This window comes from Prauserella cavernicola (assembly GCF_016595675.1).
Taxonomy (GTDB): domain Bacteria; phylum Actinomycetota; class Actinomycetes; order Mycobacteriales; family Pseudonocardiaceae; genus Prauserella_A; species Prauserella_A cavernicola.
Genome location: NZ_JAENJH010000002.1, coordinates 1 through 55,465, shown reverse-complemented (window position 1 = coordinate 55,465; position 55,465 = coordinate 1). Strand labels below are relative to the sequence as shown.

The window sequence follows — 55,465 nt, the reverse complement described above, 5'->3', positions numbered from 1 at the left end:
GGAAGAGCTCGTGCTGCGTCTGAAGGAAGCCAAGGAGGAGCTGTTCAACCTCCGGTTCCAGATGGCGACTGGACAGCTCGACAACAACCGCAGGTTGCGCACGGTCCGCGCGGACATCGCGCGCATCTACACGGTGATGCGTGAGCGCGAGCTCGGCCTCTCCGTCGCGCCTGATGACACTGACGAGAGTGAAGGTGCCGCATGACCGAGCCGGTGCAGAAGAAGGACTCCGGCCGCAACTACCGGAAGGTCCGCGAGGGCCTCGTCGTGTCCGACAAGATGGACAAGACGATCGTGGTCGAGCTCGAGGACCGCAAGAAGCACCCGCTGTACGGCAAGGTCCTGCGCTCGACCAAGAAGGTCAAGGCGCACGACGAGCAGAACACTGCCGGCGTGGGTGACCGGGTGCTGCTGATGGAGACCCGGCCGCTGTCGGCCACCAAGCGGTGGCGGCTGGTCGAGATCCGCGAGAAGGCCAAGTAACCAGGGGGCTACCAGCCCCATTCGTTCCGCAAGGCTCGGTTTCACCGAGAACCGGCGCGACATACAGGAGTTGACGTGATCCAGCAGGAGTCGCGACTGCGAGTCGCCGACAACACGGGTGCCAAGGAGATCCTGACCATCCGCGTGCTCGGTGGCTCGGGGCGGCGCTACGCGGGCATCGGCGACATCATCGTCGCCACCGTCAAGGACGCCATCCCGGGCGCCAACGTGAAGCGTGGTGACGTGGTCAAGGCTGTCATCGTCCGCACGGTGAAGGAGAAGCGTCGTCCCGACGGCTCCTACATCCGTTTCGATGAGAACGCTGCCGTGCTCATCAAGAACGACAACGAGCCGCGCGGCACCCGCATCTTCGGGCCGGTCGGCCGCGAACTGCGCGACCGCAAGTTCATGAAGATCATCTCGTTGGCCCCGGAGGTGCTCTAGATGAAGGTGAAGAAGGGCGACACCGTCCTCGTCATCGCCGGCAAGGACAAGGGTGCGAAGGGCAAGGTCATCCAGGCCTACCCGGAGCGGCAGCGCGTTCTGGTCGAGGGCGTGAACCGGATCAAGAAGCACACCCGGATCACCCAGACCCAGCGCGGTGCCCAGTCCGGTGGAATCGTCACCCAGGAGGCCCCCATCCACGTCTCGAACGTGATGGTCGTGGACTCGGACGGCAAGCCGACCAGGGTGGGCCACCGGATTGGCGAGGACGGCAAGAAGGTGCGTATCTCGCGCAGGACGGGCAAGGACATCTGATGACCACCGCTGAGACGACATACCCGACGCCGCGGTTGAAGACCCGCTACCGCGAAGAGATCAAGGTTCAGCTGAACGAGGAGTTCTCCTACGCCAACCCGCACCAGATTCCCGGTGTGGTCAAGGTCGTGGTGAACATGGGCGTCGGAGACGCCGCTCGCGACAGCAAGCTGATCGAAGGCGCCATCCGCGACCTGGCCACCATCACCGGCCAGAAGCCGGAGGTGCGCAGGGCCCGCAAGTCCATCGCCCAGTTCAAGCTGCGCGAGGGCCAGCCGATCGGTGCGCGCGTGACGCTGCGCGGCGACCGCATGTGGGAGTTCCTGGACCGGCTGCTGACCATCGCGCTGCCCCGTATCCGCGACTTCCGCGGACTCTCGGGCAAGCAGTTCGATGGCAACGGCAACTACACGTTCGGACTTTCCGAGCAGTCGATGTTCCACGAGATCAACCCTGACTCCATTGACCGCCCGCGCGGCATGGACGTCACGGTCGTCACCACCGCCACGAGCGACGACGAGGGCCGGGCGCTGCTGCGCAAGCTCGGCTTCCCGTTCAAGGAGAACTGAGCCGATGGCCAAGAAAGCTCTGATCGCCAAGGCCGCCCGCAAGCCGAAGTTCAAGGTGCGCGCCTACACCCGCTGCCAGCGTTGCGGCAGGCCGCACTCGGTCTACCGCAAGTTCGGACTGTGCAGGATCTGCCTGCGGGAGATGGCCCACGCCGGCCAGCTCCCCGGCGTCAGCAAGTCCAGCTGGTGAAGGCTTCTTACCGACTCCCACTTCGCCACAGGCCCCGCCCGGGGAACCAGGGCGAGAAAGGTTGACAGGTCACCATGACGATGACCGACCCGATCGCAGACTTCCTCACTCGTCTGCGTAACGCGAACTCGGCGTACCACGACGAGGTCGTGCTTCCCCACTCGAAGATCAAGACGAACATCGCCGAGATCCTCAAGCGCGAGGGCTACATCTCGGACCACCGGGTCGAGCCCGGTGAGAAGCACAAGAACCTGATCGTCGAGCTGAAGTACGGCCCGAACCGGGAGCGCAGCATCGCCGGCCTCCGGCGGGTGTCCAAGCCCGGTCTGCGGGTGTACGCAAAATCGACCACTCTGCCCAACGTGCTCGGCGGGCTCGGCGTCGCGATCATCTCGACGTCGTCCGGCCTGCAGACCGACCGGCAGTGCAAGCGCAACGGCGTGGGCGGCGAAGTCCTCGCCTACGTCTGGTAAGGGAGGGGGACTGGCATGTCACGCATCGGAAAGCTGCCGATCACCGTCCCCTCCGGGGTTGACGTGACCATCGACGGGCAGCACGTCACGGTCAAGGGGCCCAAGGGCACCCTCGAGCACACTGTTCCTGAGCCCATCACGGTCGAGCGCGACGAAGACGGCGTGCTCGCGGTGAAGCGGCCGGACGACGAGCGGGAGAGCCGCTCGCTGCACGGTCTCACTCGGACGCTGGTGAACAACCTCGTCGTGGGCGTCAGCGACGGTTACGAGAAGAAGATGGAGATCCACGGGGTCGGTTACCGCGTGCAGGCCAAGGGCTCGGACCTCGAGTTCGCTCTCGGCTACAGCCACCCGGTGCTGATCAAGGCCCCGGAGGGCATCACCTTCACGGTGGAGAACCCCACCCGGTTCTCGGTCTCCGGAATCGACAAGCAGAAGGTCGGCCAGATCGCGGCGGTCATTCGCAAGCTGCGTCGCCCCGACCCCTACAAGGGCAAGGGCCTGCGCTACGAGGGTGAGCGCATCCGTCGCAAGGTCGGAAAGACGGGTAAGTGATCATGAGCGAAACGGTGACCAAGCGCAAGCCGGTCGGCAAGGACATCTCCACCCGCCGTCGCGCTGGCAAGGTTCGTCGGCACGCCCGGCTGCGCAAGAAGATCGACGGCACGGCGGCCAGGCCGCGGATGTCCGTGAAGCGGTCCTCGCGACACATCGTCGTGCAGATGATCGACGACATCACGGGCCACACCCTGGCGTCGGCGTCCACCCTCGAGGCGGACGTCCGCACGCTGGACGGCGACAAGAAGGCCAAGGCCGCCAAGGTCGGCGAGCTCGTTGCGGCTCGCGCCAAGGAGGCTGGCATCTCCAAGGCGGTGTTCGACCGGGGTGGCAACGCCTACCACGGCCGGATCGCCGCACTGGCCGACGCCGCCCGCGAGGCGGGGTTGGAGTTCTGACAGTGAACAAGTTCGAGAACGGAAGGAACGCCTGATGCCGGGACGTACGCGGCAATCCGGCGGCCAGGGCGGACCCGGCGGCGACCGCGAGCGCGGTGGCGGCAGGGACCGCAGGGACCGTCGTGACGGTGGCCGTGGCGGGGCGGCCCAGGACAAGACCCCGCACCTCGAGCGCGTCGTAGCGATCAACCGCGTGGCCAAGGTGGTCAAGGGTGGTCGTCGCTTCAGCTTCACCGCGCTGGTCGTCGTCGGTGACGGCGACGGTCAGGTCGGCGTCGGTTACGGCAAGGCCAAGGAAGTTCCCGCGGCCATCGCCAAGGGCGTCGAGGAAGCGAAGAAGAACTTCTTCCGCGTGCCTCGCATCGCCGGCACCATTCCTCACCCGGTTCAGGGTGAGGAGGCCGCCGGTGTGGTGCTCCTGCGTCCGGCCAGCGCCGGTACCGGTGTCATCGCCGGTGGCCCGGTGCGTGCCGTGCTGGAGTGCGCCGGAGTGCACGACGTGCTGTCGAAGTCGCTCGGCAGCGACAACGCGATCAACATCGTGCACGCGACCGTGCGGGCCCTGAAGGACCTGCAGCGTCCCGAGGAGGTCGCGGCTCGCCGTGGCCTGCCGCTCGAGGACGTGGCGCCGGCCAGGATGCTGCGTCAGCGTGCGGGCCAGGGGGTCTGACATGGCGCAGCTGAAGGTCACCCAGATCAAGAGCACGATCGGTACCAAGCAGAACCACCGGGCGTCGCTGCGCACCCTCGGACTGCGCAAGATCCGGCAGTCCGTGGTCCGGGATGACACCCCCCAGAACCGTGGGCTCATCCACACGGTCCGGCACCTGGTGACTGTGGAGGAGGTCAAGTAATGGCCATCAAGATCCACCACCTCAGGCCCGCCCCGGGCGCCAAGCGCGACAAGATCCGCGTCGGTCGTGGTGAGGGTTCCAAGGGCAAGACCGCCGGTCGCGGTACGAAGGGCACCAAGGCCCGGAAGAACGTGCCCGTCGGCTTCGAGGGTGGGCAGATGCCCATCCACATGCGGCTGCCGAAGCTGCGTGGCTTCAAGAACCGCTTCCGCACCGAGTACCAGCCGGTGAACGTGGGCGACATCGCCCGCGTCTTCGCCGACGGTGGCAAGGTCGGCAAGGAGGAGCTCGTCGCCCGCGGCCTGGTTCGCAAGAACCAGCTCGTCAAGGTGCTCGGCACCGGTGACCTCGAGGGCGTGAAGCTCGACGTCACCGCCGACGCCTTCTCGGCCAGCGCCAAGGAGAAGCTCGAAGCCGCCGGGGGTAGCGCCACCACGGCGTGAATCCCGCTCGACGGCTGAAAACGGCCCGCCAGGTTCTTCGGAACCCGGCGGGCCGTTTTTCTGTTTGCCCTCCCCGATACTTTCGGAGGGTGACCTGGCTACTGGTGTTCTTCGGGGCCGCTCTGTTCATCGCGCTGACGCCCGGCGCGAACAATCTGCTCGGCCTGCACCACGGCATGCGCCACGGGCTCGCCAAGGCGCTGGCGGGGCTCGGGGGCAGGCTCGCGGCGTTCTCGCTCATGGTCGCCGCGGTGGCCATCGGGCTCGGTCAGGTGCTGGCAGCCTCCGAGGTGGCGCTCACGGTCATCAAGTGGATCGGTGTGGCCTACCTGGTGTGGCTCGGCGGCAGCCTCCTCGTGAGCACCTTCCGCCACGGCGGCAGGCCCTCGCTGCCCACCGACGCCGGCGAGCCGCTGCCGGTGTGGCCGCTCGTGCGCAAGGAGTTCCTGGTCGCCATCACCAACCCCAAGGCGGTGCTGGTCTTCACCGCGTTCGTGCCGCAGTTCGTCGATAACACGCACGGCCCCGTGAGCTGGCAGGTGACGCTGCTCGGCATCTGTTACCTGCTGGCGGAGTTCCTCGCGGGCACTGTCTACGTGGGCGTCGGTGCCGTGGCCCGAGCGGCCGCTTTGTCCGCCCGGGCGCGGCGCAACGTCGATCGCGGTACCGGTATCGTGCTGCTCGGGATGGCGGGAGCGCTAGCGACCTCGGTCAGATGAGGCATTAAGCCGCACTACATGAGGGCACGTCGAGCAAGGCTGTTAGAGTCGTCGACACGCTGCGGGACAGGTGTGCCCCGAAGCGTTCCTGGCTTGCCCGCCAGTGACAGTGTGTCCAGCCGGTCCCAGTGCCGGCCAAGCCGTTCGTCGGTTGATCACCGGCGACGCCGAGGAGGTCCCCCGCGTGCTCAGCGCCTTCCGCTCGGCTCTCGCGACGCCGGACCTGCGCAAGAAGATCCTGTTCACGCTGATGGTCGTGGCCGTGTACCGGATCGGTGCGGTCATTCCAGCGCCCGGGGTGTCGTACCCGAATGTTCAGGCCTGTCAGGCGCAAGTCGAAAACCAGAACATCTTCTCGCTGCTGAACCTGTTCAGCGGTGGGGCGCTCCTACAGCTCTCGATTTTCGCGACGGGCATCATGCCCTACATCACGGCGAGCATCATCGTTCAGTTGCTCACCGTGGTCATCCCGCGCTTCGAGGAGCTGAAGAAGGAGGGGCAGTCCGGCCAGGCGAAGCTGACGCAGTACACCCGGTACCTGACGATCGCTCTCGCGGTCCTGCAGGCGACCGGTGTCATCGCGCTCGCCGACCGTGGCCAGCTCTTCGGTGACTGCGACCAGCCGGTCTTCCCGGACAACACCGTCGCCACACTGGCGATCACCGTCCTGACGATGACCGCCGGTACCGCCGTGATGATGTGGCTCGGCGAGCTCATCACCGAGCGCGGCGTCGGCAACGGCATGTCGCTGCTGATCTTCCTGAACATCGCCGCTCAGATCCCCGCCGAGGGTGCGAACATCCTGAGCAGCCAGGGCGGGCTGGTCTTCTTCTTCGTCTGCATCCTCGCGCTGGCGATCATCGCGAGCGTCATTTTCGTGGAGCAGGGTCAGCGCCGGATCCCGGTGCAGTACGCCAAGCGCATGGTCGGCCGCCGCATGTACGGCGGAACGTCGACCTACCTGCCGATCAAGGTGAACCAGGCGGGTGTCATCCCGGTCATCTTCGCGTCGTCGCTGCTCTACCTGCCCGACCTGATCGGCAGGCTCGTCGGTGACCCGAACCAGGCCTCCGGCTGGCAGCGGTTCCTGCAGACGTACCTGGTCGACCAGTCGAGCTGGGTGCACATCGTCTCGTACTTCGCGTTGATCATCTTCTTCACGTACTTCTACATCACCATCACCTTCAACGTTGACGAACGTGCTGAGGAGATGAAGAAGTTCGGCGGGTTCATCCCGGGCATCAGGCCCGGTCGCCCGACGGCCGAGTACCTGAGCTTCGTACTCAGCCGGATCACCCTGCCTGGGTCGATCTATCTCGGCATCGTGGCGATCCTGCCCAACTTCTTCCTGTCTCTCACCGGCCAGGGACAGAACCAGAACTTCCCGTTCGGCGGCACGGCTGTGCTGATCATGGTCGGTGTCGGACTCGACACCGTGAAGCAGATCGAAAGCCAGCTCATGCAGCGCAACTACGAAGGGTTCCTCCGATGACGCGTGTGGTTCTCGTTGGTCCGCCCGGTGCGGGTAAGGGCACGCAGGCTGTGGCTCTGTCCGAGCGGCTCGGAGTTCCGCACATCTCCACGGGTGACCTGTTTCGGGCTCACGTGGGGGAGCAGACGCCGCTCGGCCAGGAGGCGAAGCGCTACCTCGACTCCGGCGAGCTGGTGCCCGACGCGGTGACCAACGAGATGGTGCGCGAGCGGCTGGCGGAGCCGGACGTGAAGACCGGTTTCCTGCTCGACGGCTTTCCGCGCAACACCAAGCAGGCCGAGGTGCTCGCGGAGATGCTGGCACAGGTCGACTCCCCGCTAGACGCGGTGATCGAGCTCCAGGTGCCCGAGGACGTGCTGGTCGAGCGGCTGCTCGGCCGTGGCCGTGCCGACGACACCGAGGACGTCATCCGTCGTCGTCAGCAGGTGTACCGCTCGGAGACGGCTCCGTTGCTCGACCACTACGCCGACATCCTGGTGACCGTCGACGGGGTCGGCGGTATCGACGAGGTGTCCTCGCGCGTGCTGGACGCGCTCGGCCGGAACTCGTGAACCTGCGCGGTCTTCGGGTGCCGCGGTGGTTGCGCCGCGGCGATCGGATCGAGATCAAGACCCGTGGCGAGCTGGAGGCCATGCGGGAGGCGGGCCTGGTCGTGGCCCGCACTCTCGCGCTGGTCACCGAGGCCGCCAAGCCGGGTGTGAGCACGGCCGAGCTGGACGAGCTCGCCGAGCAGACCATCCGCGACGCCGACGCTGTTCCCTCGTTCAAGGGCTACCACGGGTTTCCCGCGTCGATCTGCGCGTCGCTGAACGAGCAGATCGTGCACGGCATCCCGTCCGCATCCCCGACGCTGTCGGAGGGCGACCTGCTGTCGGTCGACTGCGGCGCGATCCTGAACGGCTGGCACGGGGATTCCGCGGTCACGATCGCCGTCGGTGACGTGGCGGAGACCGATCGCAAGCTGTCGGCAGCCACCGAAGCCGCGATGTGGGCCGGCGTCGAGGCGGTCCGTCCCGGCGCGCGGCTGACCGACATCTCGTTCGCCGTGGAGTCGGCGGCGCTGCAGGCTTCCGAGACCGACGGCATCGACTACGGGATGATCGTCGAGTACGGCGGCCACGGCATCGGCAGTGAGATGCACATGGACCCGTTCCTGCCCAACGTGGGCAAGCCGGGCAAGGGCCCGGTGCTCAAGACCGGCATGGCTCTGGCCATCGAGCCGATGCTGACCGGCGGCTCCGCCGAGACCCTCGAGCTGGACGACGGCTGGACGGTCGTGACCGGCGATGGTTCGCGCGCCGCGCACTGGGAGCACACCGTCGCGGTGACCGCCGACGGCCCCTGGGTGCTGACCGCCCCCGAAACCGCCTGACCGGGCGACGGCCCGCTCCGCCGGCTACGGCGACGGAATTTCTGCCCTTCGCGTTTCACCTGGTCAGCGACTTTTCTCGCTCGCCGGAGTGCTCTGGTGACGGTGTTATCATTGACAGCGTGCGACAGCTCGTCGTCGCGCTCCTACCACAAGTGGCCCCCGATTGGGGACCTTGACACAGGGTGCGTAGACTATCTAGCTGGCGTGCCCATCACGTCGATTCCATCGCGCTTGTGAAATGCACTGTTGTTCCTGGGGCATTGGAGTCGGGGTGGCGTGCGTGCCGGTCCAGTAAGCACTCATCGCTCAACCAATCACGAAACGCGGAGGATATGGCGAAGAAAGACGGGGCCATCGAGGTCGAAGGCCGCGTGATCGAGCCGCTTCCCAACGCGATGTTTCGCGTCGAGTTGGAGAACGGCCACAAGGTCCTAGCCCACATCAGCGGCAAGATGCGGCAGCACTACATCCGCATTCTGCCTGAGGACAGGGTTGTCGTGGAGCTTTCGCCCTACGACTTGTCCCGTGGTCGCATCGTCTACCGCTACAAGTGATCACGGAGAGCGTGGCAGGGGTTGACCGCCCCTGCCGTTGGGCGCGCAGCAACTCAGCACGAGCAGGAAAGCAGGAGACGTGAAGGTCAAACCGAGCGTCAAGAAGATCTGCGACAAGTGCCAGATCGTCCGCCGGCACGGCCGGATCATGGTGATCTGCGACAACCTGCGGCACAAGCAGCGGCAGGGCTGATCGCAAGCACTCGTTCCAGAGTGGCTTGACACGTCAATACCTCCCCGCACCTGCCGGGCCGTACGGCCCGGTTCGCCCCCGGACTTCAGGCCGGGGCCGGGACACCACCCGCGAAAGCGGGTGGACGACAGCGAGTCGTCCCGGGATGGACGGGGAGCAGACCTGGAGAGACGACTAACAAGGAGCACACGCGCCAATGGCACGACTCGCTGGCGTCGACCTCCCCCGCGAAAAGCGGTTGGAGATCGCGCTTACCTACATCTACGGCGTCGGCCGTACCCGCTCCAAGGAGCTCGTCGCCGCGACGGAGCTGAACGCGGACACCCGCGTGAAGGACCTGAGCGACGACGACCTCGCGAAGCTGCGGGACTACATCGAAGAGAACTTCAAGGTCGAGGGTGACCTCCGCCGCGAGGTCAATGCCGACATCCGTCGCAAGATCGAGATCGGGTGTTACGAGGGTCTTCGGTGGCGCCGCGGACTGCCCGTCCGTGGGCAGCGCACCAAGACGAACGCCCGTACCCGCAAGGGCCCGAAGAAGACGGTTGCCGGCAAGAAGAAGGCGGGCAAGAAGTGAGCGTCCGGGGCAACAAGGTCGTGCAGATCGGCGCCAGCCAGCGCCGTGGCACCGCCTCCTGCGTCTCGCCGAAGGCTCTTTACGCCCGCCCGATGGCGCTGCGCCAGCTGTACACCGATGCCGGTTCCGTGATCCGGCGCGGGCAGCGTGAGGCCGCAGCAGCCCACCAAGAGAACTCGCGGTAGAGGAGAAGCACCCAGACATGCCTCCCAAGGCTCGTACCGGCGCCAAGAAGGTCAGGCGCAAGGAAAAGAAGAATATTGCTCATGGGCACGCCCACATCAAGAGCACGTTCAACAACACGATCATTTCGATCACCGACCCCAACGGTGCGGTGATCTCGTGGGCCTCGTCCGGCCACGTCGGGTTCAAGGGCTCGCGTAAGTCCACCCCGTTCGCCGCGCAGATGGCCGCCGAGAACGCTGCTCGCAAGGCCGCCGAGCACGGCATGAAGAAGGTCGACGTGTTCGTGAAGGGTCCCGGTTCCGGCCGGGAGACCGCGATCCGCTCGCTGCAGGCCGCCGGCCTCGAGGTCGGCACCATCCAGGACGTGACCCCGCAGCCTCACAACGGCTGCCGCCCGCCGAAGCGGCGCCGGGTCTGAGGAACGGGGAGGAGTAAGCACACATGGCTCGTTACACCGGCCCCGCGACGCGCATCTCGCGTCGCCTCAAGGTTGACCTCGTTGGCGGCGACCAGGCTTTCGAGCGTCGCCCCTACCCGCCCGGCCAGCACGGCCGTGGCCGGATCAAGGAGAGCGAGTACCTGCTTCAGCTTCAGGAGAAGCAGAAGGCTCGCTACACCTACGGCATCCTCGAGCGCCAGTTCCGGCGCTACTACGAGGACGCCGCGCGCCGCGCAGGCAAGACCGGCGAGAACCTGCTGCAGATTCTCGAGTCCAGGCTGGACAACGTGGTCTACCGCGCCGGGCTCGCCCGGACGCGTCGTCAGGCCCGCCAGCTGGTCAGCCACGGCCACTTCGTGGTCAACGGCCAGAAGGTCAACATCCCGAGCTTCCGGGTGTCCAAGTTCGACATCATCGACGTGCGGCCCAAGTCGCTCCAGATGCTGCCGTTCGTGGCCGCCAAGGAGGCGATGGGCGAGCGTCCCATCCCCGCGTGGCTGCAGGTCGTCCCCTCGACCCTGCGCATCCTCGTGCACCAGCTGCCCGAGCGCGCGCAGATCGAGGTTCCGGTCCAGGAACAGCTGATCGTCGAGTTCTACTCGAAGTGATCCGCGTCCCGGCTCTGTCCGGGCACGGATCCGGCGGCGGCGCCGTGGAGTGCGCCGCCGCCTACGCCACACCTTTCGGCGTCATATGGCGGGCGTCGGCAGGAAAGGAAGAAGGAAAGTGCTGATTTCCCAGCGGCCGTCTCTCGGCGAAGAGACGGTCAACGAGACTCGCTCCCGGTTCACCATCGAGCCGCTCGAGCCGGGCTTCGGCTACACGCTCGGCAACTCGCTGCGGCGCACGCTGCTCTCGTCGATCCCGGGTGCCGCGGTCACGAGCATCCGTATCGACGGCGTCCTGCACGAGTTCACCACCGTTCCGGGGGTGAAGGAAGACGTCACCGAGATCATCCTGAACCTCAAGGAGCTCGTGGTGTCCTCCGAGGAGGACGAGCCGGTCACCATGTACCTGCGCAAGCAGGGCCCCGGTGAGGTCACCGCGGCCGACATCGTGCCCCCGGCCGGTGTCACCGTGCACAACCCGGACCTGCACATCGCCTCCCTCAACGGCAAGGGCAAGCTCGAGATCGAGCTCGTCGTCGAGCGTGGCCGCGGCTACGTTCCCGCGCTGCAGAACAAGCAGGCAGGCGCCGAGATCGGCCGGATCCCGGTCGACTCGATCTACTCGCCGGTGCTGAAGGTGACCTACAAGGTCGAGGCCACTCGTGTCGAGCAGCGGACCGACTTCGACAAGCTGATCCTGGACGTGGAGACCAAGCCGTCGATCACGCCCAGGGACGCCGTCGCGTCGGCCGGTAAGACGCTCGTCGAGCTCTTCGGTCTCGCCAGGGAGCTCAACGTCGACGCCGAGGGCATCGAGATCGGCCCGTCGCCGCAGGAGGCGGACACCATCGCCGCCTACGCGATGCCGATCGAGGACCTGGACCTCACGGTCCGGTCCTACAACTGCCTCAAGCGCGAGGGAATCCACACGGTCGGCGAGCTGGTCTCGCGCAGCGAGGCCGACCTGCTCGACATCCGCAACTTCGGCGCGAAGTCGATCGACGAGGTCAAGATGAAGCTCGTCGGCCTCGGCCTCACGCTGAAGGACAGCCCGCCCGGGTTCGACCCGACGGCCGCCGCGGCCAGCTACGACGGTGAGGGCTGGGGAAGCGACGTCGCCGACGGACTTTCCGAAGTTGGCCACGACGATGGCCAGGATTACGCAGAGACGGAGCAGCTCTAAGACCGGGGCAGACGGTCCGCGGTGGTTATCCACTGTGGACCGTCCGGTCGTGAGGCTGAGTAGCTAACGAGGAGAACCGATGCCCACCCCCACCAAGGGACCCCGTCTCGGTGGCTCGCCGTCGCACGAACGGCTGATGCTGGCGAACCTGGCCACGTCGCTGTTCGAGCACGGCAAGATCACCACCACCGAGGCCAAGGCCAAGCGCGTCCGGCCGCTTGCCGAGAAGCTGATCACCAAGGCCAAGCGGGGCGACCTGCACAACCGGCGTCAGATCATGCGGGTCATCCGCGACAAGGACGTCGTGCACAAGCTGGTCGCTGAGATCGGACCGTTCTTCGTCGACCGCCCCGGCGGCTACGTCCGCATCACCAAGACGCTGCCGCGCAAGGGCGACAACGCCCCCATGGCGGTCATCGAACTGGTGGCGGAGAAGACCGTGACGGCTGAGGCCGAGGCGGCTCGCAAGACGAAGTTCGCCAAGGACGACAAGGCCGCCGAGGCCACTGAGGCCACGGAGGAGACCGACGCCAAGGCCGACGAGGCCGCCGCCGAGGCTCCCGCCGACGAGGCCAAGGCCGACGAGGCAGCCGAGGACAAGACCGACGAGCCGGCCGAGCAGGCCGACAAGAAGGACGAGTCCTGACGGCACCGCACGTTCCGAACGAGCCCGCCACTCCCACTCGGGAGGGCGGGCTCGTTCGTCTTCGCCTCGATGTGTCCTACGACGGCACGGATTTCTCGGGCTGGGCCCGGCAGCCGGGGCGGCGCACGGTCCAGGGTGTCCTCGAGGATGCGCTCGCCAAGCAGCCTCCCGGCGCCTCAGTGCCCCGCTCCGTGGTCGTGGCGGGCCGGACGGATGCGGGGGTGCACGCGAGCGGTCAGGTCGTCCACGTGGACGTGGAGCCGATGTCCGGTGAGCCGTCGTCGAGGCGGCTGACCGTCGACGACCGCGGGATCCCCGACCTGGAGCGCATGCGGCACCGGTGGAACCGGATCCTGCCCGCCGACGTGCGGGTGCTCGGCGCGCGGATCGCTCCCGAGGGGTTCGACGCGCGCTTCTCCGCCACGCGACGGCACTACCGCTATCAGGTCTCGGACGCGCCGTGGGGCGTCGATCCGCTACGCCGCCACGACACGCTCGCGTGGGGACGGCCGCTGTCGGTCGAGGCGATGAACGACGCCTCGCAGGTTCTGCTGGGGCTGCACGACTTCGCGGCCTACTGCAAGCAGCGCGAGGGCGCGACGACGATCAGGGAGCTGCAGCGGCTCAGGTGGCGCAGGGTCGCCGAGCACGAGGTCCACGTCGAGGTGTCGGCGGACGCGTTCTGCCATTCGATGGTGCGCAGCCTCGTCGGGGCGCTGCTGCTGGTGGGCGACGGCCGCAGGACAGTGGGCTGGCCGGGCGACGTCCTGGACAGTCAGGTGCGGGAGAGCTCCGTGGCTCCCGCCCACGGGCTCACCCTCGTGCGCATCGACTATCCGCCGGACGCCGAGCTCGCCGCGCGCGCCGAGCAGACCCGCAACGTCCGCACCGCGCTCCCCGGAACCGAATAGCACCCGAACGGCGAAAGGCCCCGCATCCTCGGATGCGGGGCCTTTCGCCGTTTCGTCGGTCAGTCGCCTCGGCGGACGGGGCCGAGGATCTGCTTCTCCCTGGCCGTGGTCACCAGGCGCAGCGGGCGCCAGAGGTTGCGGCCCAGCGCCACCACCTGGTCGTCCTTGAGCGTGGTCAGCTGACGCATCATCTGCGGCGGCAGGCGCCAGATGCGGGCGGCCAGCTCGGCCTGACCCGCGGGCAGACGCTGCATCAGCACGAGGTCCGCGGCGTTGGCCATCGCGCCCGCTTGCGGGTGCAGGTAGGGCAGCACGTACACCGTCGTCTGCCACGGCGAACGCGGCGGGAACAGGTCCTGCGGAGTCGGGCCCCCGTCGTGGACGACGAGCAGCGGGGCGTCCTCGGACGGCCTCGGCAGTTCCACCGGCGAGAGCCTGCGGATCTGCACGAGCGGCGAGGGCTGGCCGTTTGGCTGCGTGCCCGCGGCCTGCGACAGCACGTGCCACGCGGTCGGGCGACCGGTGGCCACGACGACCCAGGCGCCGACGGCCATCGCCCGCAGCGCCACCTGACGGGCCAGGTACAGCCCGCCGACGAGCACGATCCTCGTGGGCGCCGAACGCAGCGCGGAGATCGTCAGCGGCTCGCCCTGCAGGCCGGAGCCGAGCACGATGCCGCCGCGGTCGCCGGAGGGGCTGATCGCGTCGAGCAGCTCCGGGTCGACGATGAACTCCGGCGCCACCCCGAGGTCCTGGTTGGCGTCGTGCACGCGCGAGCTCATGCCGCGCCTCCCATCGGCAGCGTCGAGGCGAAGCCGGCGGCCTGCTTGCCGCGCAGCGGGGTGAGCGACACGTCGAGGCGCTCGGCGGTGGTGTTGAGGCGCTGGTCGGCGGCCTCGAGCTCCCGTGGGTTGCGGGCGCTGACTCTGACGATGCCGCGCAGGCCGATCTTGCCCTCCTCCTGGGACGGCGAGATCGCCATCGCGACGGTCGCCGACAGCGCCCTGACGCTCGTCAGACCGTTGAGGCTGTTGGTGATCTTGCCCTTCGGCCAGTTGGTGATCGCATAGCTGGCGTGGCCGATGCCCGCCGCCGTGACGCCGGTCCAGCGCTCGGTCATGCTCACCTTGTTCGCCGAACCGGCGACCCCGGTGAGCTCGGCGGCCGAGATGCCGGCGCGCAGCAGCTCGTCCGGGTTGAGCGGCCGGGTCGGCACGCCGCGCGACTCGAGCGCGTTGCGCACGCGCGACAGGGCACCCATCAGCGCACGGTGCGCGCCGACGACGCCGCCGCCACGCTCGCGGATCGCGGCGGGGCAGCGCTTCGGGTCGAGCTTGATCGACACCCATGTGGTGCGCCGTGCAGCCGCCGTGAGCGGGCCGAGCACCTCCATGTACGAGCTCAGCGCGGGCGAGTCCGCGGGCAGCGCCGCGCTGCCCGGGTAGCAGTGCCAGGTCATCTGGATGGAGTCGAGCACCACACCGCGGTCCTCGAGGCACGGCGCCAGCGCCGAGAGGGGCAGGCTCGGCGCACCGCCGGCCTGCGAGATCAGCGCGGGAGTCGGCTCGACCAGCAGCACCGCGGTCCAGGTGCCGTCGTGCCAGGCGAGGCCGACCTCCTGGTGCTCGTGGTCCTTGCCCTGCGCGACGACGAGGTCGGGCAGGGCGAGCCGCAGAAGGCTGACCCTGGCGTCGTCGGGTCCGATGACGCCGTCGTTGTCGTCCTCGGCCGCGATCGACTCGAGTGAGGTCGGTGTGGGCGGAGTGGCGACCCGTTCGTGGGAACGGAAGGTGTAGCGCGCGGTGAGTCCAGCCCATTGGGTGAACCACTGGCCGCCCCAGCGCAGGAACGCGAGCACCAGCGCGATCACCACGACGCCGATCGCGACGTAGAGCAGACCGTCGTTGATCGCGAGCAGGATCAGCCCGATGGCGAGCCCGATCTCGAGCAGCACGACGTTGACGACCGGCAGCGGGCCGAGGCTCGCGCCGAAGGAGCGCCGCCGCGCGGGCGGTGCGATGCGCGGCGGGGCCGACTGCTGCGGTGGCTGCTGACCGGGCGGAGGACCGCCGGGGCCACCAGGGCCACCGGGCCCACCGGGACCGCCTGGTCCACCGGGTCCCCCCGGACCTCCCGGCCCACCAGGACCGCCGGGTCCTCCCGGTCCGCCGGGGCCTCGCGGGTTCCTCGGCCCTCCCGGGCCGCCACCGGAGCCACCAGGTCCTCGAGGACGCTGGGGCGGTCCCGGAGGCCGCCCCGACGGCGGCTGGGACCCAGGCGGGCCCGGCGGACGTGGAGGAGTGGTGACGGACATCCGCGCGTTCTCTTCCCCTCGATTTCGTGCACTTGAGCTGACAGCCGGTCCCGAAGGGCCGAACACTAGCCGGAGTTGGTAGAAACCAACACCAGACGGTCCCGCGCACGGCTATCCTGCGGAACCGTACCGCGACTGGGAGAGCTGTAGGTCGAGAATGCCGTCAACACCGACAACAAAGTCACAAGTCCAGGCGTATCAGTTCGTGCTGCGGCGCATGCAGTCCGCGCTGGTCCGCAAGGACGCGGTGATGTTGCACGACCCGATGCGCACGCACTCGCGTGCCACGATTGTCGGGGTTGTCCTGAGTGCGATCGCCATGCTCGGTTTCGTCATCTTCGGGATCTTCAAGCCCGCAGCCAAGGCGCCCGACTCCGGGATCGTCATCGGCGAGCAGTCCGGCTCGATCTACGTGGTCGCCGGGAGCCCGAAGAAGCTGATCCCCACGTTCAACATGGCGTCGGCGCGGCTGATCCTCATGGGACAGCAGCAGTCGGGTGAGGGTGAGCAGGGCGGCAACCAGCAGGCGGCGGCTCCGGCCGAGGTCCCGCCCGCGGAGGTCGTTCCGGACGAGCAGCTCCAGGACATCCCCCGCGGACGGCTGCAGGGCATTCCCGACGGTCCCGACCTGATCCCGTCGAAGGACCAGATGATCTCCTCCAGCTGGGCGGTGTGTGACGAGGTCGAGCTCGACACCTCGCTGAACCCGTCGGAGCAGTTCGACCCGTCGACGCGGGAGACCACGGTGTTCGGCGGCGTGGACAACCTCGGCAGGGAGCTTGCCAAGGAGGAGGCGCTGCTCGCCGCCGCGGACGACGGCCGCACCTATCTCATCTACCGCCAGAGCGGCGATGGCAACACGGTGCGGGCCGCGGTGGACATGGACGACAGCGCGGTCACCTCGGCACTGAACCTCCAGTCGGTGCAGGTGCGCAAGATCTCGATGGGGCTGCTCAACGCCATCCCGGCGGTGGGCGACCTGAGCGTGCCGGACATGGACAACCTCGGCGGCACGCCGCAGTTCAACCTGAACGAGATGAGCGTGGGCTCGGTGTTCCGGATCGAAGACACGACGGGTGTCGAGTTCTGGGTCGTGCTCGACACCGGCATCCAGCAGATCCCCGCGTCGCTCGCGGAGATGATCCGGTTCACCGAGTCGACATCGGACGAGCTCCCGACCATCGCCCCGTCGAACACGCAGGCCGTGACCAAGTTGCAGGAGGGAACCCCGGGCGCGCTGAACGTCAGCCACTACCCCGAGATCGTCCCGACCGTGCTCAAGGCCGACACGAGGCCCGTCAGCTGCCTGGGCTGGAAGGTCCAGGGCGAGGGCGCCGAGCGCGATGCCAGGACGGCCCTCTACGTGAACCCGGAGCTGCCCGGCCCGAAGAACGACCAGGGCGAGGTGCAGCGGGTCAAGATCGGTCAGCCGAGTCCGGACGGCTGGAAGGTGGAGTACTTCTACATGCAGCCGGGCTTCGCGGCCGCCGTGCGCGGGGCCACCACGAAGGAGACCTTCGAGCGGGGCAGCATCCAGCTGATCTCCGACCGCGGCGTGCGCTACGGGATCCCGAACGACGCGACGGCGGCGGGCCTCGGCCTGTCGGCGGACAGCCTGAAGCCGGCGCCGGAGTCGATCATCAAGCTCCTGCCCGTCGGAGCATCGCTCAACGCCCAGGACGCCCAGCGGACCTACGACGGCGTGCAGTTCGATCCCAGCACGGGCTCGTTCCCTGACGACGCCGCGGCCGCGGGTAACTGAGCCGCACGTACACCTCTCCGCCAACGGCCCGGGTCCTCCCAACGAGGACCCGGGCCGTTGTGCTGGGCGGGCCTGTGCGGGCACACAGCCACGCGTTGGGGAGCGTCCAGCGTGGACAGCGAAGGACCCCGGGGCCGTGGTGCGGTCCCGGGGTCCTGGTCGCTCTGTGAGGCGGTGAGCGGGCCTGTCAGGCGGTGCGGTTGCGGCGGATCGTGTGCACCACGAACAACGTGATCAGCAACGCCATGAGCGCACCGCCGGAACCGGCGAGCGCCACGATCATCGGCGTCGAGCTCTGGTCGTTCGGCGGCGGCATGTCCGAGGGCAGTGCCACGGCGGAGGCGGGCGCCATGCCCTCCTCCTCGGGCACGGTGGCCGTCAGCGCCGCCATCGGGTCGATCACGCCGTAGCCGACGAAGTTGTCACGACCACCGGGTGCGGCGGGGTGCTGTGCGGTGGTGGTGATGCGGTTGATCACCTGCTCCGCGTTCAGGTCCGGGTACTTCGCTCGCACGAGCGCGGCGAGCCCGGCCACGTACGGCGCGGCGAAGCTGGTGCCCTGGATCTTCTGCGGGTCACCGTTCTCGATGGTCATGTTCGCCAGGCGGTCCGAGCCCTGTGCCGGGTCCAGCGAGATGATGTCGGTGCCGGGAGCGGCGACGCTGACCCACGGTCCGTGGACGCTGAACTCGGCTACGCCGCCGGTCTGGTCGATCGCGCCGACCGACAGCACGTCGTCGGCGAACCACGGGGGCGTGACGATCGTGCTCGGGTTGTTCGGGTCGCCCTCGTTCTGCGGGCACGCCTCGCTGGTGTTGCCCGCCGCCGAGACGACGACGATGTCGTTGGCCACGGCGTTGGCGACCGCGGCCTGCAGCGCCCGCTCACCCGAGGTGATGGGACCGGCCGGCCTGCAGTTGTTGATCGAGATGTTGACGACGTCGACGCCTCGGTTGGTGGCGTTGACCACAGCCTGGGCGAGGGTGTCGAGCGTGCCCGCCGAGCCCGCCTCCTCCTGGGTCCGGCCGCCGCCGTCCTGAGCGGGGTCGGTCTGCGGGTCGCCCGCACCGGAGCCGCCACCGTTCTCACCCTCGTTGCCGCCCTCGCCGCCGTCGCCGTTGTCCCCGCCGTTGCCATCTCCACTGGGTGGAGGCTGGTTCTGACCGTCGGTCTCCTCGTCGAACTCGTAGTTCTGGCTCGACTGCCGGATGGAGATGATCTCGACGTCGGGCGCCATGCCCTTGAACCCAAGGTTGCTGGGGGTGTTGGCCGCGATGATGCCCGCGACCTCGGTGCCGTGCCCGTCGCAGTCCTCCATGCCGGGCTGGCCCTTGTTGGCGACGTAGTCACCGCCCGGCTTGACGCGGCCCTGGAAGTACGGGTGGTTGTTGACGCCGGTGTCGATCACGGCGACCTGCACCGGCTGGCCGCTGTCGGCGAACCGGCCGATCGAGCCGGTGGTGTTCTGCATCAGCTGGTGCACCTCGGCGAGGCGGAGGTACTGCTGGCCCCACGGGGCGTTCTGCAGGACGACGTCCTGGCTGAGGTCACGCTGGACGCAGCCGGTCTCCTGGCGGTACGGCTTGTCCGGGACGCCTCCGTCGGAGGGAACGGGCTCGCCCGCGAGCGGCGGCGGCACCGCGTACCCGGTGTCCTGCGCGGCGGCCGGAAGCGGCACGATGCCCGGCCCCAGCGCCCCGAGCGTCGCCGCGAGCAGCAGCGCCGATGTTCGCCGCAGCGGTCCGGCGGAACGCACGCGTGACCCCCTAGAGCTCGAGACTGATCGGTCGGTTCTGCTCATCCGATGCCGAGGTGGCGAAGCGTCGAGTAGAGCCCCATCACCGCGAGCGCCAGCGGCAGCACTGTCGCGATGCAGATCGCCTCGATGATCTCCACCGTGCGGCGCATCGGCGGCGAGAAGCGCTGGTCCGGGAACACCACGCCGAGCACGAGCGCCGCAGCGGCGAGCAGGATGAGGGCGCCGAAGATCCAGAGGATCCGGCTGGAGGCGTCCGCCATCCAGATCCAGCCGATGAGGATGCCGCCCGCCGACACGAGACCCGTGGTGAGCAGCGCGACGGCCTGGCTGCCGTTGGCGTAGGCGCGGGCGCGCAGCAGCAGCACGAGCGTGGCCACGATCGCGGTGATGATGCCCCAGATCTCGGGCGAGGTCGCGGTGATCATGGCCGAGATCGCGGTGACGGCGCCGCAGCCGACCAGCAGGCCGGTCATGTAGTTGTGGGCGACGCTCGTGCGGCGCTCGATCGCCGAGTAGTCCGGGTAGCCGCTGTCCTCTTTGAGCTCCTCGGCGGTGCCTGGAACGTGGGGCAGCGGCAGCTTGGCGAGCCAGATCGTGGCCCTCGGCAGCATCGAGATGCCTGCCAGCGCGACGGCGGCTGTGCCCGCGGCGATGCCGGCGGCGGGGTGAGCGACGAGCGTGGCGACCAGGAACGCGATCAGGCCGAGGACACCGGCGGTCGCGGCCGCGATGAACGTCGTGATGCCCGTGCCCATGATGAGGATGCAGACCGCGGCGACCACCACGACCAGCGCACTCGCCAGCAACAGGTTCGCGCGCACCGACACGTCGGGCACGATGTAGAAACCACTGACGAACGCCAGTGGCAGACCACCGGCCGCGGCGATCAGCACACCTGTGGACTCGGCCTGGTAGGCCTTCGACAGCGTGGCGCCCACCGCGATGCAGGCGATGGCGCCCACTCCGGCGGTGATGGCGGCGGCCAGCCCGTTGCCGCCGTTGAGGGGACCGCCGAAGAACAGGGCCAGCGCCGCGAGCACGAGCGCGAGCCCGCCCGCGATGTGGCCGATCCGCTGGGCGGTCTCCTTGGTCCACGGCCGGAAGCTGTCGGGCTCGGCCTCGGCGATGGCGTCGACGACGTCGTCGTAGAGCGGGGGCGGCGGGTTCTCGTTGCGCTTGCGCAGCTGCAGCAGCTCACCGTCGATGACGCCGAGCGAGGCGAGCGTGCGGCTCGGCTCCAGCGGGGCGTCCCCGAGCTTGGCCAGCGCCCAGCCGCCGTGACGAGCGCCACCGTCCGGGCTGACTTCCTTGGCCATCTCCAGCAACATGGGCAGTAGATCGGCCACCGCCACGTCGGCGGGCAGCGCCACGTCGATACGCGTGCGCGGTGCCACCACCGTGACCCGGCTGAATACGGTCGTGCCCGTTGCCACGTCTTTGCCCCCTACCTGGAGATATCGCTGCACGGTACTTATACCGCCTCGCGGAAAATACCCGCCGAAGGGCCATCGGGTCAGGCAAACCGGCCCCACGGAGTGGTCATGCAGCCCTAGTATTAGCGCACCTGGGTCAAGCGTGGGGTCACTTCAGGTGAATGTGCCTACTCGGGCGGTCTGCGCCCGCGAGCAGCTTCGTGTTCGCTACCGTGTGGGCTCGGCCTGGCACCTCACGGGCCTGTCGTCGCCGAGTTGAAGAGGGGTCTTTCGGTGAGCACGCTGCAGTTCAAGCGGTCGCCACGGCTTGCTGCTCCGCGGCCGCCGGGTGGCGAGGTCCACCTGGAGCCGCCGCCCGAGGTCCCCAGGACCATTCCCGGCAACATCCTCATGAAGATCCTTCCCGTCGTCATGGTCGTCGCCATGCTGGGCATGGTCGCCTTCATGTTCACGTCCGGCGGGGCGGCAGGACGCAGCCCGTTCTTCCTGATGATGCCGCTGATGATGATGATGTCGATGGTCGGCATGTTCGCGGGCGGCGGTCGCGGTGGCCAGCAGAAGAAGGCCGAGATGAACGAGGACCGCAAGGACTACCTGCGCTACCTCGGTCAGATGCGCGACAGGGCCCGCGAGGCGATGGTCGACCAGCGCGCCTCGCTGGAGTGGGTGCACCCGGACCCACAGACGCTGTGGTCGATGGCCTCGACCCGCCGCATGTGGGAGCGCAGGCAGAGCGACCAGGACTTCCTGCACCTGCGCGTCGGCCGCAGCTCGCACCGGCTGGCGACCCGCCTGGTGCCGCCGCAGACCGGACCCGTCGACGAGCTCGAGCCGATCGCCACGCTGGCGCTGCGCAGATTCGTGCGCGCCCACTCGATCGTGCCCGACCTGCCGACCCAGATCACCCTGCGCGGCTTCGCGGCCGTCGGCATGCAGGGCGACAAGCAGCTCACGCGCGGCCTGACCAGGGCGATGCTCGCCCAGCTCGTGGCCTTCCACAGCCCCGACGACGTGCTGATCGGCGTCGCCACCGCGGGCAGGGCGAAGGAGGAGTGGGAGTGGGCCAAGTGGCTGCCCCACGCCCAGCACCCGACCCTGTCCGACGGCATCGGCCAGATGCGCATGATGGCCGGCTCGCTCTCCCAGATCGAGCAGTGGCTCGACGAGGAGCTGCGTGAGCGCCAGCGGTTCTCCCGCAACGCCACGCCGCCGCCGGACCAGCCGCACGTCGTGCTCATCATCGACGACGCCGACGTCACCGGCGAGGAGCAGATCCTGCTCGAGGAGGGTCTGGTCGGCGTCACGATCATCGACCTGTCCGACTCGGTCGGGAACCTCGCGGCCCGCCGTGGTCTGCGCCTGGTGGTCGAGGAGGACCGCCTCGGTGCGCGCAGCGCCGGCGGGGTCGAGTGGTTCGGACGTCCCGACACATTGAGCCTCGTCGAGGCGGAGGCGTTGTCCCGCAAGCTCTCGCCGTACCGGATGGGCTCCGCCGCCGCCGAGGACAGCGAGGAGCAGCCGCTGCTGTCCAACCCGTCGCTGCTGGAGCTGCTCGGCATTCCCGGCGACCCGATGACCTTCGACGTTCAGCAGGCCTGGCGCCCGAGGCCCGTTCGCGACCGCTACCGCGTCCCGTTCGGCGTCGGCGAGTACGGCCAGCCCGTCGAGCTGGACATCAAGGAAGCCGCGATGGAGGGCATGGGCCCGCACGGCCTGTGCATCGGCGCGACCGGTTCCGGTAAGTCCGAGTTCCTGCGCACGCTCGTGCTCGGCATGCTCGCCACCCACTCGTCGACGACGCTCAACTTCGTGCTCGTCGACTTCAAGGGTGGTGCGACGTTCATGGGACTGGACAAGTCCCCGCACGTCTCCGCGGTCATCACCAACCTCGCCGACGAGGTCACGCTGGTCGACCGTATGAAGGACGCGCTGGCCGGTGAGATGAACCGGCGGCAGGAGGCGCTCAAGAACGGCGGCAACTTCAAGAACGTGTGGGAGTACGAGAAGGCGCGCGAGAACGGCGCCGACCTCGACCCGCTGCCCGCGCTGTTCATCGTCGTCGACGAGTTCTCCGAGCTGCTGTCGGCGAAGCCGGACTTCATCGACCTGTTCGTCGCGATCGGCCGCCTCGGTCGTTCGCTGCAGATGCACATGCTGCTCGCCTCCCAGCGACTGGAGGAGGGCAAGCTGCGTGGTCTGGACTCGCACCTGTCGTACCGGATCGGTCTGAAGACGTTCTCGGCCGCGGAGTCCCGCGCCGCGATCGGCGTGCCCGACGCGTTCGAGCTGCCGTCCGTTCCCGGTGGTGGCTACCTCAAGTACGACACCTCCACGCTTGTGCGGTTCAAGGCGTCCTATGTGTCCGGTCCGTACCGGCCTGCCGGGATCAAGGCAGCCGCGCCTGGCGCGAAGGTGGTGCGCGCCGACAAGCGGCCGCAGCTGTTCGTGCCAGACTTCGTGGAGTTGCCGAGGGAACCGGAACCGGAGCCCGAACCCGAGGTCGTCGAGCAGCCGAAGAAACCGGAGTCGGAAGAGGCCGTCGAGCCCAGCGAGCTCGACGTCATCATCTCGCGGCTGATCGGCCAGGGCCCGCCCGCGCACGAGGTGTGGCTGCCGCCGCTGAAGGAACCGAACTCGCTCGACACCCTGCTGCCGAACCTCAACCCCACCGACGACAGGGGACTGTCCCCGGTCGGGTTCTTCGGCAACGGCAGGCTGCAGGTGCCGCTGGGCATCGTGGACCGGCCGTACGAGCAGCGGCGAGACCCGCTGTGGGCTGACTTCTCCGGCGCCTCGGGTCACGGTGTGATCGTCGGCGGCCCGCAGTCGGGCAAGTCGACCATGCTGCGGACGCTGATCATGTCGATGGCGCTCACGCACACGCCCGAGGAGGCGCAGTTCTACTGCATCGACCTCGGTGGTGGCACCCTGGCCGGGCTCGCCGGCCTGCCCCACGTCGGCGGTGTCGCCGTCGCGCGAAGGGAACCGGACAAGGCCCGCCGGATCGTCGCCGAGCTCACCACGCTCGTCAACGAGCGGGAAGCCCGCTTCGGCTCGCTGAACGTCGACTCGATCAACGACTTCCGCAACCGCAAGCGCCGCGGCGACATCACGGCCGAGCAGGACCCGTTCGGTGACGCGTTCCTGATCGTGGACGGCTGGCGCGCGCTGCGCGACGACTTCGACGAGCTGGAACCGCAGATCACCAAGCTCGCCGTGCAGGGCCTCACCTACGGCATCCACGTGGTGATCTCGTCCAACCGGTGGGCCGACATTCGGCCCGCCATCAAGGACATGCTCGGCACGCGGTTCGAGCTGCGGCTCGGTGACCCGAGCGAGTCGGACATCGACCGGCGCGTCGCGGTCAACGTCCCCGCGGGACGTCCGGGCCGAGGGCTCACGAGGGACAAGCTGCACCTGCTCGGCGGGCTGCCGCGGATCGACGGCTCCAGTGACGACCAGGACATGGGTGCGGGCGTCAGCGACGCCGTGGCCAAGATCAGGTCCGCGTGGACGGGCAGGCTCGCGCCGCAGGTCCGCCTGCTGCCCGAGCACTTCGAGTACGACGAACTGCTCCTGCAGGACAAGCGCCGCGACTCGAAGCTCATCCCGATCGGTGTCAACGAGGACGAGCTGGCCCCGGTCTACCTCGACTTCAACGCCGATCCGCACTTCCTCGCCTACGCCGACGGCGAGTCGGGCAAGACGAACCTGCTGCGGCAGATCGTCAGGGGCATCACCGACCGCTACACCAAGAAGGAAGCGGTCATCATCCTCGTCGACTACCGGCGCACCATGCTCGGTTATGTCGAGGGCGACCAGCTGCTCGGCTACGCGGTCTCGGGCAACCAGCTCGACGGCATGGTCAAGGAGATCGCCGGGTCGATGGCCAAGCGCCTGCCCGGACCCGACGTCACGCCGCAGCAGCTGAAGGATCGGTCGTGGTGGACCGGTCCCGAGCTGTTCGTCGTCGTCGACGACTACGACCTGGTCGCCACGTCCTCGAACAACCCGCTGCGCCCGCTCTCGGAGTACCTGGCGCAGGCCAAGGACGTCGGTCTGCACATGATCGTCGCCCGGCGCACCGGTGGTGCGGCGCGCAGCGGTATGGACCCGATCGTCGGCAAGCTCAAGGAGCTGGCGATGCCGGGCATCGTGATGAACGGGTCCAAGGACGAGGGTCAGCTGCTCGGCAACGTCAAACCGAGCCAGATGCCGCCGGGCCGGGGTGTCTTCGTCAGCCGCAAGGTCGGCAAGCAGCTGATGCAGATCTCCTGGATAAATCCGGAATGACACTGCGGCGGCGCCACTCGGGTCGGTCTGACAGAGTGGCGCCCGTAGTGTCGGCGACTGGCGGGAGCGGCTGGTGACCTTTCGGGTGGCGGTGGACTTCGGTACATCGAGCACCTGTGTCGTCGCTTCGGTGAACGGTCGTGAACCTCAGGTCGTCGTGGTCGACGGCCAGCCGCTGATGTCGTCGGCGGTGTACGCCGCGCAGGACGGAACCCTGTTCGTCGGCCAGGAGGCCGAGCGTCAGGCCGCCGTCGATCCGTCGCGGTTCGAGCCCAACCCCAAGCGCCGGATCGACGAGGGTGAGCTGCTGCTCGGCGACTCGGTGCTGCTGGTGACCGACGTGGTCCACGCGGTGCTGGCCCGTGCGGTCGCCGAGGCGCGCAGGCTCGCGGGCGGGGCCGAGGTGAACCTGCTCGTGCTCACCCATCCCGCGGACTGGGGCGCGGTGCGCACCCGGCTGTTGCGGCAGGCCGCCGGACGGCTGGCCCGCGAGGTCGCGCTGGTGCCCGAGCCCGTCGCCGCGGCGGTGTTCCACGCGGCGACGTTCACGCCTGCTCCGGTCAACCAGGAGCGCACGGTGGAGTTCAGCGGCAAGCCTGGCGACTCGCTCGCGGTGCTGGACCTGGGCGGCGGCACGATCGACGTCAGCGTGGTGCGCAGGGCGCCGCAGGGCGACCGGCGTGGCGGGTTCGAGGTGCTGGCCACGCGCGGCGACCCGAGCTTCGGTGGCGCCGACATCGACCAGTCGCTGCTGGAGCACGTCGGTTCGCTGGTGTCCTCGGCCGACCCGAAGGCGTGGGAACAGCTGGTCCAGGGCAGAGAGCTCGTCGACCGGCGGCGACGGCGAGTGCTGCGCCAGGACATCAGGGGCGCCAAGGAGACGTTGTCCAGGCACGCCTACACCGACGTGCCGATGCCGCCGCCGTTCGCGGACGCGCACGTGACGCGTGAGGACCTCGAGCGGCTCGTGGCCGCTCCGCTGGGCAGGGCCGTCGAGCTCACGAGTGCCACGATCGAGTCCGCGGGGCTGCGGCCCAAGCAGCTCACGGCGATCTTCCTGGTCGGAGGGTCGAGCCGGATCCCGATGGTGTCGCGGCTCGTGCACGAGCGCACCGGGGTGGTTCCGACCACCCTCGACCAGCCGGAGACGGTCGTGGCAAGGGGAGCGCTGCGGGCGGTCCAGGTCATCCCCGACCGCACGGGCGCCCTGCCAGGAGCACAACCCATGCCGCGCGGGCCCGCGTCCGAGCAGCGCACCAAGGTCGTCACGGCCCCGGGCTTCGGCGGTCCTGCCCGTCCTGCTCAGGGAGCGCCGCGGATGCCGCGCCCTCCCGTCGCGAACGCGCCGGGCAGGCCGTCGCCGCCGAGGGGGCAGCCTGCCCTCACCCCGCCTCCCGCTCCCGAACCGCAGGCGCGGCCCGCGCGCACGCGGTTGCCGTGGCTGGTGGGCGGCGCGCTGGTGCTGGTGGCCGTCGTGGCGACGGTGTTGGTGGCCACGCTCTCCGGCGGCGAGGAGCCGCCGCAGGGCCGCACGTTCGCGCAGTACTCGTACCAGTTCGTCGCGCCGGAGGGCTGGACCCAGACCGGGGACAACGTCGCCGACCGGCAGGTGATCGTGAAGCCGGGCGACGCGCAGGACAAGGACGACCTCGTGGTGGTGCAGGAGTTCGTGCTGTCCTACGACGGTGGCGCCGAGCGCGACCGGCTGGCCGGTGTGCTGCGCGACGCCTCGGGCGGCGACCCCGAGCGATACAGCGGTTTCCAGGACCATCACCAGTACGCGGGCAAGGACACCATCCACTATGTGGAGACCAAGCCCGCGGCCACGGTCAACTGGTACGTCGTGGCCCAGGGGACCGCACAGGTCAGCATCGGCTGCCAGGAGGCGGACAACCCGCAGCGTGTGCTCACCGCGTGCGAGCAGATCGTCAGCACCCTCGAGATCACCAACTGAGCGACTTTCGCCGCTACTTCGCACGAGTGAACAATGTGTCGCCCGAATTAGCGCAAGCGAATGCGCGAGTGACTATCCATGCCGTATCGGCACAGTGCGAAAACTGTTGGGGTGCAAGGCTTTTCGGGCGACAGATGCGCAGCTCGGGGTGGATGTTCACCTCGCGGTTCCACTCTGGTTCCGAAGTGGAGCATTCACGCTAGCAACTACTTGCGCACATACCGCGACAACGTGGAACCGAACATGGCAATGTCTTCGTCGTAGAGCCAGTACGAACACAACGCAGTACCGGCGAACCACGAACGAAGGGGGTCATCTCAGATGGCAGGCGGCTTTACCGGGACACCGGAACAGTTCCAGCAGGCTTACCAGGACGTCGACCAGATCAAGGGGTCGATGGACCAGAACCTCAACACGCTCCGCAGCAACATCGAGGCCACGCAGGCCGGCTGGCAGGGCGAGGCGGCCAAGGCGTTCAACAACGTGATGGCGTCTTTCGACGAGAAGACTCGGAAGCTGAACGAGGCGCTGGCCAACATCGGTGAGCTGCTCCAGCAGTCCGGTGTGAAGTACCAGCAGGCGGAAGAGGAGCAGAACTCCGCCATCGGCAACATCGGCAACGCGCTCGGCGGCCTCTGAGCCCGCTGACCGGCCCTTTCGACTTCCCAGACTTACTACTCAACGGAGGCACCAATGCCCAACGGCATCGTTGTTGATTACGCCACCATCCACACCGCGGCTGACGACTGCAACAAGACCGGCGGCGAGCTCGACGCGCTGTTCGAGGACCTCAAGTCCCGTCTCGCCCCGCTGGTCGACAGCTGGTCCGGTGACGCCATGGACGCGTGGAACCAGGTCCAGAACGAGTGGAACCAGTCGCTCGACGAGCTGAAGCAGGTTCTCGCGCAGATCGCCACCGCGCTGCCGCAGATCGCCGACGGCTACCAGTCGACGGACAAGGGCATCCAGGGGATGTTCTGATCCAGCAGTGACGAACCGGGCCCGGCCGAATCGGCCGGGCCCGGTTCGTTTTTTGTCTGTCTACTTCGGAGCGCCGACCTCGTACTCCGGCTTGTCGTTGAGAACGCGGATCGCGACGGCCTTGCGCTTTCCGGCCACCTGGACCGAGCACTCGAAGGTGTTGCCGGTCTGGATCTTCTGGTCGGCAGGGCATTCGACGCCGGAGACGTCGTGCTCGCCGTAGCTGTCGCGCAGCACGGTGGCCACGTTGTCCTGTAGCGACTGCTGCTGCAGGACGTCGCCGCGGAAGAGCCCGCCGAACCAGGCCGCCGCCGCGCCGCCGCCGAGCACGACAACGACGACGAGCCCGATCACGAGGGGCTTCTTGGATCGTTTCGGTTTGGCGGGCGGCTCGCCACCGAACGCGCCGAGCCCGCCGTACTGCGACTGGAAGTTGCCGCCGAAGTTGCCTGGCTGCTGCGGTTGCTGAGCCTGCTGGTGTTGCTGAGGTTGCTGCGGGTACTGATGTTGCTGAGGCTGCTGCTGGCCCGGGTACTGCTGCTGGCCCGGCGCCGGGTAGCCGTGGCCTGGCGTCTGCGGCTGCCACCAGCCCTGCGGCTGGCCGGGTGGCTGTGTCATCGGGTTCCCCTCGTGCGCTGGTGAGCTGCGGACCGGATCGGTGCTCAGCCGCCGCTGGTGATCTCGTTCATCCGGTCGTAGAACTCGTCGACCTGCGCGTCGGTCTTCAGCGCGGTCACCTGGTCGTCCGGTGGGATCGTGGGCAGCGACTCCTCGGTCGGCGGCTCCAGCACCTGGTAGTGCTCCTTGATCTCGATCTCGTGCCCGCCCCCGGAGATCAGGCCGTTCATCTCGATCTCCTTGAGCCTGCCCTCCGGGTCCAGCTTGATGCGGGTCTCGATGACTTCGTCGCGCATCTCTTCGCTGATCGGCTCCAGCGCCCAGTCGGGCAGGATCACCACCCGCTCCTCGAGGAAGTCGCGCAGCGTGACCTCCGCGGTGAGTTCGACGCTGCCGTCCCGCAGGCTCTTCGCCTGTTTGGCGGCGTTGCCGTTCTCGAGCGAGGACTGGACGGTGCTGAGCATCCGGCACACCGCGGTGTAGCCACCCCAGAAGCACACGCCGTAGCCGGCGTTGTCGTAGGGAATCGACACCCAGGTGGTCGGCGCGAGATCGGCGTACACGGGGCCGAGCAGCGTGTACTCCACGTCGCTGCCCGCCGGGTGGTAGTAGTCCCGGTAGTCGGCGGAGTCGCGGTTGGAGTGGTTCTTGAACAGGCGCGACGGCGGGCTGCCGACCTGGATCGCGGTGACCGTGTTGTCGGACTTCTTGTCGTCGATCCGGGTGTACGACCGGTGGGTGCTCTGCCGCGGCTCGTTGGCGGAGAGGTCCTCGTCGAGCCGCTCGAGCGTCGTCGAGAACTTGGCGGTGACGTACTCGGCGGCCGCGTCGCCGTCGGGGATCGCGGTGCCCTCCCTGCCGCCTGCCGCGCACGACGCGGTGAGCAGCAGTACCGCGCCCAGAGCGGCGAGTGTCCTCGACCGTCGCCGCGTCAACGGCCCCTGGCGCGGCTTCGGGCGTGCCTTCTGGCGCGCCTTCAGGCACTGTGTCATTGCCGACCCCCGGAATGTCTCGTCGCGGCGCGCTGCCGGAGACATTAGTATGTGGGGTGCTCCTGCACCCCGGCTTCACCCACTCCAAGGCGACCGGGTATCTTCATTAGCTGTTGTGCTCATGAGCGCCTGCGCTCAGCCCGCACGGACCCCACACGCAATGTTGACGACGAGGTAGACCCTTGCCCACGTACAGCCCCAAGCCCGGCGATGTCACCCGTGCCTGGCACGTGATCGACGCCGAGGATGTCGTGCTCGGCCGGCTCGCGACCGAGGTCGCCACGCTGCTGCGCGGCAAGCACAAGCCGACCTATGCCCCGCACGTGGACACCGGTGACTTCGTCATCATCGTCAACGCGGACAAGGTGGCCCTCACCGGCAACAAGCGCGAGCAGAAGTTCGCGTACCGCCACAGTGGCTACCCCGGCGGTCTGCGTAAGCGCTCCTTCGGCGAGCTGCTCGACACCCGCCCCGAGCGGCTGGTCGAGAAGGTCGTCAAGGGCATGCTGCCGAAGAACAAGCTCGGCCGCGCCCAGGCGAAGAAGCTGAAGGTCTACGCGGGTGCCGAGCACCCGCACGCCGCGCAGCAGCCGCAGCCGCGTGAGATCTCCAAGATCGCTCAGGTTACCCAGTGAGTGAGGAACAGTCTGTGACCAGCACCGAGACCGAGGCCGCCACCGACGCGGCCGTGACCAGCGAGACGCCGGCCGCGCCGAGGCCGTCCCGTGCCGCCGGTGGCGCCGCGCAGACGGTCGGCCGCCGCAAGGAGGCCGTCGTCCGGGTGCGTCTCGTGCCCGGTTCCGGCCAGTTCAAGCTCAACGGCAAGCCGCTCGACGTGTACTTCCCCAACAAGGTGCACCAGCAGCTCATCCGTGAGCCGCTCGTGACGGTGGAGAAGCCCGAGTCGTTCGACGTCTTCGCCAACCTCGACGGCGGCGGCATCTCCGGCCAGGCCGGTGCGCTGCGCCTCGCGATCGCGCGTGCGCTCGCCGAGATCGATGGTGACGACCGCCCGGCGCTGAAGAAGGCCGGCTTCCTCACCCGTGACGCGCGTTCCACCGAGCGGAAGAAGTACGGCCTCAAGAAGGCCCGTAAGGCTCCGCAGTACAGCAAGCGCTGACGCGCAGAAGCAACGCACAGAAGCGCCCATCCGATTTCTGGATGGGCGCTTCTTGCGTTTCCGGGTGCGGTGCGGGCGTGGCACGAGCGGTGTACGTACCCGCGTCGGGCTCGCGCGGTGGGCTCGCTAGGTTGTTCGGGTTGTTCCGGCTCAGCACAGGACCTGACACGGAGGTCGAGGACATGGCTCGCCTTTTCGGCACCGACGGCGTGCGTGGCCTCGCCAACGCCGAACTCACCCCTGAACTGGCGATGTCGATCGCGGCCAGTGCCGCGCGCGTGCTCGCCGCTCACGACCGTTCGCACCGGCCCGTCGCCATCGTCGGCCGGGACCCGAGGGCCAGCGGCGAGATGCTCGAAGCAGCCGTCGTGGCCGGTCTCGCGTCGGCGGGCGCGGACGTGCTGCGCGTGGGCGTGCTGCCGACCCCGGCCGTCGCGTTCCTGGTGAGCGACCTCTCGGCCGACCTCGGCGTGATGATCTCCGCCTCCCACAACCCGATGCCCGACAACGGCATCAAGCTGTTCGGCGAGGGCGGGCACAAGCTGCCCGACGGCATCGAGGACGAGATCGAGGCCGGGCTCGCGGCCCCCGCGACGCGGCCGACGGGTGCTCAGATCGGCAGGGTCTCCGCCGTCGAGGACGCACTCGACCGCTACACGACCCACCTGCTGGGGGCCATTCCGCACTCGCTCGCTGGCCTGCGCGTGGTCGTCGACTGTGCCAACGGCGCAGCGTCGGCCGCCGCGCCCGAGGCCTACCGCAAGGCAGGCGCCGAGGTGATCGCGCTGCACGCGGAGCCGGACGGCGTGAACATCAACGAGGACTGCGGCTCCACCCATCCAGGTGAACTGCGCGCGGCCGTGGTCCGGCACGGCGCCGACCTGGGCATCGCGCACGACGGCGACGCCGACCGCTGCCTCGCCGTCGACGCCGAGGGCAACCTCGTCGACGGCGACCAGATCCTGGCCGTGCTGGCCGTGGCGATGGCCGAGGCGGGTGAGCTCGCCGAGACGACGCTGGTCGCCACGGTGATGAGCAACCTCGGCCTGCACCTCGCGATGCGCGAGCACGAGATCGCCCTGCGCACGACCGCCGTCGGCGACCGTTACGTGCTGGAGGAGCTGCGGGCCGGCGGGTTCACGCTCGGTGGCGAGCAGTCCGGCCACGTCGTGCTGCCCGCGCACGCGACCACTGGCGACGGCCTGCTCACCGCGATGCGCCTGATGAGCAGGGTCGCCGCCACCGGCAAGCCACTGGCCGAGCTGGCCGGGGTGATGCGGCGGCTGCCGCAGGTGCTCGTCAACGTCCGGGTCGCCGACAAGGCTGCCGTCGCCGCGTCCAGCGCCGTCCAGGAGGCCGTGGCCGCGGTGGTCGAGGAGCTCGGCGACGAGGGCCGGGTGCTGCTGCGTCCCTCCGGCACCGAGCAGCTCGTCCGGGTGATGGTGGAGGCGACCGCGGAGCAGACCGCCCAGGCCGCTGCCGACCGGCTGGCGGGCGTGGTCGCGACCGTCTCGTGATCCTCGGACGAGTTCGGCGTTTCGGCTTGCAAATTTCCATTCTCGGTGCGCGCTGACCTGCGTCTCGGTACATTTCTTGTTGCATTAGCGACGGCACCGGGCTGGCTCCCCGTGCGTCGTAGTGGCGATTGCACCAATACGAACCGGGGAGGGGGCTGTCGTGAGCGGGGTCAACGCACCGGGCGGCTACACCGCCGAAACCGGCTCCATGGCAAGCCAGGCGCAGACGATCAACGATGCTGCCGAGGAAGCCAAGGACGCCGTCAAGGACACCAAGCCCGCCAAGGTCACCGAGGCCGAGTTCGGCACCGCGCACTCGCAGTACGCGGCCGACTTCTCCGCGGCGATCGAGGCGCTGGGCACGGGTGCCGATGCCATGTGCGGTTCGCTGATCTCGCTGGCCCAGGGCATCGGCAGCGCGGGCGAGAAGTACGCGGCGGCGGAGTCCGAGCAGTCCTCGGCCGCCAACCAGTCGGGGAGCGGCTTGTGAGCGAGCGGAGCTGGGAAGAGACGCAGGCGATCCTGGACGATCCCTACGTCTCCGCGGACACCAAGCAGTCGGTCCTGGCTTCGTACGCCGTTCACGGTGACGGAAACTCAGCGGCCGATGCCTACTACGACCAGTACAACTTGTCGCAAGGCGACATGAACACCGGTCTGTGGCTCAACCCCGACGACGTCTACGACGCGGCCGAGGGCGAGCAGGAGGAGGCCGGCTACCAGGAGCGGCAGCGCCAGGAACGGCTGGACGGGAACCAGACCGAACTGGACAACGCGCAGGCTCCCGGTTCCGGCTCGTCGGCCGTCGCCAAGGCCGACGAGCTGTTGGACCTGGCGAGGGACGGGCTCAAGGTCTTCGAGCAGTTCATCCCGATCGACGCCGAGGGGCCTGGCGACCAGAAGCACATCGACTCGCCGCTGAACTACGAGGAAGACATCGTCAAGCGCTTCGACGAGCAGAAGGGCCTCGACTTCCAGAAGATGCTCGACGAGGCGAAGCGGCTGCGCGACGCCCATACCGCGTTGTCCGATCTGCACAGCACCACCGAGTCAAGCCTCAACTCGCTCTACAAGGACTGGACCGGTGACGGCGCCAACGCCTCATACCAGAAGTACAGCGAGGACATCGCGCCGAACTCGCAGGAGCTGCTCGAGTACCTGAGCGGCGGCGCCGACGTGATCGAGGCGACGGTGCAGACCGTCTACGAGGCGGTGAAGTACAAGGCCGACGAGGTCATCGCGATGTACCAGCCCACGGTTGGCGCCGCGGTGCCGGACACGGCCAGGGACGTCATGAAGCTCGCCAACGGTGACTTCTCGTCGCAGGACGAGATCCTGCCCGTGGCGGCGTGGGTCGACGCGGAAACCGGCAGCGACATCGAGTCCCGGATTCGCTCCGACGACTGCGATCTCAACGACGGCAACAAGACCTATGTGATCGACCAGTGCAAGCAGTGGATCCGGGACTCGTGGAACCCCGATCTCTACGACAACCTGCACCAGCGGTTCACGCAGCTCTGCGATGACACCAAGGAGGCCGTCGACACGGCCTTCGAGGAGATGAACTCCTACCTCAAGGAGTACAAGAGCGAGTTCCCCGAGGAGTCGGGCGATCCGCAACCCCAGCCGGAGCCTCAACCCGAGCCGCAGCCACAGCCGAACCCGAACGGAAACGGTGGTGGCGGCGATACCGGAGGAGGTGGCGGCACCGGTGGCGGCACCGGCGGTGGAGGGACCGGCGGTGGCGGCACCCCGGCCCCGCCCGAGGTCGAGACGCCGGGCGCCCCTGGCAAGAACCCGGTCACGGGTGAGGACATCGAGGTCAACCCGGAGACGGGCGAGCCGTACCCGATCGACCCGGAGACCGGCGAGGCCATCAAGGACACCGGTAGCGACCAGGACACGCTGACGGTCGAGAAGGGCGACCACACCTTCGAGATGACCGAGCCCGACGAAGACGGGAATATGGACATCTCCGTCGACGACGGTTCGGGCGAGCCCAAGGGCTACAAGCTCGACTTCGGCAACGGGGAGGAAGGTGCCGAGGGCGAGCAGGAGGGCTTCGGCCCCGAGGGTTCAGCAGGTTCCGAAGGCGAGGGTGCCGAGCAGGTCTACCGGCCCGGGCCTGACGGCAAGATCCACATCGAGGACGGCGGCCTCAAGATCACGGCCGAGCAGCCGGAAGGTCCCGACGGGCCCACCAAGGTCACCGTCGACGACGGCAACCCGCCGCCCACCACGTACACGCTCGGGGAGACCAAACCCGAGGGCGGTGCCGGTGCTCCCGGTGGCGCTCCTCGCGACGGGATCAGGACGATGCCCGCGCCCGGCGAGAACCCGTTCACCCAGGGCGGGAGCGGTGGCGACGGTGCGTCGTCCGGCGGCGACAGCGGAGGCGGAGCCTCGGCGGGAGCGGCGCCCGGTGTGGCCACTCCCGAGTTCGGGGCGCCCGCCGGTGGCGACGGCGCCAGTGTGGACGCTCCCGACGGTAGCGGTGGAGGCGCTGGTGACTCACAGCTGACCGAGCCGTCGGCCGGAGGTGCCGGAAGCGGTGGCGGTGGTGGCGGGGGCGACTTCGGCGGCGCCGGAGCTCCGGCCGCGGTTGGTGGTGGCGGCGAGGGTGACGCCCTCAACGCGGGTGCCCAGTCGGGAGCGAACCCTGATTCGAAGCCCTCAGGAGCGGGTCTCGGCGCGGCACCCGGCGGCATGGGTGAGGCCGCGCCCGCTGCGGCGTCCGGGCAGGGTGCGAGCACCGCAGGCGGTGCGGGTGGCATGGGGATGATGGGCGGCGGCATGGGCGGCGCCGGTGGCGGCGGCCAGGGTGGAGACCAGGAACGCAGCTCGAACCAGTACCGCATCGACGGCGGCCTGTTCGAGAGCGATGGCGCTGCCAACCGGATCAGTGGTTCGCTGGGCGACGAAACCGAGCGCTCGATCAGGTTCGACCGGTGATCGGCACGGTCGACGGAAGACGTGAGGAGTTCTGATGGCTGAGGGAAAGGCCGCGGCGGTCGTCTCCCGGCTGGGTCAGATCAACCGGGAGATGGCCGAGCGCCGTGCCCTGCGCGATCGCAAGGCCAAGGTGGCGAAGGAACAGGCGAAGGAGACCTTCCAGCGCCAGGGCCAGGTCGCCGACCGCGCTGCCAAGCATCTCGGCGAGCTGGGCCGCAGGCAGCGCGAAGCGGGCGGCTGGGCGACGGAGAAGTCGCTGACCGAACGCAACCACGTCATGGGCTTCGGGGAGTCCGAGGCGGAGCAGCCCGCCGACGAGTTCGCGAAGTACTCGACCGGCGCGCCGGTGGAGCGGGCCGCGTCCACCGCGCCACCGCCTCCGGCCGCACCGGCGGAGCCTGCCGCGCAGCCGCAGCGCAAGTTCTCGCGCTCGGTCGCGCCGCCCCAGCAGGAGGAACCAGAGAAGTCCGCTCCACCGCCTCCGCCGCAGCGCGCGCCCCGGCACGCCAGGGAGGAACGCTTCGACGATGACGACTTCTCCAACAACAACTGGTTGAAATGAACGACGTGGTCGCGCAACGGGCGGACGAGATCAAGGAACTCGTCTGCAGGGTGCTGGAGATCGAGCCGGAGAAGGTCAGCGACACCGACCTGTTCACCGACGACCTGGGCGCTGATTCGATGAAGCTCATCGAACTGCTCGCCAACCTCGAGATCGAGTTCGACCTGGAGATCGACGAGAGCGAGATCGAGCGTCTGGTGAACCTTCGCGGGGTGTACGACGTGCTCAGCGCGGCGCTGGATGCCTGAGCCGTGCGCAGGGTGGTGATCACCGGGATCGGTGTCGTGTCCAGCATCGGCACCGGTGCCGGTGAGTTCGCGCGGGCGTTGCGGGATGGCCGCAGTGGTGCGCGAGCGATCGAGGCGTTCGACACCACCGGTTTCGCCCATGCTGGTGGCTGCGAGGTGCGCGGGTTCGAACCAGGACGCTGGGTGCGCAACGTCCCGCTCGTCGAGGTGGGCAGGGCCGCGCAGTTCGCGATCGCCTCGGCCAGGCTCGCTGTGGAGGACTCGGGCATCGCTGAGGCCGAACTGCGCGACCGTACGGGTGTGGTGTCCATCGGCACCACCGACGGTGGGGCCGACGACGGTGAACGCCTGGCCGAGACAGTCGTCCGCTCGGGGGCACAGAGCATGGATTCCGCCGCGGCGCACCGGGTTCCGGCTAGCAGGCTCGCCACGGGAGTCGCCCGGGAGCTCGGTTTGTCCGATGTGGATGTCTCGACGATCGCGACCGCCTGCGCGGCGGGAAACTACGCGATCGGTAACGGTTTTGACGCCGTGCGCACAGGCGAGGCCGACTTCGCGTTGTGCGGCGGAGCGGACGCGATGTGCCGCACGACGTTCACGGGCTTCTACCGGCTCGGCGCGGTCGACCCCGAGTGCTGCAGGCCGTTCGACGCGGGCAGGTCCGGCATCCTGACCGGCGAGGGCGGTGCGGTGCTACTGCTGGAGCCGCTGGAGACGGCGCGGGCGCGTGGTGCGCGGATCTACGCCGAGGTCCTCGGCTACGGCCTCAACTGCGACGCCCATCACCAGGTGGCTCCCGACCGTGACAGCGTGCGCCGATGCATGGAGCTGGCCCTCGCCGATGCCGGTGTCACGCCTGGTGAGGTGGACCTGATCTCGGCGCACGGCACGGGCACGAAGGCCAACGACATCACGGAGTGCGGCGCGATCAAGCAGGTTTTCGGTGACGCGCCGCCGCGCACGGTGTCGGTGAAGTCCATGCTCGGCCACACCATGGGTGCGGCGAGCGCACTCGGAGCCGCCGCGTGCGCGCTGGGCATTGAGGACGGCTTCATCCCGCCGACGATCAACCACACCGAGACGGACCCGGAGTGCGGCATCGACTGCGTGCCCAACAACTCGGTGTCCGCCGATCTGCGGGTGGTGCAGAACAACGCGCTCGCCTTCGGCGGCAACAACGCCGTTGTGGTGCTCGGGAAGCGGTGAATCGGATGGGGCCGGTGATCACGGCGTGGTCGGCGATCTCGGCGTGCGGGATCGGGCGCGACGCGTTCGAGAAAGCATCCCCGCGGCCGAGCCCACTCGACGACAACAGCCCGGGTGACCAGGCATTTCTGGCCTCGGCCTTCGACACGCGTGAGATGCTCGGTGCGAAGGGCACCGGCTCGATGGACCGGTCGAGCGCACTGGCCATCGGAGTGGTCGACGAACTGCTGGCCGGTCTCGACGTGGACGAGCGAACCGGAGTCGTGCTCGGGACGACCTCGGGTAGTTCGCAGACGCAGCTGGAGTTCACGCGCGAATCGCTGACCCGCCGCAAGCCCTACTTCGTCAACCCCGCATCGATGCCCTTCGCGCTCATGAACAGTGCCGCGGGTCAGGCGGCGATCTGGCACAAGCTCACCGGGCCGAACACGACGATCGCGGGCGGCCGGATGTCAGGGCTGGGCGTGCTGCGCTACGGCGTGCGCCTGCTCGCGACGGGACGGGCGAGCGGGGTCGTCTGCGGTGCGGTGGAGGAGTACAGCCCGGCGAGGGCCTGGCTGGAGTACCACCGTGGCTCCCGGCACGTGCTCGGCGAGGGTGCGGCGGTGCTGTTCGTGGAGCCCTCAGGGCAGGCCCGCGACCCGCTGGCCGAGGTGCTCGCCGTCGAGACGAGGGTGGCTGTCGACGGCGATCGAGCCGCCGGGCTCGTCCGGTGCCTCGACCGGTCGTTCGCCAAGGCCGGTGTCTCACCTGGGGACATCGGCACGCTGGTGCTCTCGGCCCCCGGCGGTGAGCTCGCCGAGGCCGAGCGCGCCGCTGTTGCCGGGTTGCGTGCCTCGGTGGTGAACCCCGCCGAGGTGATCGGCGACGTCGGCGCGGCGACGGGCCCCTTCCAGATCGCGACGCTGCTGCGCTCGCCGGGACTTGCTGTGGCGACGGCCCTGGACGACGACGGCACCGTGGGTTGCGCGCTGCTCCGCGTGTTCAGCTGACGGCGGGTTCCGGTTCGAACGCGATGGGGGCCGCCTTCACGTCGGCCTCCAGCAGCGGCCTGTAGGTGTTCGTGCCCGTGAGGTGGGTCAGGAAGAACGCCGTGAACAACGCGCGCACGGCGTGCTGGGTCGCGCGGTGCGGTTTGCCGTGCACCAGCGCCTGGCTCCAGTGCGGGCCCTCCGCCACGCCGAGGTGCGACGACTTGGGCAGCATGCGCAGCTGCACGGGTCCCGCCCACGCCTTGGCGATGGCCTCGGCGTTGCCCGTCGCGGGCGCGACGAGGTCGTTGGCGGCGGCGAGGTGCAGACCAGGGATCGTGAGCTGCCCCGCGGCCGTGGTGGCCTGGGGCATCGTCTGTGCCGCCGCAACGGTGGCGACGGCCTTGATCTCGGGCTCGCCCTCGGCGGCCGCGGCGAGCACGGCGGCGCCGCCGCCGACGGAGTGGCCCGCGAGGCCGAGCTTGCGCGGGTCGACGCTGATGCCGTCGGGGCCGAGCCGCACGCCGCGGACGACGTCGAGCGTCGAGCGCAGGTCGGCGGCGAAGAGCCGGTGCGAGGGCAGCGGGCCGGTCTGCGTGGCGGGAGCCGCCGCGACAATGCCCCAGCTCGCCAGGTGCCGCAGGAGGTCTCGGTAGCGGCCGGGAGGCTGGATCCAGCCGTGCCCGAACGCGATGGCGGGCAGGTTGAGCCCCGCGCGGGGTGTGTACACGACGCCGGGCACGCCGACGAGTGCGAGATCACCGCGCAGCACCTCGTGCGGCCCCGGGTGGGAGAGCTCCTCGAGCAACTGCTTCGGCTTGCTGGCCATGGCAGGAGGGTAGCCGAACGGTCAGGTGACGGCAGGTGTGGCCGCGCTGTCCCCGTGCCGGGGCGGGCGGTTCGCGCAGTCTCGTTACGCTGGGGGACGTGTGTGGAATCGTGGGATACGTGGGGCACCGGAAGGCGCTCGACGTGGTGCTCGGTGGCTTGCGCCGGATGGAGTATCGGGGTTACGACTCGGCGGGTGTCGCGGTGCTCGACGGCGCCGGATCCCTGACGGTGGAACGAAAGGCGGGTCGCCTCGCCAACCTCGAGTCGGCGCTGGAGGAATCCGGCAGGGATGCTTTCGCGGGCACCGCGGGGATGGGTCACACGCGGTGGGCCACGCACGGCGCGCCGGTGGACCGCAACTCGCACCCGCACCGGGACGCGAGTGAACGCGTCGCCGTGGTGCACAACGGGATCATCGAGAACTTCGCCGCGCTGCGGGCCGAGCTCGAGTCCGACGGGGTGGAGCTGACCAGCGACACCGACACCGAGACCACCGCCCATCTGATCGCCCGCGCCTACGCCGAGGGCGACACGTTGGAAGACCTCGCCGCGAGCGTCCGCGCCGTGTGCCGCAGGCTCGAGGGCGCCTTCACGCTCGTGGTCACCCACGCCGACCAGCCCGATCTGATCGTGGCGGCCCGCCGGTCGTCGCCGCTGGTGGTCGGGGTGGGCGAGGGCGAGACCTTCGTCGCCTCGGACGTCGCCGCGTTCATCGAGCACACGTGCGAAGCCGTCGAGCTCGGCCAGGACCAGCTCGTGGTGATCGATCGCGACGGCTATCACGTCACCGACTTCGACGGCGAGCCCGCGCAGGGCAAGCCCTTCACCGTCGACTGGGACCTCTCGGCCGCCGAGAAGGGCGGCCACGAGTACTTCATGCTCAAGGAGATCGAGGAGCAGCCCGACGCGCTGGCCAACACGCTGCGCGGGCACTTCGAGTCCGGGCGCATCGTGCTCGACGAGCAGCGAATGTCCGATCAGGACCTGCGCGACGTCGACAAGGTGTTCGTCGTCGCGTGCGGGTCGGCCTACCACTCGGGGCTGGTCGCCAAGTACGCGATCGAACACTGGTGCCGCCTGCCCGTGGAGGTGGAGCTGGCCAGCGAGTTCCGCTACCGCGACCCGGTGCTCGACCGCGACACGCTCGTGGTGGCCGTGTCGCAGTCCGGCGAGACCGCCGACACGCTCGAGGCCGTGCGCCACGCGCGGGCGCAGAAGGCGCGGGTGCTGGCGGTCTGCAACACCAACGGCGCGCAGATCCCGCGTGAGTCCGACGCGGTGCTCTACACCCACGCGGGCCCGGAGATCGGGGTCGCCTCCACCAAGGCGTTCCTGGCGCAGATCGCCGCCAACTACCTGGTGGGCCTCGCGCTCGCGCAGGCCAGGGGAACGAAGTACCCCGACGAGGTCGCCCGCGAGTTCGGCGAGCTGGAGGCCATGCCCGCCGCCGTCCACAAGGTTCTGTCCACTGTGGATCAGGTGCGGGATCTCGGGCGCCGGATGGCCGACTCGAAGGCGGTGCTCTTCCTCGGCAGGCACGTCGGGTTCCCGGTGGCGCTGGAGGGTGCGCTCAAGCTCAAGGAGCTCGCCTACATGCACGCCGAGGGCTTCGCCGCTGGCGAGCTCAAGCACGGCCCGATCGCGCTGATCGAGGACGGCCTGCCCGTGGTCGTGGTGATGCCGTCGCCGAAGGGCCGCGCGATGCTGCACGCCAAGCTCGTGTCCAACATCAGCGAGATCCAGGCGCGGGGGGCCCGCACGATCGTGATCGCCGAGGAGGGCGACGACACCGTGCGCCCCTTCGCCGACGAACTGGTGGAGGTGCCGGCGGTGCCGACGCTGTTGCAGCCGCTGGTCTCCACGGTGCCGTTGCAGGTGCTGGCCGCCGAGATCGCCCGCACGCGCGGCTACGACGTGGACAAGCCCCGCAACCTGGCGAAGTCGGTGACGGTGGAGTAGACAGTGGCCTGTGCGCGGAATCTGGACCACTGACCACGTCCGGCAGGCCGAGGACCGGCTCCTCGCGGTGACCGCCGAGGGCGTGCTCATGCGGCGCGCCGCGCACGGCGTGGCCGTGCACGCCACCAGGATGCTCGCCGAGCACGCGGGTTCCGTGTCGGGCAGGCGGGTAGTGCTGCTGGTCGGCGCTGGCAACAACGGCGGCGACGCCCTGTGGGCAGGCGCGTTCCTGCGCAGGCGCGGCGTGGGCGTCGTGGCCGTCCTGTTGGTGCCGGAGAAGGCGCATCCTCAGGGGCTCGCTGCGCTGACCAGGGCCGGTGGCAGGGTCGTCGAGCCCGCTGAAGGTCCACAGTGGATCGAAGGCGCGGACCTGGTGATCGACGGGATCGTCGGCATCTCCGCCAAGGGGCCGCTGCGGCCCGACGCGGCGGCGCTGGTGGAGCACGTCGGCGCGCCCGTGCTCGCCGTGGACCTGCCGAGCGGCGTCGACCCCGACACGGGCGCCGTGACCGGCCCCGCGGTGCGAGCCACCGCGACGGTGACCTTCGGTGCGCGCAAGCCCGTGCACGTGCTGAACCCGCAGCGCTGCGGCGAGGTCGTGTTCGTCGACATCGGGCTCGATGACGACCTGGGCGAGCCCGACCTGCGGGTGCTCGACGCCGCCGACGTGGCCGCGGCGTGGCCGATGCCGGGGCCGTCGGACAACAAGTACTCGCAGGGCGTCACGGGTGTCGCCGCCGGATCGTCGGCCTACCCGGGCGCGGCGGTGCTCGCGGCAGCGGCCGCGGTGCGCGCGACGTCGGGCATGGTGCGCTATGCCGGGCACGCCGCCGACGTGGTGCGCTGGCACTGGCCCGAGGTGGTGGCCACGGGCTCGATCTTCGACGCGGGCCGCGTGCAGGCCTGGGTGGTGGGGCCCGGCATCGGAGTCGGGGGAGCGGGCAGGGACGTGCTGGTGCACGCGCTCGGCCAGGGCGTGCCGGTGTGCGCCGACGCCGACGCGATCACGATCATCTCCGAGCGGCCCGAGGTGCTCGACGCGCGCGATCCGGACACCCCGCTGCTGCTCACCCCGCACGACGGCGAGTTCGAGCGGCTCACCGGCAGCGCGCCGGGGCCCGACCGCGTGGCCGCCGTGCGGGATGCCGCGCGCCGGTTCGACGCCGTGGTGTTGCTCAAGGGGCACAGCACTCTGGTCGCCGACCCGGACGGCCGGGTGCTGGTGAACCGCGCTCGCGGCTCGTGGCTGGCGACGGCGGGCTCCGGGGACGTGCTGTCCGGGGTGACCGGCGCGTTGCTGGCCTCGGGGCTCGAACCGTGGCTGGCCGCGGGAGCCGCAGCCGACGTGCACGCGAGGGCGGGTGAGCTGGCCGCACGCGGGGTGCCGGTGTCGGCGTCCGGCGTGCTCGCGGCGATCCCGGACGCGGTACGGCAGGTTCGCGCGCTGGTGCCGTGAGAATTACCGAGTTACGTGTTAAGAACTCGCCGGTGAGCTGGTAAGAAGGACCGGTGAACGCGCTGCCCGAAGCCATGACGGTGTCCGTGCTGAACGGGGTCCACGACGTGACCACCGAGCAGCGTCCCGTGCCCGTTCCCGGACCGGGCGAGGTGCTGGTCCGCGTGCTCGCCGTGGGTACCTGCGGCTCCGACGTGCACTACTACGAGCACGGCCGGATCGGGGACTTCGTGGTGCAACGTCCCCTGGTTCTCGGGCACGAGCCCAGTGGTGTCGTGGTCGCGAACGGGCCGGGCGCGACGCTGCACGAGCCGGGCACGCGGGTCTCGCTCGAGCCGGGAGTGCCGTGCTCTCGCTGCGCCCAGTGCAGGCGCGGCCGCTACAACCTCTGCCCCGACATGCGGTTCTTCGGCACCCCGCCCATCGACGGCGCGTTCTGCGAGTACGTCGTGCTGCGCGAGGAGTTCGTCTACCCCGTGCCCGACGCGCTCAGCGACGAGGCCGCCGGGCTGCTCGAACCGCTGTCGGTGGGAGTGTGGGCCTGCCGCAAGGCCAGAGTCGGCCCCGGCTCGCGGGTGCTGGTCACCGGTGCGGGCCCGATCGGTCTCGTCGCGGCGCAGACGGCCAGGGCCTTCGGAGCCACCGAGGTCGTCGTCACCGACGTCAACGCCAAGCGCTTGCGTCTTGCCGCCGAGCTCGGTGCCACCGCCACCGTCGACGTCGGCACCACCTCGCTCGCGGACTCCGGCTTCGAACCGGACGTGCTGCTGGAGTGCTCCGGCGTGCCCTCGGCGACCGGCGAGGCCGTGCGCCGCGTCGGGCGCGCGGGCCGCGTGGTGCTGATCGGCATGGGCGGCGACGAGATCCCGCTGCCGCTCGCGCACGTTCAAGGTTTCGAGCTCGAGGTGACCGGCACCTTCCGCTACGCCAACACGTGGCCGGACGCGATCGCGCTCGCGGCGTCGCGCGAGGTGGATCTCGACCGGCTGGTCACCCATCGCTTCGGCCTCGGCGAGGTGGAGCAGGCGCTCACCGTCTCGGGCCGCGACGACAGCGTGATCAAGGCCGTGGTGCTCCCGGATGCCTAGAGCTACCCGGCCGCCGGACGCGGCCGTCGAGCAGCGCAGGCAGGCGATCCTGCGGACGGTGATCGAACTCGGCGAGGTGCGCATCGACGACCTCACCGAGCGCTTCGACGTCAGCCTCATGACGATGCACCGCGACCTCGACGACCTCGCCGAACGCAGGCTGTTGCGCAAGCTGCGCGGTCGCGTGGCTTCGTTTCCCGCGCTGACGATGGAGACGGCCAAGCGGTTCAGGCAAGGTCTGCACCTGGAGTGCAAGCAGGCCCTGTGCGTGCTCGCGGCCGCCGAGGTGACCGAGGGACAGACCGTGTTCCTCGACGACTCGACCACGCTGTTCCCGCTCGCGCGCACGCTCGCGGGACTCCAGCGGCTCGTGGTGATCACCAACTCGCTCGAGGTGGCGCGGATCGTCGGCGAGGGCGGGAGCAACGAGGTGCTGCTGCTGGGTGGCCGCTACACCGAGTTCGACTCGTGCATCGGCCCTGACACCCTCGCTGGCCTGCGCCGACTGCGCGCGGATGTCGGGTTCGTGTCGGCGACGGCGGTCGCGGGCGGCAGGTTGTACCACCCGGTTCGGGAGTACGCCGAACTGAAAGAGGCGGCGCTCGAGGTCTCCCACCACAACGTGCTCGTGGTGGATCATTCGAAGTTCGGCAGGACGGCCACCTACGCGTACGGCGACGCCGGCGCCTACGACGTGGTGCTCGTCGACGACCACACACCGGCGGACGAGATCGAGGCATTGCGCGCGTTCGGCGGCCGGGTGGCGGTCGCCTGCGAGGGCACGGACCAGGGGAGCTCACGAACATGACAGGGAACAGGGACGTTCTGGTCGCCGGGGTCGACTCGTCGACACAGTCGACCAAGGTGATGGTGTGCGACGCGCGAACGGGCGTCGTCGTGCGCTCCGGCAGGGCCGAGCACCCCGACACCACCGAGGTGGACCCGGCGGAGTGGTGGTCCGCGTTCACGACGGCGACCGAGGGACTGCTCGAGGGCGTCTCGGCGATCGGTGTCGCAGGGCAGCAGCACGGCATGGTGACTCTGGACGACGCCGACGAGGTGGTGCGCCCCGCGCTGCTGTGGAACGACACGCGCTCGGGCAAGGCCGCCGCCGACCTCACCGACGAGCTGGGTGGTGGGCAGGCGTGGGCCGACGCCGTCGGTTCGGTGCCGGTCGCGAGCTTCACCGTGACCAAGCTGCGCTGGATGGCCGAGCACGAGCCTGAGCTCGCCGACCGCGTCGCGCGGGTGCTGCTGCCGCACGACTGGCTCACGTGGCGGCTCGTCGGTGGCGACCCGGTGACCGATCGCGGGGACGCCTCGGGCACGGGCTACTTCTCGCCCGCGAAGAACGAGTACCGCACCGACATCCTCGCCAAGGCATTCGGCGGCCGGACACCGGAACTGCCCACCGTGCTCGGTCCCGCGCAGCCCGCGGGCCACATGTCGGACGGGCTGCTCGTGTCGCCCGGCACCGGCGACAACATGGCCGCCGCGCTGGCACTCGAAGTGGGTGAGGGCGACGTCGTGGTGTCGCTCGGCACCAGTGGCACCGTGTTCGGGGTCTGCGAGACGTCGCCCGCCGACGCCACCGGCACGGTTGCCGGGTTCGCCGACGCGACCGGGAGGTTCCTGCCGCTGGCGTGCACGCTCAACGCGGCCAGGGTGCTCACGGCGACCGCGGCGATGCTCGACGTGGACCTCGCCGAGCTCGACCGGCTGGCGCTCGCCGCCGCGCCGGGTGCCGAGGGACTGACGCTGTTGCCGTACCTGGACGGCGAGCGCACGCCGAACCTGCCGGAAGCGGCTGGCTCGCTGCTCGGACTGCGCAGGGCGAACATGACTCCCGAGAACCTGGCGAGGGCCGCCGTGGAGGGCATGCTGTGCGGGCTCGCCGCGGGTCTGGAGGCGGTGCGTGAGCACGGAATCACCGTCCGCCGGGTCCTGCTCATCGGCGGCGCCGCGCAGTCGGCGAGCGTGCGCGCGGTGGCGCCGTCGGTGTTCGGCGTGCCCGTGGTGGTGCCCGAACCCGCCGAGCACGTCGCCCTCGGCGCGGCACGGCAGGCGGCGTGGACATTGGCCGGGACGCAGGACCCGCCGCGGTGGCAGGGCGCTGACCAGGCATTGCGGCTCGACGAGCCGTCCGCGAGCGACGCGGCGGAGGGCGAGCGGATCCGGGAACGGCACCGCGCCGCGCGTGGAGCGGTGCACGATCTCTGAGCCACTGTGGGAAAATTCCCCGGCCATGACTGCTGACCACTCGCCCCGCGCCGAGGTCGAGATCGACCTCGGTGCGCTGCGCCACAACCTCGGACTGCTCGCCGCGCGGGCAGCGTCGTCCGGTGCGGCGACGATGGCGATCGTGAAGGCCGACGGCTACGGGCACGGCGCCCTTCCGGTCGCGAAGGCCGCGGTGCAGGCGGGTGCGAGCTGGCTCGGCACGTGCTCGCTCGCCGAAGCGCTCGCCCTGCGGGCGGCCGGGCTCACGACGCGGCTGTTCGCGTGGCTCGACACCCCGGAGGCCGACCTCGCGCCCGGAGTCCAGCAGGACATCGATGTGTCGGTGAGCTCGGCGGCGGAGCTGGACCGCATCGTCGCCGCCGCGGCCAGGGTGGGCAGACGCGCACGCGTGCACCTGAAGATCGACACCGGCCTGTCGCGCAACGGCTGCCCGGCCTACGCGTGGGCTGACCTGGTGAAGGCGGCGGCCTCGGAGCCGGACGTCGAGGTGGTGGCCATCTGGTCGCACCTGGCGTGTGCCGACGAGCCGGGACATCCCTCGATCGACCGGCAGGCTGAGCGCTTCGCCGACGCGTATGCGATCGCGCGGGAGGCCGGGCTGAACCCGTTGCGGCACCTGGCGAACTCGGCCGCCACGCTCACCCGGCCCGACCTGCACTTCGACATCGTGCGCCCGGGAATCGCGATGTACGGGCTCAATCCCGTGCCGCAGCAGGAAGACCTCCGGCCAGTGATGACGTTCCGGTCGAGCGTCGTGCTCACCAAACGCGTCGAGGCGGGCGAGTCCGTCTCCTATGGACATACGTGGACCGCGGCGAGGGACACCACGCTCGCGCTGGTGCCGGTGGGCTACGCCGACGGGGTTCCGCGCACCCTGTCCGGGCGGATGGACGTGTGGCTCGGTGGCAGGCGACGTCCGATCGCGGGCCGGGTGTGCATGGACCAGCTGGTGGTGGACTGCGGCGACGACGAGCCCGAGGTCGGCGCCGAGGTGGTGCTGTTCGGCGCGGGCGAGCACGGCGCCCCGACCGCGACCGAGTGGGCCGACACCATCGGCACCATCGACTACGAGATCGTCACCGGCATGTACCGGCCCAGGGTCCGGCGGCGCTACTCCGGCGAGGTCGAGGGCCGATGACCTCACGACCACTGCGGGCGGACGAGGAGTCGCCCGCCGAGGAACCCTACGGTCGCCTCACGCCGGGGCGGACGTCGACGGTGGCCGCCGACGACGGGTCGCCGATCTCGGTCGAGGAGATCGACCCCGAGGACGGCGGCACGCCGAGGCTGACCGTCGTGGGCGTGCACGGCTTCGCGTTGTCGCGGTTGAGCTGGCACTTCCAGCGCCGCGCGCTGACCTCGCTGCGGGAACCGCGCGTGCGGCAGGTGTACTACGACCACCGAGGGCACGGGCAGTCCGCCGCCGCCGAGGCCAAGCACAGCACCATCGAACAGCTCGCGGCCGACCTGCACGCGGTATTGCGTGCGGTGGCGCCCGACGGGCCGATCGTCCTGATGGGACACTCGATGGGCGGCATGGTGATCATGGAGCTGGCCCAGCAGAGCCCCGAGCTGTTCACCGAGCGGGTCAGGGGTGTGGTGTTGATCGCCACCGCGGCGGGTGAGATCGGTGCGCGAGGACTGCCGCGCTCACTGCTGTGGAAGTACAACCCGCTGACGCGGGGCGTGGGTGAGCTCGCCGGCTGGCAGCCGGGACTCGTGGAGTTCGTGCGCGCGGCAGGCGGGCAGCTGACGCGGCACGCGGTGCGGCGGCTGGCCTTCGGCAGGCGCGACGTGGACTCCAAGCTGGTGGACTTCATGCTGGACATGCTCGGTGTCTCGCCGGTGCGGCAGCTGGTGAACTTCGTGGACACCCTCGGCAGCCACAACCGGTACGCCGCGCTGGCCGGACTCCAGCACACGTCGGTGCTCGTGGTCGGTGGCGACGCGGACCGGCTGACGCCGTACTCGCACGCGGAGCGCATGGCGGCCGAGCTGCCGGACGCGCAGCTGGTGCGGATCCGCGGCGCGGGCCACATGGTGCATCTCGAACAACCCGACCTGGTGAACAGCCACGTCATGGAGCTGCTGCGGCACTGCGACGGTGTCGGCAGGCAGCCGCTCCTGCGTAAGATCCGGTGGTGGCGCAGATGAGTACGGAGCTGGTGACCGCCGACGAGACCATCCACTTCGGACAGTCTCTCGGCAGAGTGCTGCGAGCGGGCGACCTGGTGTTGCTCGCGGGGCCGCTCGGCGCCGGTAAGACGACCATGACCCGCGGAATCGCCGACGGCATGCGGGTGTCGGGGCGAGTGAGCTCGCCGACGTTCGTGCTGGCCAGGGTGCACCCGGCTGGTGAGGACGGTGTGCCGCTGGTGCACGTGGACGCCTACCGGCTCGGCGGCGACCTCTCGCAGCTGGACGACCTGGACCTCGACACCGATCTCGAGGCCGCGGCCGTGGTCGTGGAGTGGGGCGAGGGTCTCGCGGAGCGGCTCTCGGAGGACTTCCTCGTGGTGCGCCTCGACCGCAGGCCCGACGACGTGCGCACGGTGGCGCTGGAGCCGCACGGCTCCTGGGCGAACCGAGCGAACGAACTGACCTTCGCAGCCTGAGTGGCCGGCCCTGCCGTGTTGCGGTGAAGGGCACCTTTACTGCGTTCAATGCAGTAAAGGTGCCCTTCACCGCGTTCGGTACGGCCGCGCAGGGGAGCGCTGGCACGGACCCGGCGTGCTGACTGAGGTCGTGCGGCCGGGGCGACACCGGCGCCTGGTGCGGCGCGAGAACTCCGTTGGCGACGCACAGGGGCGCCCCTGATTTCACATTACCGCGCGGGACCGACGGTTTCCGGTGGTCAGGACGGTCGGGCACGGTGTGCGGTCACCGCGCCGGAGCCACGATTCCCCGTGCGATGCCCAGTTCGACCAGGTCCTGCGGACGCAGGCGCAGCTGGTCGGCGGTCGCGGGCACCTCGTCCTCGCCGCGCTTGAGGATCCTCGCGGCCGCCTCCGGCGAGGTCACCGAGAAGTAGCTGTCCGGCGTCACCCACGTCCGTTCCGGCGCCGCGAACGCGAGCGCCCCACCCGAGCCGCCTTCGCCGATCACCAGTGTCGTCACCGGCACCTGCGCCGCCGCGATCGCCGCGAACAGCTCCGCGATCGCGGGACCGGCTCCGGCCCGTTCCGCGTCGGCGTCGTTGGCCGCGCCGGGGGTGTCCACCAGCGTCAGTACCGGAATGCCGAGCCGGTCGGCCAGCCGCACCAGCCTCGCCGCGGTGCGGAATCCCGCAGGTCTGGTCGCCGTTCCGCACTGCGCCGCGTAGGCCACCGTCGTGCCGTCGCGCTGTCCGAAGCCGCACAGCACGCCCTCGTCGACTCCGCCGCACCGGTCGCCGCGCAGGTCCTCCCGCCAGTCGAAGTAAGCGTCCACATAGGACTCCGTGTGCGGCCGCGCCTGCGCTCGCGCCTGTCGGACCGCCGCCCAGCCGGTGTCGGGCAGACCGTCGCCGCCCAGAGCAGGCGGCGGGGGAGCGGCCTGCTCGGCCGGAGTCGTCAGCAACCGCAGCCAGCGCTCGAGTTTCGACCGCAACTCGCCGGGCTCGACGAGCTGGTCGACGTGCCCCGAGGCGAGCTGTCCCTCGGCGGTGTAGGCCGCGGGATCGCCGGGCGGGCGCACCCGCGACCCGGCGAACCCGACCTGCGCGCCCGGCACCGCGAGCGTCACGTCCGCGCCCGCGCCCAACGTCGCCCAGCCGCCTCCGGTCGTCGGTTCGCGCAGCACCGCGATCTGCGGCAGCCCGGCCTTCCTCGTCAGCGCCGACTCCCGCGCGATGCGCTGCAGCTGGGACAGGGCCCGCATGCCCTCCTGCATCCGGCTGCCACCGGTCGCGATCAGCGACACCACCGGCACCCCGAGCTCGCGGGCCCTGCTGAACGCGCTCTCCAGCCGAAGTCCCGTTCCGCTCCCAAGCGAACCGCCGAGGAAGCCGAACTCGAACGCGATCAGCATCGCCTCGGTGCCGCCGACCTTGCCGACGCCGCACACCACCGACTCGCTCTCGCCGGTGCGCCCCCGCGCTCTGGCGCGCGCGTCGTCGTAGCCGCGCCAGCCGATCGGGCCGTCGATACCGGCATCCGCGGGGAGCTCGCCCGGCAGCTCCGCGAACGCCGACGCGACGGCCTCGATCACCTCCCGCGCCGACTCAGGCACTGAGGGCTCGCTTCATCACCTTGCCCATGTCGTTGCGCGGCAAGGAATCCAGGAAGTGGACCACCCGCGGCCGCTTGTGCGGCGTGAGCAGGCGGGCGACGTGATCGGCGAGATCCTGCTCCGTGGGTTGTGCCCCGCTGGGCACCACCCACGCGACGATGCGCTCGCCGAGGTCGTCGTCGGGTTCCCCGGTCACCGCCACCTCCGACACCGAGGGGTGTTCGAGCAGCGCGTTCTCGATCTCGCCCGCGCCGATCTTGTAGCCGCCGCTCTTGATGATGTCGGTGGCCTTGCGGCCCACGATGCGGATGTAGCCGTCGCCGTCCCTGGTCGCCATGTCGCCAGTGCGGAACCAGCCCTCGGCGAACGCTTCCGCCGTCGCGTCGGGCCGGTTGAGGTACTCGGTGAACAGGTTCGGCCCGCGCACCTGGATCTCGCCGACGGTCTCGCCGTCGCTCGTCTCGATGGGCGCGCCCGCGTCGTCCACCAACCGCAGCTCGACGCCGCCGAGCGGAACCCCCACCGTGCCGGGTTTGCGCTCGCCGTCCGCGCGCACACTCGTGTTCATGAGCGTCTCGGACATTCCGTAGCGCTCCACCACCTGCTGCCCGGTCGCGGCCGTGATCTGCTGGTGGTCGTGCACGGGCAGCGCGGCCGAACCCGACACGAGCAGGCGCGCGCCCCGCAGCGCTTCGGCCAGCCGCGGGTCGTCGGCCACCTCCGTGGCGATCCGGTGATACATCGTGGGAACGCCGAACATCATCGTGCCGTCGCCGGTGAGTGCCGCCGCGATGCCGTCGGTGGAGAACTTGCCCAGGTGCCGCACCGAGCCGCCACGGCGCAGCGGACCGAGAATGCCCAGGATCAGCCCGTGCACGTGGAACAGCGGAAGTGCGTGCACCAGCACGTCGTCGGCGCTCCACTGCCAGGCGTCCTCGAGCGCGTCGAGAGTGGTGGCGATGGCCCTGCGCGGCAGCACTACACCCTTCGGCGGACCGGTGGTGCCCGACGTGTAGACGATCAGCGCGGGTGCTTCGGCATCCGGCTCCGGCAGCGGGTCGGTGACGCCACCCGTGATCTCGACGTCGTGGCGGGGTACTGAGCTGAGTCCCTCGGGTAGGTCGACGCCGGGCTCGGTCAGCACCAGAGCCGGTTCGCTGTCGGAGAGGATGTGGGCGAGTTCGCGCTCACCGAGCTTCGGGTTCAGCGGCACCGCCGAGACGCCCGCGGCCAGCGCCGCGACCACCGCGACGCTGGTCTCCAGGCTCGAGGTCGCCCACACCGCGACCCGGGGCAGGCCCCGCAGCCGTTCGGCGAGCGCTCCGGACACCTGCGCGAGGTCGGCGTAGCTGAGTTCCCGGTCTCCGAAGCTCAGTGCGGTCTTGTCCGGTGTCGTTCGCAGAGAGGGGAAGAGCACGCTATCTCCTTCGTCGGTCACTGGGGTCGCTCGAAGCCGGGCGCGATCAGCACGAGCCAGGCGGCGAGCGGTGCCACGGCGACAATGATGCCGCCGTAGACCATGAGCTGCCGGAAGAATCGATCACGGTCCACGTCCTGGGCATTGGCCGGCACCAGCGCGCCGTTGTGGCGTTTCCGCTGGTGGAAACGTGGTCTGGCGGGGTGCTGCGCTGGTCGGGTGGGACTGGTGGGCGGGCGCTCTCTCTGGCGAGTAGCCGAGTAGCCGAGTGGTCGAGTGGCGCACTGGTCTGGTGGGTCAGTGGCCTAGTGGTCAAGTGGCTGAACCACTTTGCGGTGGCGCTCTGGCCCATGTCAAGGTCCGAGTGGTCGAGTGGCTCAGCCACTCAGCGTCCTGTCTATTGTTACGCTGCCGGGAAACGGCAGGTCGGCGCGATCGAAAGGGTCCCGCGTGTCTGATGCCTTGCGGCCGATGGCCCGTCCTCGGCTGTACGAGCAGGTGATCGAGCGCCTCCGCGAGTACGTCACGAGCACGAGGCTGAGCGCGGGCGACAAGCTGCCCGCCGAGCGTGAGCTGGCCCAGCGGCTCGGGGTGAGCAGGGCGTCGATCAAGCAGGCGATCGTGGTGCTGGAGGTCCAGGGGCTCATCGAGGCCCGGCACGGCGGCGGGACGTACCTGGTCAGAGACACCCTCGACGCGGAGCCGGTGGAGCAGCTCGTGGAGCGCCGCCGGCGTCTGCCGGACGTGCTGGAGGCGCGCGAGGCGCTGGAGACCAAGCTGGCCGAGCTCGCCGCCGAGCGCCGCACGAAGGCGGACCTCGACGAGCTCGAGGCCGCGCTCGACTACATGCGCGAGGAGATCAGCTCGGGCTCGAACGGCGTCGAGGGTGACCGCCGGTTCCACGCCGCCGTCACGGCCGCCGCGCACAGTTCGATGCTCGCCGAGTTCATGCGTTCCATCGCCGACCAGATCACCGAGAGCCGCACCGAGTCGCTGCGCCAGCCGGGCAGGCCGTCCCGCTCGCTCGGGCAGCACTTGGCGATCTTCGACGCCATCAGCATCCGCGACGGTCGCAAGGCCGCCACCGCCATGCGCCGCCACCTGCGCACGGTCGCCAAGGTCCGGCTCCTGACCTGGAACCCCGACGACGACGTGGAGCAGTAGCACCCCAGCCGCGGTGAAGGGCACCTTTACTGCGCTCAATGCAGTAAAGGTGCCCTTCACCGCATCCGACCCGGCTTGGCCCGGGGCCAGCCCGGGTGTGTCAGCCCGGGGGGATCGTCAGTTCGACCGTGCCCGCGTTGCCTCCGCCGCAGCGCAGCACCACGGGGTACACGCCCGGTGCGATGTCGGCGCGGATCTCCGCACGCCCGATACCGAACCCGCCGGAGCGGGCCGTGAGCACGGCGACCCCGCCGTTGCCCGCGTACGGACCGTCCGCGCCGGTGGCGGCGAAGGCGGGGGAGCCGACGTGGCTGATGCCCTCGGCGTACGGGCACTTCGCCGTCACATGGACGACCTCACCCGGCGAGACGATCGACTTATCGACAAGAAGGGTCGCGTCGGCGGTCGCCGGCGAGGCGGTCAGCAGGCAGGCGAGCACGGCCACGGGCGCGCCCAGCGCGAAACGGAGGATCTTCATCGCCACCCCAGACGCGTGGTCGCCGCCCAGGTTGTGCGCGTGACCCGATCGGCTGGTCGTACGCTCGAAGGGTGCTAGTACTCGCCATCGACACCGCCACGCTCGCCGTCACCGCCGGTGTCGTCTCCGTGGACCGCGAGACCGGGGCCGCGCGTCCGCTCGCCGAACGCGTCACTCTCGATGCCCGCGCCCACGGCGAGCTGCTCACCCCGCACGTGCTCGACGCCGTCGGCGACGCAGGGCACGGCCTGGCTGACCTCGACGCCATCGCCTGCGGTGTCGGCCCCGGCCCCTACACGGGTCTGCGCGCCGGGATGGTCACCGCCGCCGCGCTCTCCCACAGCCTCGGCGTACCGGCCTATCCCGTGTGCACCCTCGACGCGATCGCCGCGAGCGCGGAGCCAGGCGAGCCGTTCCGCGTGCTCACCGACGCCCGGCGCCGCGAGGTGTACTGGGCCGACTACGACGCCGAGGGCCGCCGCCTGGACGGGCCGCACGTCGACAAGCCCGCCGAGCTGACCCCCGCCGCCCGCGTGCTCGACCACGAGCAGCCGACGCCGCTGGGCATCGTCGAGGCCGCCAAGGCCGCGATCCTCTCGGGCGCGCAGCCCGATCCGCTCACCCCGCTCTACCTGCGCAGGCCGGACGCGACCGAGCCGGGAACGCGGAAGCGGGTGAGCACCTCGTGAGACTGGAACCGTTGCGCCGCAAACATGTTCGCCGCTGTGTCGAGATCGAGCGCATCCTCTTTCCCGGCGACAGTCCGTGGAACGCCGGAGCGTTCCATTCCGAGCTCGACGCGGGTGGCTACTACCTGGTGGCGCTCACTGACGACGACGAGGTGTCCGGGTACGCGGGCCTGGCCACGATGGGTACGCCCGGCGACTGGGAGACCGCCGTGCACACCATCGGCGTGCTGCCGCAGCGGCAGGGCGAGGGCATCGGCACCGCACTGCTCGAAGCGCTGCTCGAGCGCGCCGACCAGCTGGACGCACCCGTCTTCCTCGAGGTCCGCACCGACAACGACAGCGCCATCAGGCTCTACGAGCGGCACGGATTCAGCCGCGTCGGCCTGCGCAAGCGCTACTACCAACCATCCGGAGCCGACGCCTACACGATGACGCGGCCTGCCAGGCAAGCACAGGAGGTGGCCCGCTGATGTCCCGCATCGTGATGGGCATCGAGAGCTCGTGCGACGAGACCGGCGTCGGCCTGGTCCGCCTGCACGACGACGGCACGGTGGAGCTGCTCGCCGATGAGGTCGCCTCGAGCGTCGAGCAGCACGCCCGGTTCGGCGGCGTGGTGCCCGAGGTGGCCAGCAGGGCCCACCTCGAGGCCATGGTGCCCACCGCGCAGCGCGCGTTCGCCACCGCGGGGCTCGAGCTGTCCGATGTGGACGCCATCGCCGTCACCGCGGGTCCCGGCCTGGCCGGCGCGCTGCTCGTCGGAGTTTCGGCGGCCAAGGCCTACGCCGCCGCGCTGGGCGTTCCGCTGTACGGCGTGAACCACCTGGCAGGCCACATCGCCGTGGACACGCTGCAGCACGGCCCGTTGCCCGCACCGGCGCTGGCGCTGCTGGTCTCCGGCGGCCACACGCAGCTGCTGCGGGTTGACGACATCGCGGGCAAGATCACCGAGATCGGCTCCACAGTGGACGACGCCGCCGGTGAGGCCTACGACAAGGTCGCCCGCCTGCTCGAGCTGCCCTACCCAGGTGGTCCGCCGATCGACAAGGCCGCCAAGAACGGCGACCCCACGGCGATCGCGTTCCCGCGCGGGATGACGGGGCCGCGCGACGCGCGCTTCGACTTCTCCTTCTCCGGCCTCAAGACCGCTGTCGCCCGCTGGGTCGAGGCTGCCCAGCGCAGGGGCGAGGAGATCCCGGTCGACGACGTCGCCGCGTCGTTCCAGGAGGCCGTGGCCGACGTGCTCACCGCCAAGGCCGTGCGCGCCGCCACCGAGTCGGGCATCGGCACGCTCGTGATCTCCGGTGGCGTGGCCGCGAACTCGCGGCTGTCGTCCCTGGCCGCCGAGCGGTGTGAGGCGGCGGGGATCGAGCTGCGCGTGCCGAGGCCGCGACTGTGCACCGACAACGGCGCGATGATCGCGGCGCTCGGCGCGCACGTGGTGGCGGCCGGGTGCGCGCCGAGCTCGCTCGATTTCTCGGCGAACCCGGCGCTGCCCGTCAGTACCGTCTCCCTCTAGTTGTGATGTCCAGGGAGGTTGGTCAGCCGGGTGGCTGGTGGGCGGCCTCCGATGGCGGAGTGGGCGCGATGGTGATTGTAGAAATGGAGCCAGGCGGGCAGTGCGGTGTTGCGTTGTTCGGTTGAGGT

The 55,465-nt window shown here is 69.7% G+C and carries 62 protein-coding genes and 1 pseudogene (1 of these 63 cut by a window edge); 51 read left to right on the top strand and 12 right to left on the bottom strand.

Features of this window, described 5'->3' with window-relative positions; all coding sequences use genetic code 11:
• From rpmC to truA, 25 genes are all read left to right on the top strand, one after another.
• On the top strand, nucleotides 1-205 hold the 3' portion of the coding sequence (rpmC, locus tag JHE00_RS06790) for a 50S ribosomal protein L29 (RefSeq protein ID WP_200315982.1). It extends 47 nt beyond the left edge of the window; 205 of the gene's 252 nt are visible here — the last part of the coding sequence; its start codon lies beyond the left edge, outside the window; the stop codon is at nucleotides 203-205.
• Complete coding sequence (rpsQ, locus tag JHE00_RS06785) at nucleotides 202-483, top strand: 30S ribosomal protein S17 (RefSeq protein ID WP_200315980.1); 282 nt, start codon at nucleotides 202-204, stop codon at nucleotides 481-483. The genes rpmC and rpsQ overlap by 4 nt, the downstream gene beginning before the upstream one ends.
• Before the next feature lie 75 nt (nucleotides 484-558).
• Nucleotides 559-927 carry a 50S ribosomal protein L14 gene (gene rplN, locus JHE00_RS06780; RefSeq protein ID WP_024876329.1) on the top strand — a complete coding sequence of 123 codons (369 nt, stop codon included), beginning with the start codon at nucleotides 559-561 and terminating at the stop codon, nucleotides 925-927.
• Entirely contained in the window at nucleotides 928-1,242 is a 315-nt protein-coding gene (rplX, locus tag JHE00_RS06775) for a 50S ribosomal protein L24 (RefSeq protein ID WP_200315978.1), read from the top strand.
• Entirely contained in the window at nucleotides 1,242-1,811 is a 570-nt protein-coding gene (gene rplE, locus JHE00_RS06770; RefSeq protein WP_200315976.1) for a 50S ribosomal protein L5, read from the top strand. The genes rplX and rplE overlap by 1 nt, the downstream gene beginning before the upstream one ends.
• Before the next feature lie 4 nt (nucleotides 1,812-1,815).
• Complete coding sequence (locus JHE00_RS06765; RefSeq protein WP_091802162.1) at nucleotides 1,816-2,001, top strand: type Z 30S ribosomal protein S14; 186 nt, start codon at nucleotides 1,816-1,818, stop codon at nucleotides 1,999-2,001.
• 74 nt (nucleotides 2,002-2,075) lie between these two features.
• The gene (gene rpsH / locus JHE00_RS06760; RefSeq protein ID WP_200315974.1) at nucleotides 2,076-2,474 is read left to right on the top strand and encodes a 30S ribosomal protein S8; all 399 of its coding nucleotides are present in this window, start codon (nucleotides 2,076-2,078) and stop codon (nucleotides 2,472-2,474) included.
• Nucleotides 2,475-2,489: 15 nt separating this feature from the next.
• The gene (gene rplF / locus JHE00_RS06755; protein ID WP_200315972.1) at nucleotides 2,490-3,029 is read left to right on the top strand and encodes a 50S ribosomal protein L6; all 540 of its coding nucleotides are present in this window, start codon (nucleotides 2,490-2,492) and stop codon (nucleotides 3,027-3,029) included.
• 2 nt (nucleotides 3,030-3,031) lie between these two features.
• Nucleotides 3,032-3,430, top strand: a complete 399-nt coding sequence (gene rplR, locus JHE00_RS06750) for a 50S ribosomal protein L18 (protein WP_230423151.1) — start codon at nucleotides 3,032-3,034, stop codon at nucleotides 3,428-3,430.
• Nucleotides 3,431-3,464: 34 nt separating this feature from the next.
• Nucleotides 3,465-4,100 (top strand): 30S ribosomal protein S5, encoded by a 636-nt coding sequence (rpsE, locus tag JHE00_RS06745; RefSeq protein ID WP_091802171.1) that lies wholly within the window; start codon nucleotides 3,465-3,467, stop codon nucleotides 4,098-4,100.
• Between the two features lies 1 nt (nucleotide 4,101).
• Nucleotides 4,102-4,284, top strand: a complete 183-nt coding sequence (gene rpmD, locus JHE00_RS06740) for a 50S ribosomal protein L30 (RefSeq protein WP_200315970.1) — start codon at nucleotides 4,102-4,104, stop codon at nucleotides 4,282-4,284.
• Entirely contained in the window at nucleotides 4,284-4,727 is a 444-nt protein-coding gene (rplO, locus tag JHE00_RS06735; RefSeq protein WP_200315968.1) for a 50S ribosomal protein L15, read from the top strand. The genes rpmD and rplO overlap by 1 nt, the downstream gene beginning before the upstream one ends.
• Nucleotides 4,728-4,816: 89 nt before the next feature.
• Complete coding sequence (locus JHE00_RS06730; protein WP_200315966.1) at nucleotides 4,817-5,446, top strand: LysE family translocator; 630 nt, start codon at nucleotides 4,817-4,819, stop codon at nucleotides 5,444-5,446.
• Nucleotides 5,447-5,630: 184 nt separating this feature from the next.
• Nucleotides 5,631-6,938, top strand: coding sequence for a preprotein translocase subunit SecY (secY, locus tag JHE00_RS06725; RefSeq protein WP_200315964.1), 1,308 nt, complete (start codon nucleotides 5,631-5,633; stop codon nucleotides 6,936-6,938).
• Nucleotides 6,935-7,489: an adenylate kinase gene (locus JHE00_RS06720; protein ID WP_200315962.1), complete on the top strand. Its 555-nt coding sequence runs from the start codon at nucleotides 6,935-6,937 to the stop codon at nucleotides 7,487-7,489. The genes secY and JHE00_RS06720 overlap by 4 nt, the downstream gene beginning before the upstream one ends.
• Nucleotides 7,490-7,506: 17 nt before the next feature.
• Complete coding sequence (gene map / locus JHE00_RS06715; protein WP_307831846.1) at nucleotides 7,507-8,310, top strand: type I methionyl aminopeptidase; 804 nt, start codon at nucleotides 7,507-7,509, stop codon at nucleotides 8,308-8,310.
• Between the two features lie 332 nt (nucleotides 8,311-8,642).
• The gene (gene infA, locus JHE00_RS06710; protein WP_005443304.1) at nucleotides 8,643-8,864 is read left to right on the top strand and encodes a translation initiation factor IF-1; all 222 of its coding nucleotides are present in this window, start codon (nucleotides 8,643-8,645) and stop codon (nucleotides 8,862-8,864) included.
• 79 nt (nucleotides 8,865-8,943) lie between these two features.
• Nucleotides 8,944-9,057 carry a 50S ribosomal protein L36 gene (rpmJ, locus tag JHE00_RS06705; RefSeq protein ID WP_005443306.1) on the top strand — a complete coding sequence of 38 codons (114 nt, stop codon included), beginning with the start codon at nucleotides 8,944-8,946 and terminating at the stop codon, nucleotides 9,055-9,057.
• Nucleotides 9,058-9,253: 196 nt separating this feature from the next.
• On the top strand, nucleotides 9,254-9,634 hold the full coding sequence (gene rpsM / locus JHE00_RS06700) for a 30S ribosomal protein S13 (protein ID WP_200315958.1): 381 nt from the start codon (nucleotides 9,254-9,256) through the stop codon (nucleotides 9,632-9,634).
• Nucleotides 9,631-9,819 (top strand): hypothetical protein, encoded by a 189-nt coding sequence (locus JHE00_RS34960; RefSeq protein ID WP_307831845.1) that lies wholly within the window; start codon nucleotides 9,631-9,633, stop codon nucleotides 9,817-9,819. Before rpsM ends, JHE00_RS34960 begins: the two co-directional genes overlap by 4 nt.
• Before the next feature lie 17 nt (nucleotides 9,820-9,836).
• Nucleotides 9,837-10,238 carry a 30S ribosomal protein S11 gene (rpsK, locus tag JHE00_RS06695; RefSeq protein ID WP_200315956.1) on the top strand — a complete coding sequence of 134 codons (402 nt, stop codon included), beginning with the start codon at nucleotides 9,837-9,839 and terminating at the stop codon, nucleotides 10,236-10,238.
• 23 nt (nucleotides 10,239-10,261) lie between these two features.
• Nucleotides 10,262-10,867: a 30S ribosomal protein S4 gene (rpsD, locus tag JHE00_RS06690; RefSeq protein WP_200315954.1), complete on the top strand. Its 606-nt coding sequence runs from the start codon at nucleotides 10,262-10,264 to the stop codon at nucleotides 10,865-10,867.
• Nucleotides 10,868-10,985: 118 nt separating this feature from the next.
• The gene (locus JHE00_RS06685) at nucleotides 10,986-12,050 is read left to right on the top strand and encodes a DNA-directed RNA polymerase subunit alpha (protein ID WP_200315952.1); all 1,065 of its coding nucleotides are present in this window, start codon (nucleotides 10,986-10,988) and stop codon (nucleotides 12,048-12,050) included.
• A gap of 79 nt (nucleotides 12,051-12,129) precedes the next feature.
• Complete coding sequence (gene rplQ, locus JHE00_RS06680) at nucleotides 12,130-12,696, top strand: 50S ribosomal protein L17 (protein WP_200315949.1); 567 nt, start codon at nucleotides 12,130-12,132, stop codon at nucleotides 12,694-12,696.
• Nucleotides 12,697-12,767: 71 nt separating this feature from the next.
• A complete protein-coding gene (gene truA, locus JHE00_RS06675) occupies nucleotides 12,768-13,607 on the top strand; it encodes a tRNA pseudouridine(38-40) synthase TruA (RefSeq protein WP_307831844.1) in 840 nt (279 codons plus the stop codon).
• A 59-nt stretch (nucleotides 13,608-13,666) separates the two neighbouring features.
• Here truA and JHE00_RS06670 read toward each other — a convergent pair whose 3' ends face one another.
• On the bottom strand, nucleotides 13,667-14,389 hold the full coding sequence (locus JHE00_RS06670) for a hypothetical protein (protein WP_200315947.1): 723 nt from the start codon (nucleotides 14,387-14,389) through the stop codon (nucleotides 13,667-13,669).
• Nucleotides 14,386-15,627 carry a type VII secretion protein EccE gene (eccE, locus tag JHE00_RS06665; RefSeq protein ID WP_200318227.1) on the bottom strand — a complete coding sequence of 414 codons (1,242 nt, stop codon included), beginning with the start codon at nucleotides 15,625-15,627 and terminating at the stop codon, nucleotides 14,386-14,388. Before eccE ends, JHE00_RS06670 begins: the two co-directional genes overlap by 4 nt.
• 451 nt (nucleotides 15,628-16,078) lie before the next feature.
• On the opposite strand from eccE, the gene eccB reads away from it, so the two are divergent.
• Nucleotides 16,079-17,683, top strand: coding sequence for a type VII secretion protein EccB (gene eccB / locus JHE00_RS06655; RefSeq protein ID WP_200315945.1), 1,605 nt, complete (start codon nucleotides 16,079-16,081; stop codon nucleotides 17,681-17,683).
• Nucleotides 17,684-17,870: 187 nt separating this feature from the next.
• Here eccB and JHE00_RS06650 read toward each other — a convergent pair whose 3' ends face one another.
• Both JHE00_RS06650 and eccD read right to left on the bottom strand, forming a co-directional pair.
• Entirely contained in the window at nucleotides 17,871-19,439 is a 1,569-nt protein-coding gene (locus JHE00_RS06650) for a type VII secretion-associated serine protease mycosin (protein ID WP_307831843.1), read from the bottom strand.
• Between the two features lie 41 nt (nucleotides 19,440-19,480).
• On the bottom strand, nucleotides 19,481-20,875 hold the full coding sequence (gene eccD / locus JHE00_RS06645; RefSeq protein WP_200315940.1) for a type VII secretion integral membrane protein EccD: 1,395 nt from the start codon (nucleotides 20,873-20,875) through the stop codon (nucleotides 19,481-19,483).
• Between the two features lie 273 nt (nucleotides 20,876-21,148).
• On the opposite strand from eccD, the gene eccCa reads away from it, so the two are divergent.
• From eccCa to JHE00_RS06625, 4 genes are all read left to right on the top strand, one after another.
• Nucleotides 21,149-25,168, top strand: a complete 4,020-nt coding sequence (gene eccCa, locus JHE00_RS06640; protein WP_200315938.1) for a type VII secretion protein EccCa — start codon at nucleotides 21,149-21,151, stop codon at nucleotides 25,166-25,168.
• A 73-nt stretch (nucleotides 25,169-25,241) separates the two neighbouring features.
• Complete coding sequence (locus tag JHE00_RS06635) at nucleotides 25,242-27,122, top strand: type VII secretion-associated protein (protein ID WP_200315936.1); 1,881 nt, start codon at nucleotides 25,242-25,244, stop codon at nucleotides 27,120-27,122.
• A gap of 321 nt (nucleotides 27,123-27,443) precedes the next feature.
• Nucleotides 27,444-27,761: a WXG100 family type VII secretion target gene (locus JHE00_RS06630; RefSeq protein ID WP_200315934.1), complete on the top strand. Its 318-nt coding sequence runs from the start codon at nucleotides 27,444-27,446 to the stop codon at nucleotides 27,759-27,761.
• A 54-nt stretch (nucleotides 27,762-27,815) separates the two neighbouring features.
• The gene (locus JHE00_RS06625; RefSeq protein WP_200315932.1) at nucleotides 27,816-28,103 is read left to right on the top strand and encodes a WXG100 family type VII secretion target; all 288 of its coding nucleotides are present in this window, start codon (nucleotides 27,816-27,818) and stop codon (nucleotides 28,101-28,103) included.
• A 60-nt stretch (nucleotides 28,104-28,163) separates the two neighbouring features.
• Here JHE00_RS06625 and JHE00_RS06620 read toward each other — a convergent pair whose 3' ends face one another.
• A complete protein-coding gene (locus JHE00_RS06620; protein WP_200315930.1) occupies nucleotides 28,164-28,721 on the bottom strand; it encodes a DUF4333 domain-containing protein in 558 nt (185 codons plus the stop codon).
• A 44-nt stretch (nucleotides 28,722-28,765) separates the two neighbouring features.
• Nucleotides 28,766-29,713 (bottom strand): hypothetical protein, encoded by a 948-nt coding sequence (locus tag JHE00_RS06615; protein ID WP_230423149.1) that lies wholly within the window; start codon nucleotides 29,711-29,713, stop codon nucleotides 28,766-28,768.
• A gap of 182 nt (nucleotides 29,714-29,895) precedes the next feature.
• Between JHE00_RS06615 and rplM the strand changes: the two genes are divergently transcribed.
• From rplM to JHE00_RS06570, 9 genes are all read left to right on the top strand, one after another.
• Entirely contained in the window at nucleotides 29,896-30,348 is a 453-nt protein-coding gene (gene rplM, locus JHE00_RS06610) for a 50S ribosomal protein L13 (RefSeq protein WP_200315928.1), read from the top strand.
• Between the two features lie 14 nt (nucleotides 30,349-30,362).
• Nucleotides 30,363-30,833: a 30S ribosomal protein S9 gene (gene rpsI / locus JHE00_RS06605; RefSeq protein ID WP_200315926.1), complete on the top strand. Its 471-nt coding sequence runs from the start codon at nucleotides 30,363-30,365 to the stop codon at nucleotides 30,831-30,833.
• 182 nt (nucleotides 30,834-31,015) lie between these two features.
• The gene (gene glmM, locus JHE00_RS06600) at nucleotides 31,016-32,350 is read left to right on the top strand and encodes a phosphoglucosamine mutase (RefSeq protein WP_200315924.1); all 1,335 of its coding nucleotides are present in this window, start codon (nucleotides 31,016-31,018) and stop codon (nucleotides 32,348-32,350) included.
• 160 nt (nucleotides 32,351-32,510) lie between these two features.
• Nucleotides 32,511-32,840 carry a type VII secretion target gene (locus JHE00_RS06595; protein WP_307831842.1) on the top strand — a complete coding sequence of 110 codons (330 nt, stop codon included), beginning with the start codon at nucleotides 32,511-32,513 and terminating at the stop codon, nucleotides 32,838-32,840.
• Nucleotides 32,837-35,302, top strand: coding sequence for a WXG100 family type VII secretion target (locus tag JHE00_RS35530; protein ID WP_200315920.1), 2,466 nt, complete (start codon nucleotides 32,837-32,839; stop codon nucleotides 35,300-35,302). Before JHE00_RS06595 ends, JHE00_RS35530 begins: the two co-directional genes overlap by 4 nt.
• Before the next feature lie 34 nt (nucleotides 35,303-35,336).
• A complete protein-coding gene (locus JHE00_RS06585; protein ID WP_200315918.1) occupies nucleotides 35,337-35,864 on the top strand; it encodes a hypothetical protein in 528 nt (175 codons plus the stop codon).
• Nucleotides 35,861-36,112: an acyl carrier protein gene (locus JHE00_RS06580; RefSeq protein ID WP_200315916.1), complete on the top strand. Its 252-nt coding sequence runs from the start codon at nucleotides 35,861-35,863 to the stop codon at nucleotides 36,110-36,112. The genes JHE00_RS06585 and JHE00_RS06580 overlap by 4 nt, the downstream gene beginning before the upstream one ends.
• A gap of 3 nt (nucleotides 36,113-36,115) precedes the next feature.
• Nucleotides 36,116-37,318, top strand: a complete 1,203-nt coding sequence (locus JHE00_RS06575) for a beta-ketoacyl-[acyl-carrier-protein] synthase family protein (protein WP_200315914.1) — start codon at nucleotides 36,116-36,118, stop codon at nucleotides 37,316-37,318.
• A 5-nt stretch (nucleotides 37,319-37,323) separates the two neighbouring features.
• The gene (locus JHE00_RS06570) at nucleotides 37,324-38,310 is read left to right on the top strand and encodes a beta-ketoacyl synthase N-terminal-like domain-containing protein (RefSeq protein ID WP_200315912.1); all 987 of its coding nucleotides are present in this window, start codon (nucleotides 37,324-37,326) and stop codon (nucleotides 38,308-38,310) included.
• On the opposite strand, the gene JHE00_RS06565 is transcribed toward JHE00_RS06570, so the two are convergent.
• Nucleotides 38,303-39,118, bottom strand: a complete 816-nt coding sequence (locus JHE00_RS06565) for a poly(ethylene terephthalate) hydrolase family protein (RefSeq protein WP_200315910.1) — start codon at nucleotides 39,116-39,118, stop codon at nucleotides 38,303-38,305. The genes JHE00_RS06570 and JHE00_RS06565 overlap by 8 nt on opposite strands.
• A 98-nt stretch (nucleotides 39,119-39,216) precedes the next feature.
• On the opposite strand from JHE00_RS06565, the gene glmS reads away from it, so the two are divergent.
• From glmS to tsaE, 8 genes are all read left to right on the top strand, one after another.
• On the top strand, nucleotides 39,217-41,079 hold the full coding sequence (gene glmS, locus JHE00_RS06560) for a glutamine--fructose-6-phosphate transaminase (isomerizing) (RefSeq protein WP_200315908.1): 1,863 nt from the start codon (nucleotides 39,217-39,219) through the stop codon (nucleotides 41,077-41,079).
• Between the two features lie 10 nt (nucleotides 41,080-41,089).
• The gene (locus JHE00_RS06555) at nucleotides 41,090-42,535 is read left to right on the top strand and encodes an NAD(P)H-hydrate dehydratase (protein WP_200315906.1); all 1,446 of its coding nucleotides are present in this window, start codon (nucleotides 41,090-41,092) and stop codon (nucleotides 42,533-42,535) included.
• Nucleotides 42,536-42,597: 62 nt separating this feature from the next.
• Complete coding sequence (locus JHE00_RS06550) at nucleotides 42,598-43,623, top strand: NAD(P)-dependent alcohol dehydrogenase (protein WP_230423248.1); 1,026 nt, start codon at nucleotides 42,598-42,600, stop codon at nucleotides 43,621-43,623.
• Nucleotides 43,616-44,431: a DeoR/GlpR family DNA-binding transcription regulator gene (locus JHE00_RS06545; RefSeq protein ID WP_200315904.1), complete on the top strand. Its 816-nt coding sequence runs from the start codon at nucleotides 43,616-43,618 to the stop codon at nucleotides 44,429-44,431. Before JHE00_RS06550 ends, JHE00_RS06545 begins: the two co-directional genes overlap by 8 nt.
• Entirely contained in the window at nucleotides 44,428-45,843 is a 1,416-nt protein-coding gene (gene xylB, locus JHE00_RS06540; protein WP_200315902.1) for a xylulokinase, read from the top strand. The genes JHE00_RS06545 and xylB overlap by 4 nt, the downstream gene beginning before the upstream one ends.
• 25 nt (nucleotides 45,844-45,868) lie before the next feature.
• On the top strand, nucleotides 45,869-47,002 hold the full coding sequence (alr, locus tag JHE00_RS06535; RefSeq protein WP_200315900.1) for an alanine racemase: 1,134 nt from the start codon (nucleotides 45,869-45,871) through the stop codon (nucleotides 47,000-47,002).
• Nucleotides 46,999-48,018: an alpha/beta fold hydrolase gene (locus JHE00_RS06530; protein ID WP_200315898.1), complete on the top strand. Its 1,020-nt coding sequence runs from the start codon at nucleotides 46,999-47,001 to the stop codon at nucleotides 48,016-48,018. The genes alr and JHE00_RS06530 overlap by 4 nt, the downstream gene beginning before the upstream one ends.
• Entirely contained in the window at nucleotides 48,015-48,479 is a 465-nt protein-coding gene (gene tsaE / locus JHE00_RS06525) for a tRNA (adenosine(37)-N6)-threonylcarbamoyltransferase complex ATPase subunit type 1 TsaE (protein ID WP_200315896.1), read from the top strand. The genes JHE00_RS06530 and tsaE overlap by 4 nt, the downstream gene beginning before the upstream one ends.
• Nucleotides 48,480-48,744: 265 nt before the next feature.
• Here tsaE and JHE00_RS06520 read toward each other — a convergent pair whose 3' ends face one another.
• The 3 genes and pseudogenes from JHE00_RS06520 to JHE00_RS36205 form a co-directional block, all read right to left on the bottom strand.
• Nucleotides 48,745-50,073, bottom strand: a complete 1,329-nt coding sequence (locus JHE00_RS06520) for a carboxyl transferase domain-containing protein (RefSeq protein ID WP_200315893.1) — start codon at nucleotides 50,071-50,073, stop codon at nucleotides 48,745-48,747.
• Entirely contained in the window at nucleotides 50,066-51,490 is a 1,425-nt protein-coding gene (locus JHE00_RS06515) for an acyl-CoA synthetase (RefSeq protein WP_200315891.1), read from the bottom strand. The genes JHE00_RS06520 and JHE00_RS06515 overlap by 8 nt, the downstream gene beginning before the upstream one ends.
• Nucleotides 51,491-51,507: 17 nt before the next feature.
• A pseudogene (locus tag JHE00_RS36205) lies at nucleotides 51,508-51,657 on the bottom strand (SLC13 family permease); the annotation flags it as partial.
• A gap of 283 nt (nucleotides 51,658-51,940) precedes the next feature.
• Between JHE00_RS36205 and JHE00_RS06510 the strand changes: the two are divergent.
• The gene (locus JHE00_RS06510) at nucleotides 51,941-52,654 is read left to right on the top strand and encodes a FadR/GntR family transcriptional regulator (RefSeq protein WP_307831841.1); all 714 of its coding nucleotides are present in this window, start codon (nucleotides 51,941-51,943) and stop codon (nucleotides 52,652-52,654) included.
• A gap of 100 nt (nucleotides 52,655-52,754) precedes the next feature.
• Here the strand turns inward: JHE00_RS06510 and JHE00_RS06505 are convergent, their stop codons facing one another.
• Nucleotides 52,755-53,132 carry a hypothetical protein gene (locus tag JHE00_RS06505; RefSeq protein ID WP_200315889.1) on the bottom strand — a complete coding sequence of 126 codons (378 nt, stop codon included), beginning with the start codon at nucleotides 53,130-53,132 and terminating at the stop codon, nucleotides 52,755-52,757.
• A gap of 71 nt (nucleotides 53,133-53,203) precedes the next feature.
• On the opposite strand from JHE00_RS06505, the gene tsaB reads away from it, so the two are divergent.
• The 3 genes from tsaB to tsaD are packed head-to-tail and all read left to right on the top strand — an operon-like array spanning nucleotide 53,204 to nucleotide 55,337.
• Nucleotides 53,204-53,821 carry a tRNA (adenosine(37)-N6)-threonylcarbamoyltransferase complex dimerization subunit type 1 TsaB gene (gene tsaB, locus JHE00_RS06500; RefSeq protein WP_200315887.1) on the top strand — a complete coding sequence of 206 codons (618 nt, stop codon included), beginning with the start codon at nucleotides 53,204-53,206 and terminating at the stop codon, nucleotides 53,819-53,821.
• Nucleotides 53,818-54,291, top strand: coding sequence for a ribosomal protein S18-alanine N-acetyltransferase (rimI, locus tag JHE00_RS06495; RefSeq protein WP_200315885.1), 474 nt, complete (start codon nucleotides 53,818-53,820; stop codon nucleotides 54,289-54,291). Before tsaB ends, rimI begins: the two co-directional genes overlap by 4 nt.
• Complete coding sequence (tsaD, locus tag JHE00_RS06490) at nucleotides 54,291-55,337, top strand: tRNA (adenosine(37)-N6)-threonylcarbamoyltransferase complex transferase subunit TsaD (protein WP_200315883.1); 1,047 nt, start codon at nucleotides 54,291-54,293, stop codon at nucleotides 55,335-55,337. Before rimI ends, tsaD begins: the two co-directional genes overlap by 1 nt.
• Here the strand turns inward: tsaD and JHE00_RS06485 are convergent.
• The coding region (locus JHE00_RS06485; protein WP_200315881.1) for an integrase core domain-containing protein at nucleotides 55,334-55,465 on the bottom strand (132 nt) is incomplete at its 5' end. The genes tsaD and JHE00_RS06485 overlap by 4 nt on opposite strands.

Bases quoted from the DNA above. Each gene is read 5' to 3' on its own strand.
- rpsQ (WP_200315980.1), top strand. From the start codon at position 202: ATGACCGAGCCGGTGCAGAAGAAGGACTCCGGCCGCAACTACCGGAAG.
- rplX (WP_200315978.1), top strand. From the start codon at position 928: ATGAAGGTGAAGAAGGGCGACACCGTCCTCGTCATCGCCGGCAAGGAC.
- rplE (WP_200315976.1), top strand. From the start codon at position 1,242: ATGACCACCGCTGAGACGACATACCCGACGCCGCGGTTGAAGACCCGC.
- JHE00_RS06765 (WP_091802162.1), top strand. From the start codon at position 1,816: ATGGCCAAGAAAGCTCTGATCGCCAAGGCCGCCCGCAAGCCGAAGTTC.
- rpsH (WP_200315974.1), top strand. From the start codon at position 2,076: ATGACGATGACCGACCCGATCGCAGACTTCCTCACTCGTCTGCGTAAC.
- rplF (WP_200315972.1), top strand. From the start codon at position 2,490: ATGTCACGCATCGGAAAGCTGCCGATCACCGTCCCCTCCGGGGTTGAC.
- rplR (WP_230423151.1), top strand. From the start codon at position 3,032: ATGAGCGAAACGGTGACCAAGCGCAAGCCGGTCGGCAAGGACATCTCC.
- rpsE (WP_091802171.1), top strand. From the start codon at position 3,465: ATGCCGGGACGTACGCGGCAATCCGGCGGCCAGGGCGGACCCGGCGGC.
- rpmD (WP_200315970.1), top strand. From the start codon at position 4,102: ATGGCGCAGCTGAAGGTCACCCAGATCAAGAGCACGATCGGTACCAAG.
- rplO (WP_200315968.1), top strand. From the start codon at position 4,284: ATGGCCATCAAGATCCACCACCTCAGGCCCGCCCCGGGCGCCAAGCGC.
- JHE00_RS06720 (WP_200315962.1), top strand. From the start codon at position 6,935: ATGACGCGTGTGGTTCTCGTTGGTCCGCCCGGTGCGGGTAAGGGCACG.
- infA (WP_005443304.1), top strand. From the start codon at position 8,643: ATGGCGAAGAAAGACGGGGCCATCGAGGTCGAAGGCCGCGTGATCGAG.
- rpsM (WP_200315958.1), top strand. From the start codon at position 9,254: ATGGCACGACTCGCTGGCGTCGACCTCCCCCGCGAAAAGCGGTTGGAG.
- rpsK (WP_200315956.1), top strand. From the start codon at position 9,837: ATGCCTCCCAAGGCTCGTACCGGCGCCAAGAAGGTCAGGCGCAAGGAA.
- rpsD (WP_200315954.1), top strand. From the start codon at position 10,262: ATGGCTCGTTACACCGGCCCCGCGACGCGCATCTCGCGTCGCCTCAAG.
- rplQ (WP_200315949.1), top strand. From the start codon at position 12,130: ATGCCCACCCCCACCAAGGGACCCCGTCTCGGTGGCTCGCCGTCGCAC.
- JHE00_RS06670 (WP_200315947.1), bottom strand. From the start codon at position 14,389: ATGAGCTCGCGCGTGCACGACGCCAACCAGGACCTCGGGGTGGCGCCG.
- eccB (WP_200315945.1), top strand. From the start codon at position 16,079: ATGCCGTCAACACCGACAACAAAGTCACAAGTCCAGGCGTATCAGTTC.
- JHE00_RS06630 (WP_200315934.1), top strand. From the start codon at position 27,444: ATGGCAGGCGGCTTTACCGGGACACCGGAACAGTTCCAGCAGGCTTAC.
- JHE00_RS06625 (WP_200315932.1), top strand. From the start codon at position 27,816: ATGCCCAACGGCATCGTTGTTGATTACGCCACCATCCACACCGCGGCT.
- JHE00_RS06620 (WP_200315930.1), bottom strand. From the start codon at position 28,721: ATGACACAGCCACCCGGCCAGCCGCAGGGCTGGTGGCAGCCGCAGACG.
- JHE00_RS06615 (WP_230423149.1), bottom strand. From the start codon at position 29,713: ATGACACAGTGCCTGAAGGCGCGCCAGAAGGCACGCCCGAAGCCGCGC.
- glmM (WP_200315924.1), top strand. From the start codon at position 31,016: ATGGCTCGCCTTTTCGGCACCGACGGCGTGCGTGGCCTCGCCAACGCC.
- JHE00_RS06585 (WP_200315918.1), top strand. From the start codon at position 35,337: ATGGCTGAGGGAAAGGCCGCGGCGGTCGTCTCCCGGCTGGGTCAGATC.
- JHE00_RS06580 (WP_200315916.1), top strand. From the start codon at position 35,861: ATGAACGACGTGGTCGCGCAACGGGCGGACGAGATCAAGGAACTCGTC.
- JHE00_RS06570 (WP_200315912.1), top strand. From the start codon at position 37,324: ATGGGGCCGGTGATCACGGCGTGGTCGGCGATCTCGGCGTGCGGGATC.
- JHE00_RS06565 (WP_200315910.1), bottom strand. From the start codon at position 39,118: ATGGCCAGCAAGCCGAAGCAGTTGCTCGAGGAGCTCTCCCACCCGGGG.
- JHE00_RS06545 (WP_200315904.1), top strand. From the start codon at position 43,616: ATGCCTAGAGCTACCCGGCCGCCGGACGCGGCCGTCGAGCAGCGCAGG.
- xylB (WP_200315902.1), top strand. From the start codon at position 44,428: ATGACAGGGAACAGGGACGTTCTGGTCGCCGGGGTCGACTCGTCGACA.
- alr (WP_200315900.1), top strand. From the start codon at position 45,869: ATGACTGCTGACCACTCGCCCCGCGCCGAGGTCGAGATCGACCTCGGT.
- JHE00_RS06530 (WP_200315898.1), top strand. From the start codon at position 46,999: ATGACCTCACGACCACTGCGGGCGGACGAGGAGTCGCCCGCCGAGGAA.
- tsaE (WP_200315896.1), top strand. From the start codon at position 48,015: ATGAGTACGGAGCTGGTGACCGCCGACGAGACCATCCACTTCGGACAG.
- JHE00_RS06505 (WP_200315889.1), bottom strand. From the start codon at position 53,132: ATGAAGATCCTCCGTTTCGCGCTGGGCGCGCCCGTGGCCGTGCTCGCC.
- tsaD (WP_200315883.1), top strand. From the start codon at position 54,291: ATGTCCCGCATCGTGATGGGCATCGAGAGCTCGTGCGACGAGACCGGC.